The organism is Pseudomonas sp. S3E17 (assembly GCF_024168685.1).
In the GTDB taxonomy this organism is placed as follows: Bacteria; Pseudomonadota; Gammaproteobacteria; order Pseudomonadales; family Pseudomonadaceae; genus Aquipseudomonas; species Aquipseudomonas marginalis.
The window spans coordinates 5192234-5248767 of sequence record NZ_JALJWE010000001.1; the positions used below are offsets into that span (position 1 = coordinate 5192234).

The following is a 56534-nucleotide window of genomic DNA, read 5'->3' on the forward strand; positions in this document are numbered from 1 at the left end:
AATAAGGCGAAGTGGGATTGCTACAGAAGAACGGCCGTCATGGAGAGACCTCGCTGCTGTGGTGGGTCTTGACCCCGAAATCGTCGAGCGTCTGGAATTCGACGATTGCAGCGCTGCCCATCGGGGTTTGCAGGCGAGGCCACTCAAAGCGGGCGTGCCCACCGGGCGTCACCATATTCTCCGTACCCGACGCCGCCGGTTCGCGGACATGGTGCTGCCCTGCCACTTGCACTTCGATGCGCTCGAACGTCACGTGGTAAGGCGTCGGATTGAAGACTTCCAGCGCCTGGCCATGTTCGCCTGGGACAGACCGCCACTGCAGCTTCCCGGGTGCTTCCTCGACCTGGTAAGGCAGGTTCGATGGGCGCAAAAACACCTTGATGCGCGAGCGGAAGGCGAACTGCACCTGATCGCCCTGCTGGCCGCCCTGGGGGCGTGAGGGCACCTCCAGCACGTTGAACCAGAACAGGCTTTCCTGTGCCCTGGGCAAGGCTTCGCCGGTGTAGGCCATACGTACCACCTGTTGCTTGCCTGGCTCCATGCGGAAGATCGGTGGCGTGAGGACGAAGGGCGCTGTCGCCAGATCCGGTGTTGATTGCTCATCGCCGCTGTCCAGCCACGCCTGGATCAGCACCGGTGCCTGGTTCTTGCTGTGCAGTCTGATCGTCACCTCCTTGTCGTCCTGCGGGTAGACAATTCGGGTGCTGTTGATGACCACGCTCGCCTGCACGGGGAGGGTGGTCAACAGCGCAAGCACCAACGCCATGCACCGGGCCGGCAGGTGTGAGCGGATAGCTGTCTTCATGTCATCGGTCATCCTGCGGTTGAAGGGCAAGGCGGGCCGAGTGACGGACTCGAGCACCAAAGTCGCTGACGGTGGTGAATTCGACCGTGGCTGCATCGACGGGGTGATGGCGCAGCAGGGGCAGCACAAACAGTTTCACGTCACCGTCCGGCATCAGCAGACTGTCGTTGGCGTCTTTGTTGGCGGCTTTACTGAAACGTTTCCCGTCGTTCAGCAACTCGATCGAGGCGATGGAAATATGGTACGGCGTGGGGTTGGTGGCTTGCAGGGCGAAACCCTGTTCATGGGCCACCAGCTTCCACTGCAGTTTTTCCGGGGCGCTGTCGACGGGGTAGGGCAATGCCGGCGGGCGCACAAACACCCGCAAACGGGTGCGGAACGACAATTCGATCTGGTTGTTGTGTGCAGCGTCAGCGGCAAGCGGTGGTACTTCCAGCACGTTCAACCAAAACAGGCTTTCACGGTCGGCCGGCAAGGCGCCTGCGCCATAGCGCAGGCGCAAAGCCTGTTGCTGGTGCGGCTCAATGCGGAAGAGCGGTGGCGAGAGAATGAACGGTGTGTGGGCCGTTGCCGGTGTCGAATGCCGGTCGCCCGTGTCCAGCCAGGTTTGCACCAGCGCCGGAAGCGGCCCCTTGTTCTCCAGGCGCACCACGACTTCCTGCTGCTGCATGGGGTAGATCACGCGTGTGCCATGGATGATCACGCCTGCGCGGGCAGGAAGCGGCAACAGCCAGAGCCACGCGCAAGCCGCGGTGGCAACCAGCGTCAGGCAGGCGATTCTTTTCATCGTGTCAGGCCCCTGGGTTGCCTTACTCGGCGTACTCGATCAAGAAGCCCACACGGGTGTTGACCTTGCCTTCGGTGGCAGGGCCGCTGGCATACATTTGCGCCGCGAGCGGGATCACGGCCTGGTTGTCGACGATCACCGCGCCGGCCGATTTCTCGGTGTAGACGTTGATCGGCGTGCCATCGCGTTGAGTCACTTCTACCTGTACGTTCTTGGCGGCGCTGGTGTCGGACGGGTCATCGTAGCCGTCGATGTTCAAGCGCCCGGTCGCCACATCAATGGCCGGGCTGGTTGGATCGAACGCGACCATGGCGGTACGCCCGTTGCTGCAGCTGCCTTCACCCGGCGCGCCGATACGGATGGTGAAGCCCGTCGGGTTGGCACGACTGCCCGCGCTTGCCAGGCGTGCCGCCGAGACGCCTCCCAGGTTGACGTCCTTGACGACTGCGCCAGTGCCGGGGGCTGCACCTTCGACCGTGCACGTCAGGTCTGTCACAAGACCACTGAACTTGATGATGCCATCTGCTGCGTGCGCCGGTTGTGAAGCGGCGACGGTCAAGGCCAGCACGGCCGTAATCGTGGAGAGGGGGTTAACGTTCATGATATTTCCAGTCGTCATTCATAGTTCTAGCCCGTCGCCGATGAAGATCGCTGATCTTTCGAATGGCGGGGTGCCCTAATTTGTCGCGTTTGCCGAGTGCTATCCATAGAGAACCAGCGAGACTTATCTCGTGATCGTTCGATAAGTTAATTTAACTTTTGTAGGTGTTTTCTGTAGTACTGGGAAATATCTGTAAGTTATGCCTGAAGGGTTTTTTCTTATTGAATTGTCGTATTGATCCTCGCCTGTAACTGGGTATACCGTGTATTTAACCAGAGCGATTATGGGTGTGGTGCTGTATTCACTTGTATGGGTGTAATTATGGCTACTTCAATGTCCACTACGCATACCGTCATGCTGCTGGATGATCACGAGATGGTTCGGCAGGGCATCGAGTTGGGGTTGAGCAAGGAGGCCGACCTTGCGGTGATTGGTTCCTTCGGAACCGGCAAGGAACTGCTGGAGGCTCTTACGCGGCGGCCGGCCGATGTCGTGGTGATGGACTTTAGCCTCGCGCCATCGGACAGCGATGGCCTCAGCCTGATCGAGGCGCTGCACCGGCGTTTCAGCACCTGCAGGCTCTTGATTGTGTGTTCGCACTACACGCCCGCCACTGTTTCTTTGTCGTTGAAGGCGGGTTGCAGGGGGATCATGGGGAAAACCCAAAACCTGACGGAGTTGATCACGGCAATCCGAACGGTCGCCCAGGGACGGATTTACCTGCAGCTTTGCATGGTGCCTGCGCTGCAGGGTGTGCAATCCGTATTGAAGGAAGGAAAGATTAAATCGGACAGAGACTTGTCGAAGCCTTTGCAGTTTAACGAATGCCTGACGCCAAAAGAGCAGGAAGTATTGCGGTGTTTTCTGGACGGCATGTCCGTGAATTCCATTGCGGCCAAGTTTTCTCGAAGTGCAAGTACGATCAGCACGCAAAAACAATCCGCCTATCGAAAGTTGGGGATCAGGAACGACAGTGAACTGTTCAAGTTTACTCACCAGTTCGGAAAACTCGGGTAGTCAGCCCTGATCGTCCAGATAACGTAGCGCCAATCGTTCCGTCGCCTGTCGCGCCGGCAACAGCAGGTGTGGCGCCACCAGCATCATGACTTGATACACCACCACCCGCACCTCGCCCTCACGGTCGAGAATGCGTTGGTAGTCCAGGGAGAACAGCAGGGTCATGGTGATCTGCTCCACCAACTGGCCCAGCGCCTGGGTGTCACTGACCAGTTGCCCGTCCGCCTTCAGACGCGCCAGCAAGGACGCGAGGGTGCGCTTGAGTGCGGTCAGCAGGTTGCGAATGCCCTTGGCCAGTTTCGGCAGGCGCCCCGCCAGGTTCGACAGGTCCTGGAACAAAAACCGGTATTGGGCCATGCGTTCGATGATCAGGTGCAGGAACAGCCAGTAATCCTGGGCCTGCAGTTGCGCGTCCGCCGGCGGGTCGAGCAGCGGCGCCAATTCGCCCTGGAAGCGCTCGAACAACCCCAGCACCAGCGGTTCCTTGCCATGGAAGTGGTAGTAGAGGTTGCCGGGGCTGATCCCCATTTCATTGGCCACCTCCATGGTCGACACGTTCGGCTCGCCCTTCTGGTTGAACAACTGCAGGGCACATTCAAGGATACGGTCGCGGGTCTTCATCCAGTCTTCTTAATCTGATCGTTGAGCTCAGCGCACTCGCACGTAGGTGCCGGGCGCCGCTTCCATCGGTGGATAGTTCTGGTTGCCCAGGGCGGTGAGGGTTTCGCGCTGTACGCCCGAGCGCTGCTGGATCCACGCCAGCCACTGCGGCCACCAACTGCCCTCGACGTGGTTGGCGTCGTAGTACCAGGCACGCGGGTCGCTGCTCAGCTTGGGATTTTCGACGTAGTTGGCCTTGGGGTTGCCCGGCGGGTTGAGGATGCTCTGGATATGCCCGCTGTTGGACAGCACGAAGCGCCGCTCGCCACCGAGCAATTGCGTGGAGCGATACACCGCGTCCCACGGCGTGATGTGGTCGTTGATCCCGGCCACGCTGAAGCTGTCCACCGTGACCTTCTGCAGGTCGATGGGCGTGCCGCACACTTCCAGGCCGCCGGGATGGCTCAGCGGGTTGTGCTTGAAGAAATCGAGCAGGTCGCCATGCAGTGCGGCGGGCAGGCGCGTGTTGTCGTTGTTCCAGTACAAAATGTCGAAGGCCGGCGGTTCCTTGCCCAGCAGGTAGTTATTGATCCAGTAGTTCCAGATCAGGTCGTTGGGACGCATCCAGGCGAACACCTTGGCCATGTCGCGGCCGTCCAGCACGCCTTGCTGGTAGGAACGACGCTTGGCGGCTTCCAGGGTTTGCTCATCGGCGAACAGCATGGCGGGGCTGTCGATCTGGCTGTCCAGCAGGCTCACCAGGTAGCTGGCGCTGGAGATACGACGCAGCTGGCGCTTGGCTTGCAAGTGGCCTTGCAGGGCGGCGATGGTCAGGCCACCGGCGCAGGCACCCATCAGGTTGACCTCGCGGGCGCCGGTGATGGCCCGGCAGACGTTGAGTGCTTCCTCCAGCGCCGCCACATAGGTGGACAGGCCCCATTCGCGGTGGCGTACATCCGGGTTGCGCCAGCTGACCATAAAGGTCTGCAGGCCGTTCTTGAGGGCGTACTGCACGAAGCTGTTGGCCGGGCTCAGGTCGAAGATGTAGTACTTGTTGATTTGCGGCGGCACGATCAGCAATGGCCTGGCGTACTGTTTTTCGCTCATGGGCTTGTACTGGATCAACTCCAGCAGCTCATTGCGAAACACCACCGAGCCTGGGGTGGTGGCCACGGTCTTGCCGACTTCGAAGGCCTGTTTGCTCACCTGGCGCGGCAGGCCGTTATTGTGCAGCAGGTCGTCGAACAGGTTGCTCACGCCGCGCACTACACTGTTGCCGCCGGAGTTGAGCAACTCCTTCACGGCCAGCGGGTTGAGCAGGGTGTTGGAGGGCGACACGGCGTCATTGATCAAGGCGAAGGCAAAGTGCGCGCGGGCGCGGTCGTCGTCACTCAGTGAGCTGTCATCGATCCACTGGCGGGTCTGCTTCTGCCAGCTCAAATAGGCTTGCAGGCTGCGTCGGTAGAACGGGTTGAGCGTCCAGGTCGGGTCGCTGAAGCGGCTGTCCCGTGGGTTGGGCTCGTGCACGGTCTCACCCAGCAGCACACGACCCAGCTGACCGCCCAGGGCCAGGGCGTGACGGGCGGTATGCACCGGGTTGCGCCAGCCGTGGGCGGCAACGCTGCGCAAGGTCGACAGCAAGTCCCGACCGCGTAGGCCGGTGATCGCGTTTTGTGCGTTGATGAACGCGGCAGGGGTGGGCGCCGGGTTCGTCACGGGTCTTTCTCGCATGAGCCAACACTCCTTCGTCAAGCCATCAACAGGCACGCCAATTCAGAACCATAGTCGGTTCTCGGCAAGTTGCGCGGCGGTGTGGTCCTTACACCGCTGGTCGCGGATGAATCACGGCCCGCATGCGCTCCTCCTCGAGAAACTTCATGATGATCGGCGCCACGGCTTCAGCCCGGGTGATCAGGAACAGGTGGCCGTCATCGATGATGTGCAACTGTGCGTTGGGAATGCGCCAGGCCAGCATGCGCATGTTGACCAGCGGGATCAGCGGGTCGTCGTCCCCGGCCAGCACCAGGGTCGGCTGACGGATCTTGTGCAGCCAGTGGATGCTGGTCCAGCCCAGCCCCGCGAACAGCTGCCAGTAGTAGCCCAGCTTGCCGGCCGAGCGCACTTTGCTCGCGTGCTCGGCCGCCAGTTTCGAATCGCGGCGGAACGAACCGCCATAAATCATCGGTGCGATGCGCACCACGTGGGACGGTTGGATGTAGCGCCGGGGGCTGGCCATCAGCCACAACACCTTCGGCTTGCCTGGCACCATAAAGGCACCGGCCGCGGTCGCCGCCAGGATCAGCTTCTTGCAGCGCTCCGGGTAGTCGTAGGCAAACTGCTGCGCCAAGGCGCCACCCCAGGACACGCCCACCGCATTCACCTGGCCATAGTCCAGGTAGTCCAGCATGCGTGCGGTGAGCTTGGCCAGGCCGGGAAAACGATAAGGCCGGTTGGGCGTCGAGGAGCCACCCACGCCCGGCACATCGAAGGCGATCACTTCCAGGTCCGGGTCCAGTGCCTGGACGAACGGAAACACCAGCTCAAGGTTGGCGCCGATGCCGTTGAAGATCAGCAACGGTGTCAAGTGGGGCTTGCCCGGGCGTACCGCCGTGCGGATGGTCTGGCCATCCAGGTCGATGGTACGGAAGATGAACGGTTGCGGCATGGGGGAACCCTTCGATAGGTACTTCAATCCCTTGTAGGAGCGAGCTTGCTCGCGAAGGTCGTCAACGATAACGCGGGATAGCTGATGTCCCGTGTTGATCTTGAGCCTTTCGCGAGCAAGCTCGCTCCTACAGGACTAGCGTTCATGCACATAGGTACCCGGCGCCGCTTCGGCTGCGGCGTACGTCTTGTTGCCTAATACCGTCGGTGCCTTCTTCAGCTTGCCCGCCCGTTCCGCTTGCCACGCCTGCCAATGCAGCCACCACGAGTCAGTATGCTTGGTCGCGTTCTCCTGCCACTCCAGTGGCTTGCCCGCGAGGCTGTCGCTGGTCTGATAGCGCGCCTTGGGGTTGCCGGGCGGGTTGAGGATGCTCTGGATATGCCCGCTGCTGGACAGCACGAATTCCACCTTGCCACCGAACAACTGTGCCGACTTGTAGCACGACTGCCAGGGCGTGATGTGGTCGTTGGTGCCGGCCAGTGAATAGATATCGGCCGTGACCTGCTTGAGGTCGATGGGCGTGCCGCACACTTCCAGGGCATTGGCGCGCACGAGTGGGTTGTTTTTGAACAGTTCGATCAGGTCGCCGTGGAAGGCCGCCGGCAAGCGTGTGGTGTCGTTGTTCCAGAACAGGATGTCGAACACCGGCGGCTCATTGCCCAGCAGGTAATTGTTGACCCAGTAGTTCCAGATCAGGTCGTTGGGGCGCATCCAGGCGAACACCTTGGCCATGTCGCGGCCTTCCAGTACACCGGCCTGGTAGGAATGGCGCTTGGCCGCTTCCAGGGTCTGCTCATCCACGAACAGCGCCACCTGGGTGTCCAGGGTGGTGTCCAGCACGCTCACCAGCAGGGTCAGGGCGTTGACCTTCTTCTCACCCAGCGCCGCGTAGTGGCCCAGCAGGGCGGTGCAGGTGATGCCGCCGGAGCAGGCGCCGAGCATATTCACGTCTTTGCTGCCGGTGATCGCCGTGACCACATCGACCGCTTCCTTGAGCGCCTCGATATAGGTCGACAGGCCCCATTCGCGCTGGGCCTTGGTCGGGTTGCGCCAACTGACGATAAAGGTCTGCTGCCCATTGCGCAGGCAGAAGCGCGCCAGGCTCTTCTCCGGGCTCAGGTCGAATACATAGAATTTGTTGATCTGCGGCGGTACCACCAACAGCGGGCGTTCGTGCACCTGTTCGGTGATCGGCTTGTACTGGATCAGCTCCAGCACGTCGTTGCGAAATACCACCGCCCCTTCGGTGATGCCCAGGGTCTTGCCCACTTCGAACGCGCCCATGTTGACCTGGCTCGGCATGCCGCCGTTGTGCACCATGTCCTTGGCCAGGTGCGACAGGCCGTCGAGCAGGCTCTTGCCGCCGGTTTCAAAGAAGCGTTTGACTGCCGCCGGGTTGGCCGCGCTGTTGGTAGGGGCCATGGCTTCGGTCATCAGGTTGATCACGAAGTGGCCGCGGCTGATGTCCTGGTCCGACAGGTTACTGTCGCCGATCCAGTCGTGCAGTTCCTTGCGCCACGCCAGGTAGGTTTGCAGGTAGCGTTTGTAGAGCGGGTTCTGGCTCCAGGCTGGGTCGTGAAAGCGACGGTCATCGCTTTCGGGCTGCAGCTGCGATTTACCGAACATCACGTTCTTCAATTCAACGCCAAAGTGGGCGACGTGCTTGACGCTGTGCAACGGTTGCTTGATGGCTTGGGTCAGCACCATCTTGGCCGAGGCCAGTAAATCCTTTTTACGTAACGCGATGATCGGGTTGAGCCCCAGGGTGTTTTCCGAGGCCTGGCGTTTCAAGTCATCGTTGTTCTTGTTACTCATCTACGACGCTCCATTGTCCGAAAGACGAGTACCGGGTACCGCTGCGCACCAGGTTTCGATACACAACACAAGCCAGGTACTGCGACTCGGGTGACCGTTGATACCGCATCGTCAAATGCAGGGAACTTGCCAGTTCCATTGGTTACCCGAGTTTAATTTTTTTCGCAAGCGGGCCAATCGTTGGCCACGCGACAGGGCATTCAAGCAGATGAAATTAGAAAATGCCCTCTAAAGAGCAAGAAGCCTGGACTAGAGCATCAGCCGCACGACCGACTCGCTCGGATCGCGGGTTTTGCCGGCTGCCTTGAGCTCGGCGAGATAATCGGCCCACAACGCGTCCTGACGCACGGCCAATTGGTAGAGGTAGTCCCAGGTGAACAGTCCGCTGTCATGTCCGTCGTCGAAGGTCAATTTCAGTGCGTACTGGCCGGCCGGTTCGATCTTGGTCAACCGCACGTTGAGCTTGCCGAATTGCAGGATAGGTTTGCCGTGGCCCTGGACCTCGGCGGAAGGCGAATGCACCCGCAGCAGTTCGGCGGGCAACTGGTAGACCTCGTCGGGCCCATAGGTGAGGCCTAGGGTGTTGGAGGTTTTGTGCAGGTTTACAGCGGTAGGAAACTTGGCCATATGAGGTGCTCTTGAATAAACCGGCTTAAAAATGTGGGAGGGGGCTTGCCCCCGATTGCAGTGGGGCAGCTATAGATAAGCTGACTGATCCACCGCTATCGGGGGCAAGCCCCCTCCCACATTTGAAGCAAAGCAGTTCTGTGTGAGGCTTACAGAATATACCGCGACAAGTCTTCGTTCTGCGCCAATTCGCCCAGGTGGCTGTTGACGTAGTCGGCGTCGATCTTGATCGCTACGCCATTCTGCGCGCCGGCCATGTCGCCGGCGCTGAAGGACACTTCCTCAAGCAGGCGCTCAAGCAGGGTGTGCAGGCGACGCGCGCCGATGTTCTCGGTCTTCTCGTTGACCTGCCAGGCAATCTCCGCCAGGCGCTTGATACCGTCCGGCAGGAACTCGATGCCCAGCCCTTCGGTTTTCAGCAGCTCACGGTACTGCTCGGTGAGCGACGCATGGGGTTCGCTGAGGATGCGCTCGAAGTCGCCGGGGGTCAGCGCCTTGAGCTCTACGCGAATCGGCAGGCGGCCTTGCAGCTCGGGCACCAGGTCGCTTGGCTTGCTCAGGTGGAACGCACCCGAAGCGATAAACAGGATGTGGTCGGTCTTGACCATGCCCAGCTTGGTATTGACGGTGCAGCCTTCGATCAGCGGCAGCAGGTCGCGCTGCACACCTTCGCGCGATACATCGACGCCGCCGGAGTTGCCGCGCTTGGCCACCTTGTCGATCTCGTCGATAAACACGATGCCATGCTGCTCAACCGCCTCCAGGGCCTTGGCCTTGAGTTCTTCCTCGTTTACCAGGCGCCCGGCTTCTTCGTCGCGCACCAGCTTCAGCGCTTCCTTCACCTTGAGCTTGCGGCTTTTCTTCTTGCCCTTGCCCATGTTGGCGAACAGGTTCTGCAACTGGCTGGTCATTTCTTCCATGCCAGGCGGTGCCGAGATGTCGACGCCAGAGACTTCAGCGACTTCGATCTCGATTTCCTTGTCGTCCAGCTGGCCTTCACGCAGGCGCTTGCGGAACAGCTGGCGGGTGTTGGAATCCGAGGCCGGTGCAGCGTCTTCGTTGAAGCCCATGCGCGCCGGTGGCAGCAGGGCGTCGAGGATGCGTTCTTCGGCAGCATCTTCGGCACGGTGGCTGACCTTGGTCATTTCCTGTTCGCGCAGCAGCTTAAGGGCAGCGTCGGCCAGGTCACGGATGATCGACTCGACATCGCGGCCCACATAGCCGACTTCGGTGAACTTGGTGGCTTCGACCTTGATGAACGGTGCGTTGGCCAGTTTGGCCAGGCGTCGCGCGATCTCGGTTTTACCGACGCCGGTCGGGCCGATCATCAGGATGTTCTTTGGTGTTACTTCAACGCGTAATTCTTCGGGCAGTTGCATCCGGCGCCAGCGGTTACGCAGCGCGATGGCAACCGCGCGCTTGGCATCGTCCTGGCCGATGATATGGCGATTGAGTTCATGGACGATTTCGCGGGGAGTCATGGACATAGTGTTTGGCGGCCTCAAGCGGGAATAAGCCTACGGCTTACTCGGCGAGGTCCTGCTCCTCAATGGTGAAGTTGTGGTTGGTGAACACGCAGATATCGCCGGCGATGCCCAGGGCGGTCTCGACGATTTCGCGGGCCGACAGGTCGGTTTTCTTCAACAGTGCGCTGGCTGCGGCTTGTGCATAACCGCCGCCGGAGCCCATGGCGATCAGGCCATGTTCAGGTTCAACCACATCGCCGTTACCGGTGATGATCAGGGAGGCATCTTTGTTGGCGACGGCCAGCATGGCTTCCAGGCGGCTGAGGGAACGGTCGGTGCGCCATTCTTTGGCGAGTTCGACAGCGGCACGTACGAGGTGGCCCTGGTGTTTTTCCAGCTGGCCTTCGAAACGCTCGAAGAGGGTGAAGGCGTCGGCGGTGGCGCCGGCAAAACCGGCGAGGACCTGGCCGTGATACAGGCGACGCACTTTTTTCGCATTGCCTTTCATCACGGTATTGCCCAGGGAAACCTGGCCGTCGCCGCCCATGACGACTTTGCCGTGGCGACGTACTGAAACGATGGTGGTCAAGGGAGAGTCTCCACGCAGCGGGGCGAAAATGCCCTGATGGAAACTCATATGGGGGTGGCGGGGGGGATTTCAACCATGGGGGTTTATGGCGGACGAGTGGTGTTTATCGGTCTGACACCCATTTCAGAGCGCTGCAATACCAAATGGGGGAGGGGGCTTGCCCCGTTAGCGGTGTATCAGTCGCCGAAAATATTGACTGATCTACCGCTATCGGGGGCAAGCCCCCTCCCACATTTTTATCGAAGTTGAGCCAGAATCATCGGCTCTGGCGCTGTTGTAACAACAGGTTGCTAAACCCGGCACCGGCCAATTGCTTCTGCGCCACGGTCAGCTGTTCGCGGTTGCTGAACGGCCCCACCAGCACGCGATACCAGGTCGCGTCCTTCACCGTGCCGGACTCCACCGTCACCGTCTGGCCCAACAGAATGATCTGCGCACGCACGCGATCCGCATCGGCCTGCTTCGGGAACGAGCCTGCCTGCAGGAAGAACTTGGTCACCGGCGCGGCCTTGGTTTCGGCAACCGGTGGTGCTGGCGGCGGAGTAATCCCTGCCAACGCCGCCTGAGCCCGCGCCGTGTCGATTTTCGCCGCTTCCGCAGGGGTGACGGGCGTGGTCGGCACTTGCGGCGTCGGCAGGGTTTTCTCCGGCACGGCGTCAGGCGGCACGATCACTTCCGATTCCGGCAGCAGCGTATAGAAGTCGTACTTCGGCTTTACCGGTGCTGTCGGGCTCGGTGCAGTCTTGTTGGCTTCAGCCATTTTCGTGGCCTTCTGCTGTTCCTGCTTGACCCGTTTGACGTCATCGCCCTGGCCTGGATCCAGCTTCATCAGGAACACGATAAACGCGCCGACCGTGAGGCCGATGGCCATCCACAACCAGCCTGGGATCGGCTTCTTCGCTGGGGCCTGGTAGCGGCTGGCGCCGCGCTTGGGTGCAGGTTTTTTCTTGGCAGCCAACTTACATACGCTCCAGAGTTTCCAGGCCCAACAGTTCCAGGCCTTGCTTGAGGGTCCGTCCAGCCAGTGCGGCGAGGCGCAGGCGACTTTGCTTCTGGGCTTCGTCGTCGGCGGTGAGGATCGGGCAGTTCTCGTAGAAGCTGGAGAACAACCCGGCGACTTCGTACAGGTAGGTGCACAGGATATGCGGCGTGCCTTTCTCGCCGACGCTGTTCAGCACTTCGCCGAACTGCGCGAGCTTGGCGGCCAGCTCCTGTTCATGGGGCGCGTCCAGCACTATGTGGCCTTCGACTTGGCTGAAGTCCTTGCCCAACTTGCGGAACACACCGGCCACGCGGGTGTAGGCGTACAGCAGGTACGGCGCGGTGTTGCCCTCGAAGTTGAGCATCAGTTCGAAGTTGAAGCTGTAGTCGCTGGTGCGGTGCTTGGACAGGTCGGCGTATTTCACCGCGCCAATTCCCACCACGCGGGCAATATTGCGCAGGTCGGCCTCGGCCAGCTCCGGGTTCTTTTCCTTCACCAGGTTGTAGGCGCGGTCCCGGGCTTCGTTGAGCAGGTCGATCAGCTTGACGGTGCCGCCGTCGCGGGTCTTGAACGGGCGGCCATCGGCGCCGTTCATGGTGCCGAAGCCCATGTGTTCCATGTGCATCGGATGGGTGACGAAACCGGCGCGACGTGCCACTTCGAACACCTGCTGGAAGTGCAGGGCTTGGCGCTGGTCGACGAAATACAGCGCACGGTCGGCCTTGAGCACGCCGCTGCGGTAGCGCACGGCCGCGAGGTCGGTGGTGGCGTAGAGGTAGCCGCCATCGGCCTTGACGATGATCACCGGCAGCGGCTCGCCGTCGGCGGTCTTGAATTCTTCGAGGAACACGCACTGCGCGCCGTTGCTCTCGACCAGCAGGCCCTTGGCCTTGAGGTCGTTGACCACGTTGATCAGGTCGTCGTTGTAGGCGCTTTCGCCCATTACATCGGCCATGGTCAGCTTGACGTTGAGCAGCTCGTAGATTTCCTGGCAGTGGGACAGCGAGATCTCGCGGAAGCGGCCCCACAGTTCCAGGCATTCCTTGTCCCCGGCTTGCAGCTTGACCACTAGCCCGCGGGCGCGGTCGGCGAATTCTTCGGATTCGTCGAAACGCTTCTTGGCGGCGCGGTAGAAGTTCTCCAGGTCCGACAGCTCGTTGCTGGTGATCGGGTTTTCCTGCAGATAGGCCATCAGCATGCCGAACTGAGTGCCCCAGTCGCCTACGTGGTTCTGGCGGATCACGGTGTCGCCGAGAAACTCCAGGACCCGGGCCACGCCGTCGCCGATGATGGTCGAGCGCAGGTGACCGACATGCATCTCCTTGGCCAGGTTGGGCGCCGACAGGTCGATGGCCACGCGCTGAGCCGGGCCGGCCTTGCGCACGCCGATCCTGGCGTCGGCCAGTGCCGCATCCAGGCGTGAAGCCAGGGCCTGGGTGTTCTGGAAGAAGTTGATAAAGCCCGGGCCGGCGATTTCGGCCTTGGTAACGCTCTCGTCGGCAGGCAGCGCGGCGATGATTTTTTCCGCCAGGTCGCGCGGCTTCATGCCGGCCGGCTTGGACAGCATCATCGCGATGTTGCTGGCGAAGTCGCCGTGGGTCTTGTCGCGAGTGTTTTCCACCTGGATCGCCGGCGTCAGGCCTTCAGGCAACACACCTTCGTTGACGAGTTGGGTGAGGGCTTGTTGGATCAGCTGGCGAATGGTGTCTTTCATGGTGTTCTCTTTCGACCGCAAGCGGCGGCGCGCGATGCGCAGGTGGAAAAACTGGGCATTATCCGTGGCGAGGGCAGGCTTGCCAACCTTCGCGGGACCTATGGCCAGGCTTAATACAAATCTACCGGGTCTACATCCAACGACCATCGCACCTGGCGGCCACTGGGCATTTGCTCCAGCGCAAGTAACCAGCTACTTAATAGCCGATGCAGCGGTGCGCGGGACGTGGCCTGCAAGAGTAGCTGGGCACGATAACGCCCGGCACGACGCTCCATGGGCGCGGGTACCGGGCCGAGCAGTTCGATGCCGCTCAGCCCCAGCTCGCCGAGCAAGCGTTCGGCGGCGCTGCAGGCTTCATCCAGAAAACCCTCCGCCTGCCCCGGTTTATGGGCTTCGGCGCGCAACAGCGCGAGGTGCGCAAAGGGCGGCAGGCCGGCGGAGCGGCGTTCGCTCAGCGCCTGTTCGGCGAAGGCAAAGTAGCCTTGTTCGGTCAGTTGAATCAGCAACGGATGGTCGGCCAGGTGGGTCTGGATAATCACCTTGCCCGGCTCCTCGGCGCGCCCGGCACGCCCGGCGACCTGCACGATCAGCTGCGCCATGCGCTCGCTGGCGCGGAAGTCGCCGGAAAACAGGCCGCCGTCGGCATCCAGGATCGACACCAGGGTCACCCGGGGGAAGTGATGCCCTTTGGCGAGCATCTGTGTGCCCACGAGGATGCACGGCTGGCCCTTCTGGATGGTGGCGAACAGCTGGTTCATCGCGTCCTTGCGCGAGGTGCTGTCGCGGTCGACCCGCAAAACCGGGTAGTCCGGGAACAGAATGCCCAGGCGCTCCTCGGCGCGCTCGGTGCCTGCACCCACCGGACGCAGGTCGACCTTGCCGCACTGTGGGCAATGGCGCGGTACACGCTCCACATGGCCGCAATGGTGGCAACGCAGTTCGCCATGGCGCTGGTGCACGGTCATGCGCGCATCGCAACGCTCGCACTCGGACATCCAGCCGCAGTCATGGCACAGCAGCGTCGGCGCAAAGCCCCGGCGGTTGAGAAACACCAAGACCTGCTGGCCGGCTGCCAGGGTCTGGCCGATGGCTTGTTGCATCGGCCCGGAAATGCCGCTGTCCAGCGGCCGGCTTTTTACGTCCAGGCGCAGGAAGCGGGGTTGCTTGGCGCCGCCGGCGCGCTCGTTCAGGCGCAGCAGCCCGTAACGACCGGTGTAGGCATTGTGCAGGCTTTCCAGGGAGGGTGTGGCCGAGCCCAGCACAATCGGGATGTCTTCCTGGCGCGCGCGCACCAGCGCCAGGTCGCGGGCGTGGTAGCGCAGGCCTTCCTGCTGTTTATAGGAGCCGTCGTGCTCCTCGTCGATGATGATCAGCCCGGGATTTTTCATCGGCGTGAACAGCGCCGAGCGGGTGCCGATAATAATGTCGGCTTCGCCATCCCGCGCCGCCAGCCACGACTCCAGGCGTTCACGGTCATTGACCGCCGAGTGCACCAGGGCGATGCGCGCGTTGAAACGCTGTTCGAAGCGCGCCAGGGTTTGCGGGCCCAGGTTGATCTCGGGGATCAGCACCAGTGCCTGTTTGCCGGCCTGCAGGGTTTCGCGGATCAACTGCAAATAGACTTCGGTCTTGCCACTGCCGGTGACGCCCGCCAGCAGGAACGCATGGAAGCTGTCGAAACCTGCGCGAATCGCTTCATAGGCGGCGCGTTGTTCAGGGTTCAGCGGCAGTTCGGGCTGGGCCAGCCAGTGTTCGTGGCGCGGGTCGGGGGCATGCCTGCGGATTTCCACCTGCACCAGACCCTTGGCCAACAACAGCTCGAGGCTGTCCTTGCTCAGCATCAGCTTGCTCAATAGCTGATGGGCGACGCCATGGGGGTGCTGGGCCAGGGTTGCCAGGGCTTCACGCTGGCGCGGGGCGCGGGCGATGCGCGGGTCGTCGAGGCGTGCGCCGGGCACCGTAGACCAGAAACGTTCCTGGCGTGTTTCGGCCAGTTCGCCCTGGCGCAACAGCACCGGCAGTGCCCAGCTCAGCGTGTCACCGAGGCTGTGCTGGTAATACTGGGCGGTCCACAGGCACAGCTTGAACAACGCGGGCGGCAACGGCGGGGTGGCATCGAGCAGGGCGATGGCCGGCTTGAGCTTCTCGGCCGGCACTTCACTGTGGCCGGCGACTTCCACCAGGATGCCGATCATCTCCCGACGGCCAAACGGCACGCGCACGCGCATGCCCGGCTGCAACTGCGCGCGCAGCACACCGGCCGGGGCCCGGTAGTCGAACAGGCGGCGCAGGGGCGAGGGCAGGGCTAGGCGCAAAATGGCGTCGGGCACGCGAGAGGTCTCATCTATAAAGGCAGGCGGTGGCGCAGGGGCGGGAGCCTAGCAGACCGGGGGAGGCTTGGGGTAGCTGCCAGTTTTCTGATGAAAGGTGCTTTTATGTTGACACGCGATGGGTGTCGCCGCTTGCGCGTTTAAAAAGGTCTGGTAGAATCCGCGGCCTAATTACGTGCGGTATTCGACAATAGTGTCGAGTGGCGGCACGCTAGCCCGAGGAAGTCACCATGAAAGCCGATATCCATCCAGCGTACGAAACCATCGAAGTAACCTGCAGCTGCGGCAACAAGTTCGAAACTCGCTCGAACCTGTGCAAGCCACTGGGTACTGACGTATGCAACGAGTGCCACCCGTTCTACACCGGTAAGCAGAAAACTCTGGACACCGGCGGCCGTGTACAGCGCTTCGCAGATCGCTTTGGTGCTTTCGGCAAGAAGCCTGCTGCTACTCCAGCAGAGTAAGGCTCAAAAGCCTTATGGGCTTTTGCCAGCTGTTGAAAAAGGCGTCCCTTGCGGGCGCCTTTTTTGTGCCTGCGATTTGGGTGACGGCCGTGCAGGCCGAGGTATTTTGCCCAGCGCCGGCGGCCCTGGCCCGCGTGGAAGTGCAGCGGGTGGTGGATGGCGACACGGTGCGCCTCAAGGATGGCCGCAGTGTGCGGATGATCGGTATCAATGCCCCGGAAACCGGCAAGAAGGGGCGCGCCGACGAGCCTTTCGCGGTCGCCGCGCGCCAACGCTTGCAGGGGTTGGTGGATGCCAGCGGTGGTCGTGTCGGCCTGGTGCCGGGGCGTGAGCGCAAGGATCATTATGGCCGCACCCTGGCCCACCTCTATGGCGCCGACGGCGAGAACCTGGAGGCGCAGCTGTTGGCCGAGGGCCTGGGGTTCCAGGTTGGCGTGGCGCCGAATGTCGATCTCGTCGCCTGTCAGCAGGCGGCTGAAAACAGCGCCCGTAAAGCGCGCCTGGGCCTGTGGCGCCAATCGCCGGTACAGTCTGTGGCGCAGCTCAAGCGCTCCGGGTTTGCCGTGGTCAGTGGCCGGGTCAGCCAGGTAAAGCGCAATCGTGGCGGTATCTGGATTGAAATGCAGGGATCACTGGTATTACGCGTCTCGCCTGCTCTGGTCAGTCAATTCGATGCTGCCGGGCTCAATGGTCTGCAAGGCCGCACTGTTGAGGCGCGGGGCTGGGTACAGGATCGCTCGCGACGCGGCGGCCTGAAAAAAGGTCAGGCGCGCTGGCTTCTGCCGTTGACCGATCCGGGCATGCTTAAATCGACGCCTTGAGAAAAAATTGTAGACATTTTTTAAGTCAATTGTGAACAGTTGAGCCCTTGTATCCTGTGGCTCTTGGCCGAAAGTCTTAGTGCAGGGCCCTTGACACCTGTGACTGCCCAGTCTTGTAGGGACTTTACGACACGAGTATCCTCGGCGGTCCGTCGACCAACAGTAAAAGCGGAATGCCGATATGTCTGATTTGAAAACTGCCGCTCTCGAATATCATGCCCATCCTCGTCCAGGAAAGCTGAGTGTAGAGCTCACCAAAGCCACCGCCACCGCCCGCGACCTGTCGCTGGCCTACAGCCCTGGCGTGGCCGAGCCCGTACGTGAAATCGCCCGCGACCCCGAACTGGCGTACAAGTACACCGGCAAAGGCAACCTGGTTGCAGTGATTTCCGATGGCACCGCGATTCTCGGCCTGGGTAACCTCGGCCCACTGGCCTCCAAGCCAGTCATGGAAGGTAAGGGCGTGCTGTTCAAGCGCTTCGCCGGCATCGACGTTTTCGATATCGAAGTCGACTCCGAGAGCCCGCAGGCTTTCATCGACACGGTCAAGCGCATTTCCATCACCTTCGGTGGCATCAACCTGGAAGACATCAAGGCACCTGAGTGCTTCGAGATCGAAAAGGCCCTGATCGAGCAGTGCGACATTCCGGTATTCCACGATGACCAGCACGGCACCGCGATCGTCACCGCGGCCGGCATGATCAACGCCCTGGAAATCGCCGGCAAGACCCTGGCTGACGCCAAGATCGTGTGCCTGGGCGCCGGCGCTGCGGCCATCTCCTGCATGAAGCTGATCGTGAGCATGGGCGCCAAGCTGGAAAACATCTATATGGTCGACAGCAAGGGCGTAATCCAGTCCGAGCGTACCGACCTGAACCAGTACAAGGCGATGTTTGCCCACCCGTCCTCCAAGCGTACCCTGGCTGACGCCCTGAACGGTGCCGACGTGTTCGTCGGCCTGTCCGGCCCGAACCTGCTGAGCGCTGAAGGCCTGAAGTCCATGGCGGCCAACCCGATCGTGTTCGCCTGCTCCAACCCTGATCCGGAAATCGCCCCGGAACTGGCCCACGCCACCCGCGACGACGTGATCATGGCCACCGGTCGTTCGGATTACCCGAACCAGGTCAACAACGTACTGGGCTTCCCGTTCATCTTCCGTGGTGCCCTGGACGTTCGCGCCAAGCGCATCAACGAAGAGATGAAAGTGGCTGCCGCCAACGCCCTGCGTGAACTGGCCAAGCTGCCTGTGCCTCAGGACGTGTGCGATGCCTACGGTGGCGCCAAGCTGGAATTCGGTCGTGAGTACATCATCCCGAAACCAATGGATAAGCGCCTGATCACCCTGATCTCCGATGCCGTGGCCAAGGCCGCGATCGAGACCGGTGTGGCCACCCTGCCGTATCCGAAAAACTACCCGCTGCAAAGCGTGGATGATGTGTTCAACGGCTAAGCCGTTGTAGCGCACCAACCAAAAGCCCCGGCTCTCGCGAGTCGGGGCTTTTTGCTGGGGTGGCGATTAACTTGTGTCCTGTGGAGATCAAATGTGGGAGGGGGCTTAAGGTCCAGGTTAGAACAGATCGATCGGCGCCGCCTCATCCGCCGGCAGCGGGCTGCCCGGTACGACACCGTTGCCCAGCTCATTGACCGATGGCGGCGTGTCTTCGCTCTTGAACAGTTCGAAGTACGCATTCGGCGTGCTCGGCGAGGCCGCGCGGCCACTGACCGGGTCGATCCGCAGGCTGAGGATGCCTTCCGGCTCCGGTTGGGTGTGCAGCGGCTTGTCCTTCAAGGCCGCGCCCATGTAGCTCATCCAGATCGGCAGCGCGACGGTGCCGCCGAACTCGCGGCGGCCAAGGCTTTCCGGCTGGTCATAGCCGGTCCACACGGTGGTCACGTAGTCGGCGTTATAGCCCGAGAACCAGGCATCCTTGGATTCGTTGGTGGTACCGGTCTTGCCCGCGATGTCCGCGCGCCCCAAGGCCAGGGCGCGACGGCCGGTGCCTTTCTTGATTACGTCTTCCAGGATGCTGTTGAGGATATAGGTGGTACGGCCATCCACAATGCGCTCGGCCACGGCGGGTGCCTGTGGTTCGGTTGCAGCGGGGGTGGTAGTTGGCGCGGTTCCAGGGGTCGGCTCGATGGTGATACCGCCATTGCCTGGCGCCGCCAGGCCATCCGTTGCGGCGATGCCGTTGACCACATCACCCGGCACGCGTGGCGGGTTGGCGGTGAACAGGGTGTCGCCGTTGCGGCTTTCGATCTTGTCGATCAGGTACGGCGCGATCTTGTAGCCGCCGTTGGCAAAGGTGCTCCAGCCAGTGGCGATTTCCATCGGCGTGAGGGTCGCGGTACCCAAGGCCAGGGACAGGTTCGGCGGCAGGTCCGACTTGTTGAAGCCAAAGCGCGTGATGTAGTCGATGGTCTTGCCGACACCCATCGCCTGCAGCAGGCGGATCGACACCAGGTTGCGTGACTTGTACAGCGCCTCACGGATGCGGATAGGGCCGAGGAAGGTGTTGGTGTCGTTCTTCGGGCGCCAGACTTTGTCCAGGTACTCGTCGACGAACACGATGGGTGCATCGTTGACCAGGCTGGCGGCGGTGTAGCCGTTATCCAGGGCGGCGCTGTAGATGAACGGCTTGAAGCTCGAGCCTGGCTGGCGCTTGGCCTGGGTGGCCCGGTTGTAGTTGCTCTGCTCGAACGCGAAGCCACCCACCAGGGCGCGGATTGCACCGTTCTGCGGGTCCAGCGATACCAGTGCGCCCTGGGCCAGCGGCACCTGGCTGAATTTCAGGCTGTCGTCCTTCTGGCGTTGCACGCGGATCAGGTCACCCACTTGCGCGACATCCGACGGTTGCTTCGGCATCGGGCCCATGCTGTTGGTGTTCAGGAACGGGCGCGCCCATTTCATGCTGTCCCAGGCCACGTGGGCTTCGCCGGTGCGGGTCAGCACCTGCACGCCATCTTTCTTCACCTGGGTGACGATGGCCGGTTCCAGGCCGCTGATCGCACGCTGTTTGCCCAGCTCGGCCGTCCAGGCGCTCAGGGTCTTGCCTGGCAGGCGCGACTCAGGGCCTCGGTAGCCGTGGCGCTGGTCGTAGGTGATCAGGCCGGAATGCACGGAGTCATTGGCGATTTCCTGCAAGTCGCTCGGAACCGTCGTGGTCACGCGGAAGCCTTCGGTGTAGGCCTCGCTGCCGTAACGACCGACCATCTCCGCACGCGCCATTTCAGCGATATACGGGGCATTCACTTCCGGCGTCGGCACGTGGTAGCTGGCGTTCAACGGCTCGGCAACCGCACTTTCATAGGCGGCCTGGTCGATCTTGCCCAGCTTGTACATGCGCCCCAGGATCCAGTCGCGGCGCTCTTTGCTGCGCGCCGGGTTGGCCAGGGGATTGAAGCGCGAAGGGGCCTTGGGCAGGCCGGCAATCATCGCCATCTGCGCCAGGCTGGCGTCACGAATCGACTTGCCGTAGTAGACCTGCGAGGCAGCCTCGATCCCGTAGGCACGGTTGCCCAGGTAGATTTTGTTGACGTACAGCTCCAGGATCTCGTCCTTGGTCAGCTGACGTTCGATCTGCAATGCCAGCAGGATTTCAGTGGCTTTGCGGGAAAAACTGCGCTCGCTGGTGAGGAAGAAGTTCTTCGCCACCTGCATGGTGATGGTGCTGCCGCCGGATTGAATGTGTCCGCTTTTTACCAGTTGCGTGGCCGCACGCACCAGGCTGCTGGGGTCGACGCCATAGTGGTTGGCAAAATTATCGTCTTCGGCCGACAGCAATGCGCTGATGAAATTAGGTGGAATGTCGGCAAAACGAATCGGTGTGCGGCGCATTTCGCCGAACTCCGCGATCAGCTTTTCATCGCTGCTGTAGACCCGCAAAGGAATCTGCAACTGGATACTTCTGAGGGCCTCTACGGAGGGTAAACCCGGACTAAGGTAGAGGTAGGCCCCGCTGAGTACGAGCAGCAGCCCGCAGACGATCGCGACAATGGAGTACCCGAAAAACTTCAGCAGACGGATCAAGGCTTTTGGATTTCCAGAGAAAAGAATGGGTTACGCGTCGGGGCATGCATGGCAAACGATGGATCGACCCGAGCTGCAGATAAAAAGCGGGGAAAAACGCTGGGCATTAAAGCATTTTTCGCCTTGGGGCGTCATTCGCGCCGGCTCAACAAGTCGACCGAATGCAGGGCTTCCGGCGGCAATCAGGCGTTAAGACAGGGAAAGCTTTGGGGAGTTTTATGGGAAAGGGATTTTTCAGGCGCAAAGTCGACACCGTCCTTGGCGTCGACATCAATGAAGCAGGGATCAAGCTGGTAGAACTGAGCTGTTCGGCCAACCGTTACACCGTGCAGGGCTACGCCATACAGGCGCTGCCGGCCCAGGCGGTGGTCGACGGCGTCTGGCTGGACCTGGAAGGCATAGGCCATGCGCTGTACATGGCGCTGTCCCGGCTGCGCACGTCGGCCCGGCAGGCGGCGGTCGCCGTTTCCGGTCCTTCGGTCATTACACGGGTCATTGAAATGCAGGCTGGGCTTGGCGACGACGAAATGGCCCTGAGGATCCAGGTGGAGGCAGAGCAATACATTCCCTACCCGCTGGACGAGGTGGCGCTGGACTTTCAGGTCCAGGGGCCGTCGACGCACGATCCCGCGCGGGTCGAGGTGTTGCTGGCCGCGTGTCTCAAGGAGCACGTGGAGGTCCGTGAAGCCGTGTTGGGCCTGGCGGGGCTGGTGCCCAGGGTGGTGGATGTCGAAGGGTTTGCATTGGCGCGCGCTTGCCGTCAGGATTTCGCCAGCTTTACACCGGGCCATCGAGTCGATGGTGCCCAGTGGATCGTGGATGCCCCTGGGATGGGAGTCGCTTGCGGGTTGGCCCTGAGGAGTTTCGCTGGATGACACGAATCAATCTTTTGCCTTGGCGCCAGGCGCTGGCGGAGCGCAGGCGTAAATATTTCCTGATACTGCTGGTGGCGTTTGCCTGTGTGGCGCTCGCGACGGTGTGGCTGGCGGACCAGGTGATCGACCAGGCGATCGACCGGCAGGTGACGCGAAACGATCATGTGCGCAAGGACGTCGGCGTCCTGGACTCGCGTATCCAGACCATTGATGACCTCCAGGTGCAAAGCCAGCAACTGGCGGAGCGCATGAAAGTCGTGCAGGACCTGCACGATAATCGCTCCGCCGGTGCACAGCTGCTGGATCAGTTAGCCCGTGCGGTGCCCGACGGTGTGCATTTGCATGAGGTCGTGGCGAAAGGCGATACGGTGAGTATCAGCGGCAGTGCTGAGTCCAGCCAGGATATTGCCCAACTGATGCGTCGCCTGGAGGCATCCGAAGGCGCCCACGCCACTCGCCTGCAGCATGTACGAACCGAAGGCGCTCGCGGCAACAATGAATTCCAGTTGATGGTGCGCCAGGGAGAATCTTCCGAGGCCCAGCCATGAGCCGGTCCTGGCTCGAATTTTCCGCGCTGACTCACAATGCTGCCAAATGGCCCTTACCTGGCAGGATCTTGCTGGGCTGTGCGCTGGCCGGCGTGGTGATGCTGTTGGGCGACCTTGTGTACCTCAGCCCGTCGCGGGAGCGCTTGCGCGAGGTCGAGGTGCAGGAAGTGGGCTTGCAGCAGCAACTCGCGGAAAAGGCCGTCCTGGCTGCCGATCTTGAAGAGCGGGCTCGCCAGGTCCAGCTTATGCAGGAGAAGGTCAGCGGGCTTTTGCAGCAAATGCCCGAAGAGTCCGAAATGCCCGGCTTTCTTGAGGACATCGCCAGGATGGCGCTGGCCAACGGTTTGGTGATTGAGAGCGTCACTCCGCTGGATAAGCTGTCTCGGCCGTTCTATCACGAACAGCCCGTTCGCATCGGCGCCACCGGTACCTATCACGACCTGGCGACGTTTGTGAGTGCCCTGGGCGGCCTTTCGCGAATCACCACGGCGCACGATATTGCCATGCGTCGGGATGGCAAGCTGCTGCACCTTGATCTGCTGGCCAAGACGTACTGGCATGAGCGACAAGGCATCAAGCGGGACGCGGCTGTCATAGAAGGGCAACCCTTTGTATACGGCGCTTCTGGTATTCGTGACCCGTTCCAGCCCATTGCCCTGCAAGTCGACCGCGCGCCAGGGCGGACTGTCGCTGCCCCGGACCTCGCTCGCCCGCGTGAAGCCTTGGAAGGCCACCCAGTGGATCAGTTCGAGATGGTCGGCACGTTGTCCCGTGGGGCGCAGACCTTCGCCTTGCTGCGCCAGGCCTCAACCGTGCATCGCCTGGCAGTCGGCGACTATCTGGGGCCGGATCATGGTCGAGTCACAGCGATTCATGACGGCCATATCGAACTGATCGAGTTATTTCCCGATGAACAGGGGGCATGGCTGGAGCGCCCGCGAACCCTCGTGCTAAACGTCAACTCATAACGGAATCAAACAATGAAAAGGACTTTCTCGTCCTTCGGTGTGGCGCTATGGATAGCGTTCATGGCACCGATGGCTGCTGCTGTGCCCAATCGTGTGGACCTGATCCAGCTACCGCCTCCCGGCAGCGCGGTTTCGGGCGCCTATGGCGGGGACAAATTGAACCTCAACTTCCAGGACATCGGGCTGCGCGCTGCCTTGCAGCAAATCGCCGACGTGGCGGGCCTCAATCTGGTGGTCGGCGATGACGTACAGGGCTCTATCACCCTGCGGCTCAAAGACGTGCCCTGGGATCAGGCGCTGGACCTGGTGCTGCAAACCAAAGGCTTGGATAAGCGGATAAAGGCTGGTGTCTTGCTGGTGGCGCCGGCCGAGGAGTTGGCTGCACGGGAACTGCTGGCGCTTGAATCACGCAAGCAGATGGCCGACCTGGCGCCGCTGCGCCGTGAGCTACTGCAAGTCAACCACGCCAAGGCGGCAGACCTGGCCAAGCTGTTTCAGTCGGTGAGCGGCTTTGAAGGCACGACCGATGAGCGTGGTTCAGTGGCAGTGGATGACCGCACCAATAATATCATTGCCTACCAGACCGGCGAGCGCCTGGAAGAGTTGCGGCGGATCGTGGCGCAACTGGATGTGCCGGTGCGCCAGGTGATGATCGAAGCGCGGATTGTCGAGGCCAATGTCGACTACGACAAAAGCCTGGGCGCGCGCTGGGGTGGGCGGCTCACTCGCGGGAATTGGGCTGCCGGGGGTATCCAGAAGCCTTTGCCGGACGGTGCCCAGGCGCCGGAAAACGTGCCCGGCTCGCCATTTGTCGACCTGGGTTCACTCACGGGTACATCAGGCCTGGGCATTGCCTTCATCACCGATAACCTCCTGCTGGACCTGGAATTGACCGCCATGGAGAAAACCGGCAATGGCGAAATCGTCTCGCAGCCCAAGGTGGTCACTTCCGACAAGGAAACCGCGCGCATTCTAAAGGGCACCGAAATTCCCTATCAGGAATCCACCTCTCAAGGTGCTACCTCGGTGTCGTTCAAGGAGGCGTCCCTGTCGTTGGAGGTCACGCCGCAGATCACCCCCGATGACCATGTGATCATGGTGGTCAAGGTCACCAAGGATGAGCCCGACTATCTCAACAAACTCAACGACGTACCGCCGATCAAGAAAAACGAGGTGAATGCCAAGGTGCTGGTCAAGGATGGCGAAACTATCGTCATCGGCGGGGTTTTCTCCAATACCCAAAGCAAAGTGGTAGATAAAGTGCCATTTTTGGGCGATGTGCCGTATCTTGGCCGCCTTTTCCGGCGCGATGTGCTGGCGGAGAAAAAATCCGAGCTGCTGGTATTCCTGACTCCGCGTATTATGAATAACCAGGCGATTGCTGTGAGTCGTTGATTCTGTGCGAAATTTGATTCTTGTAGGACCGATGGGGGCTGGAAAAAGCACCATCGGCCGATTGCTGGCCAAAGAGCTGCGCCTGCCATTCAAAGATTCCGACAAGGAAATTGAATTGCGCACGGGTGCCAATATCCCATGGATCTTCGATAAGGAAGGCGAGCTGGGCTTTCGCGACCGCGAGCAGGCGATGATTGCCGAGCTGTGCGGCTGCGATGGCGTGGTATTGGCCACCGGCGGCGGCGCGGTGATGCGCGATGAAAATCGGCGGGCGTTGCATGCCGGTGGTCGGGTGGTCTATCTGCATGCGTCGGTCGAGCAGCAGGTGGGGCGTACCGCCCGTGATCGCAATCGTCCTTTGCTGCGCACGGCGAACCCGGAAAAAACCTTGCGCGACCTGCTCGCGCTGCGCGATCCGCTGTATCGGGAAATCGCCGATCTGGTGGTGGAAACCGATGAGCGGCCGCCTCGGATGGTGGTTCTCGACATTCTCGAGCGCCTGCAACGGCTGCCACCCCGTTAAAGCCAGGCCCGAAATGCGCTATTCTCGGCGGCGCGCTATCACCCTGCGGGGTGTGGCGTAGAGCCATCAGGCAACGTCAGATCTCGACGTTACCGGTCGTCAATACATCTTCAACGCGGGGACACATGCAGACACTTAAGGTCGATCTAGGCGAGCGCAGCTACCCGATCCATATTGGCGAAGGTCTGCTGGACCAGCCCGAATTGCTGGCCCCGCACATCGCCGGGCGGCAAGTGGCAATCATCTCCAACGAGACGGTCGCGCCGCTGTATCTTGAGCGTCTGAGCCGCAGCCTGGCGGCGTACTCAGTGATCTCCGTGATTCTGCCCGATGGCGAAGCCCACAAGAACTGGGAAACCCTGCAACTGATCTTTGATGGCCTGCTGACCGCACGCCATGACCGCCGAACCACCGTGATTGCCCTGGGCGGCGGTGTGATCGGCGACATGGCCGGCTTTGCAGCGGCCTGCTACCAGCGCGGCGTGGACTTTATCCAGGTGCCGACCACCCTGTTGTCCCAGGTCGATTCGTCGGTGGGCGGCAAGACCGGCATCAACCACCCCCTGGGCAAAAACATGGTCGGCGCGTTCTACCAGCCCCAGGCCGTGCTGATCGACACCGCGACCCTCAACACCTTGCCACCGCGGGAGCTGTCGGCGGGCCTGGCGGAGGTCATCAAGTACGGGTTGATCTGCGACGAACCCTTCTTGGCCTGGCTGGAAGAACATGTGGACGCCCTGCGCGCACTCGACCAGGTGGCGCTTACCGAGGCGATTTCCCGCTCCTGCGCCGCCAAGGCGCTGGTGGTGAATGCCGACGAGCGGGAGTCCGGTGTGCGGGCCACCTTGAACCTGGGCCACACCTTCGGCCATGCGATCGAAACGCACATGGGCTATGGTGTGTGGTTGCATGGAGAGGCCGTAGCGGCTGGCACAGTGATGGCATTGGAGATGTCGCAACGTCTGGGCTGGATCAGCGCCCAGGAGCGGGATCGCGGTATCCGCCTGTTCCAGCGTGCCGGTTTGCCGGTTATCCCGCCGGAAGAGATGACCGAGGCGGACTTCCTCGAACATATGGCAATAGACAAGAAAGTGATCGACGGTCGCCTGCGACTGGTGCTGTTGCGCCATATGGGCGAAGCGGTAGTGACCGACGATTATCCGAAAGAGATTTTACAGGCCACGCTGGGAGCGGATTACCGCGCCCTGGCTCAGCTGAAAGGTTAATAAGATCCCGATGACTAGTTTGCATGCCGACGAGGCGTTCCTCGGCCATTACCAGTTAAGCCACGACCCTTTTGCTCCACGGGTGCCTGGTTTCAAATTTTTCCCGGCCCAGCGCAAGCCGGTGCTGGGGCAACTGCACCATCTCGCGCGCTACAGCCAGCTGCTGCTGGTCGTCACGGGCCCGTTGGGCAGCGGCAAGACCTTGCTGCGCCAGGCCCTGGTGGCCAGTACCAACAAACAGTCCGTACAGAGCGTGGTGGTGTCTGCCCGTGGCGCCGGTGATGCGGCGGGCGTGCTGCGTCAGGTAGCCCAGGCGCTGGATGTCGCCACTGCCGAGCCGAATGCGATCCTCAAGCAGGTGGTGCAACTGGGTCTGACCGGCCAGGAAGTCTACCTGCTGGTGGATGACGCCGAGCAGCTCGACGAATCCGCCCTGGAAGCGCTGCTGGCGCTGGCGGCGGGCACGCCGGAAGGTCGCCCCCATGTGTTCCTGTTCGGTGAATCGTCGTTGATCGCCGATCTGGAGCAGATCAGCGGTGATCAGGAGCTGTTCCACGTTATCGAACTGCAGCCGTACGAAGAGGACGAAACTCGGGAATACCTGGCTCAACGCCTCGAAGGCGCAGGGCAGGGCATCGAACTTTTCTCCGCTGCGCAGATCTCTGATATTCACGAAAGCTCCGACGGCTGGCCTGGCACCATCAACCAGGTCGCCCGCGATGCCATGATCGAAGCCATGATTGCCAGCCGCTCTGCGGTCAAGCGTCCAAAGATGGGGTTCACTATGCCTAAGAAGCACGTATTGGCAATTTCCGCCGTTGTCGTGGTTGCGGTTGCCGCCGCCTGGTTGATTCCGGGTCGCAGCAAGGCACCGACCACCGCCGGTGCGCCAACCGAACAGGCGCAGTTGCCACTGGGCAAGCCCACGCCGAATGTCGAGTTCGCCAATTCCGGTCAGCCGACCAACCTGCCGATGGTGGGCCAGCCGGTGATGCGTGGCCCGCTCGCCGAAGAAGCCGGTGGTATCTCCGAAGGCGACGACGGTGTGCCGGTGGAAGGCTCCAGCGCCACACCGCCGACCGTGACCACTACTGCGCCACCTGCCGGCGTCCCCGCAGGTACGCCAGCGACACCTGTGGCGCCAGCCGCCAAGCCGACCCCGGCGCCGACCGTTGCCACAGCCAAGCCTGCGGCGCCAGTGGCGAAGCCGGCTCCGGCGCCAGTCGCCAAACCGGCCGAAAAGCCGGCAGCCACCGTCGCCAAGGCCGGCAGCAGCTGGTACAGCAGCCAGCCCACCGGCAACTTTGTCGTGCAGATCCTCGGCACCAGCTCCGAAGCCAACGCCCAGGCGTTCGTGAAAGAGCAGGGCGGCGAATACCGTTATTTCAAGAAAGTGCTCAACGGCAAGCCTCTCTACGTGATCACCTACGGCAGCTTCCCAAGCCGTGCCGCAGCTGATTCCGCCATCAAAGCCTTGCCAGCGAAGGTTCAGGCTGGTAAACCTTGGCCTCGCACTGTCGCCAGCGTTCAACAAGAACTGGCAGCAACTCGCTGAAGATCCGGCGGCCTTACCCAGGCCGCCCTCCCGGCACCTCAAAAAAGATCGCAAGGCGTGCAGCCCCTCCAGGCCGCGCGCTTTGTGGTGTCTGCGTTACAGTAGCTTTTGAGTCGTAGCGGTCAGAATTAAAAAAGTTTTGACTAGCACAGCATATCGCTTTAAACCTTTCATAAATGCGACATAGATTTGCGACATTTCGTCGCTAAATTTGTGAGCGTTCGTGTCGGTGTGTACAATGACCTCCCTTTTGCCCCCGCTAAGCCGGCGTACGTTCGGCGTGGAAGGTAACCGGTTGAATTGAAAAGAAATTTGCCTCGGTATAAGAGGCAGCCTGGTGAGAAAGTGTCTATGAAAGCAGGTCTGTACCAACCCGATGAATTCAAGGATAACTGCGGTTTCGGCCTGATAGCCCATATGCAGGGCGAGCCCAGTCATACCCTTTTGCAAACGGCCATCGAGGCCCTGACCTGCATGACCCACCGCGGTGGGATCAACGCCGACGGCAAGACCGGTGACGGTTGCGGCTTGCTGATTCAAAAGCCCGACCAGTTCCTGCGCGCGGTCGCCAAGGAGCATTTCTCGGTCGACCTGCCCAAGCAGTACGCCGTAGGCATGGTGTTTTTCAACCAGGACCCGGTCAAAGCCGAAGCCGCTCGCGAGAACATGAACCGCGAGATCCTCGCCGCCGGCCTGCAACTGGTCGGCTGGCGCAAAGTGCCGATCGACACCAGCGTGCTCGGCCGCCTGGCCCTGGAGCGCCTGCCGCAGATCGAACAAGTGTTCATCGCAGGCGACGGCCTGAGCGACCAGGACATGGCGATCAAGCTGTTCACGTCCCGTCGTCGCTCGTCCGTGGCCAACGCCGCCGATGCCGACCACTACATCTGCAGTTTTTCCCACAAGACCATCATTTATAAAGGCCTGATGATGCCGGCGGACTTGACCGCCTTCTATCCAGACCTGAGCGATGAGCGCCTGCAAACCGCCATTTGCGTGTTCCACCAGCGCTTCTCCACCAACACCCTGCCGAAATGGCCGCTGGCCCAGCCATTCCGCTTCCTCGCCCACAACGGCGAGATCAACACCATCACCGGCAACCGCAACTGGGCCGTGGCCCGCCGCACCAAGTTCGCCAACGATTTGATGGACCTGGAAGAACTCGGCCCGCTGGTCAACCGCGTGGGTTCCGACTCCTCCAGCATGGACAACATGCTCGAACTGATGGTCACCGGCGGCATCGACCTGTTCCGTGGCGTGCGCATGATCATTCCGCCTGCGTGGCAGAACGTCGAGACCATGGACCCGGACCTGCGTGCATTCTACGAGTACAACTCGATGCACATGGAGCCGTGGGACGGCCCGGCCGGCGTGGTCATGACCGACGGTCGCTACGCGGTGTGCCTGCTCGACCGTAACGGTCTGCGCCCGGCCCGCTGGGTCACGACCACCAACGGTTTCATCACCCTGGCCTCGGAAATCGGCGTGTGGGACTACAAGCCGGAAGACGTGATCGCTAAAGGCCGTGTAGGCCCTGGCCAGATCCTCGCCGTGGACACCGAAACCGGCCAGATCCTCGACACCGATGCCATCGACAACCGCTTGAAGTCCCGTCACCCGTACAAGCAATGGCTGCGCAAGAACGCCCTGCGCATCCAGGCGACCATGGAAGACAACGACCACGGTTCGGCGTTCTACGACATCGACCAGCTCAAGCAGTACATGAAGATGTACCAGGTCACGTTCGAAGAGCGCGACCAGGTGCTGCGCCCGCTCGGTGAGCAAGGCTACGAGGCGGTCGGCTCCATGGGCGATGACACGCCGATGGCCGTGCTGTCCCAGCGCGTGCGCACGCCGTACGACTATTTCCGCCAGCAGTTCGCCCAGGTGACCAACCCACCGATCGACCCGCTGCGCGAAGCCATCGTGATGTCCCTGGAAGTCTGCCTCGGTGCCGAGCGCAACATCTTCCAGGAGTCGCCTGAGCACGCCTCCCGTGTGATCCTCAGCTCGCCGGTCGTTTCCCCGGCCAAGTGGCGTTCGCTGATGACCCTGGAACGCCCAGGTTTCGACCGCCAGATCATCGACCTGAACTACGACGAGAGCCTCGGCCTTGAAGCCGCTGTGCGCAACGTCGCCGACCAGGCCGAAGAAGCCGTGCGCGCCGGCCGTACCCAGATCGTGCTGACCGACCGCCATATCGCTCCAGGCAAGTTGCCGATCCACGCGTCCCTGGCCACCGGCGCGGTGCACCACCGCCTGACCGAAAAAGGCCTGCGCTGCGACTCCAACATCCTCGTGGAAACCGCTACCGCCCGCGACCCGCACCACTTTGCGGTGTTGATCGGCTTCGGCGCCTCGGCGGTGTACCCGTTCCTCGCCTATGAAGTGCTGGGTGACTTGATCCGTACCGGTGAAGTACTGGGCGACCTCTACGAGGTGTTCAAGAACTACCGCAAGGGCATCACCAAGGGCCTGCTGAAGATCCTGTCGAAGATGGGCATCTCCACCGTCACCTCCTACCGTGGCGCGCAGTTGTTCGAAGCCATCGGCCTGTCGGAAGAAGTTTGCGAGCTGAGCTTCCGTGGCGTGCCGAGCCGCATCAAGGGTGCGCGTTTCGTCGACATCGAAGCCGAACAGAAAGCCCTGGCCGCCGAAGCCTGGAGCGCGCGCAAGCCGATCCAGCAAGGTGGCCTGCTCAAGTTCGTGCACGGTGGCGAATACCACGCCTACAACCCGGACGTGGTGAGCACCCTGCAAGCCGCCGTGCAGCAGGGCGACTACGCCAAGTTCAAGGAATATACCGCGCTGGTGGATAACCGCCCGGTGTCGATGATCCGCGACCTGTTCAAGGTGAAGACCCTGGATACGCCGCTGGCCATCAGCGATATCGAACCGCTGGAATCGATCCTCAAGCGCTTCGACTCCGCCGGTATTTCCCTCGGCGCCTTGTCGCCTGAGGCCCACGAAGCCCTGGCCGAAGCCATGAACCGCCTGGGTGCGCGTTCCAACTCCGGTGAAGGCGGTGAAGACCCGGCGCGCTACGGCACGATCAAGAGTTCGAAAATCAAGCAGGTTGCCACTGGCCGTTTCGGTGTGACCCCGGAATACCTGGTCAACGCTGAAGTGCTGCAGATCAAGGTGGCTCAGGGCGCCAAGCCCGGTGAGGGCGGCCAGCTGCCGGGCGGCAAGGTCAACGGTCTGATCGCCAAGCTGCGTTATGCGGTACCGGGCGTGACCCTGATCTCGCCGCCGCCGCACCACGACATCTACTCGATTGAAGACTTGTCGCAGCTGATTTTCGACCTGAAGCAAGTCAACCCGCAGGCCCTGGTCTCGGTGAAACTGGTCGCAGAGGCGGGCGTCGGTACCATCGCCGCCGGCGTGGCCAAGGCCTATGCCGACCTGATCACCATCTCCGGCTATGACGGTGGCACCGGCGCATCGCCGCTGACCTCGATCAAGTACGCCGGCGCACCGTGGGAACTGGGCCTGGCGGAAACCCACCAGACCCTGCGCGGCAACGATCTGCGCGGCAAAGTGCGGGTGCAGACCGACGGTGGCCTGAAAACCGGCCTCGACGTGATCAAGGCCGCCATCCTCGGCGCCGAGAGCTTCGGCTTCGGCACCGCGCCGATGATCGCCCTGGGCTGCAAATACCTGCGCATCTGCCACCTGAACAACTGCGCCACAGGCGTCGCCACTCAAAACGAAAAGCTGCGCAAGGATCACTACATCGGCACCGTCGACATGGTGGTGAACTTCTTCACCTACGTCGCCGAAGAAACCCGTGAGTGGCTGGCCAAGCTGGGCGTGCGTTCCCTGGAAGAGCTGATCGGTCGCACCGACCTGCTGGACATCCTCGAAGGCCAGACCGCCAAGCAACAGCACCTGGACCTGACGCCGTTGTTGGGCAGCGATCACATCCCGGCAGACAAGCCACAATTCTGCCAGGTGGACCGCAACCCGCCGTTCGACAAAGGCCTGCTGGCCGAGAAGATGGTCGAGATGGCTTCTTCTTCGATCAACGACGCCAGCGGTGGCGAATTCGCCCTGGATATCTGCAACTGTGACCGTTCCATCGGCGCACGCATCTCCGGCGAAATCGCGCGCAAGCACGGCAACCAGGGCATGGCCAAGGCGCCGATCACCTTCCGCTTCAAGGGCACTGCGGGCCAGAGCTTCGGCGTGTGGAACGCCGGCGGCCTGCACATGTACCTGGAAGGCGACGCCAACGACTACGTAGGCAAGGGCATGACCGGCGGCAAGCTGGTCATCGTTCCGCCCAAAGGCAGCGTCTACAAGACCCAGGACAGTGCCATCATCGGCAACACCTGCCTGTACGGCGCCACCGGTGGCAAGCTGTTCGCCGCGGGTACGGCCGGTGAGCGTTTCGCCGTGCGTAACTCCGGTGCCCACACCGTGGTGGAAGGCACGGGCGATCACTGCTGCGAGTACATGACCGGTGGCTTTGTCGCGGTACTGGGCAAGACCGGTTACAACTTCGGTTCGGGCATGACCGGCGGTTTCGCCTACGTGCTCGACCAGGACAACACCTTCGTCGACAAGGTCAACCACGAGTTGGTCGAGATCCAGCGGATCAGCGGCGAAGCCATGGAATCCTACCGGAACCACTTGCAGCACGTGCTGGACGAGTACGTCGAGGAGACCGGCAGCGAATGGGGTCGTAACCTCGCCGAAAACCTCGATGATTACCTGCGTCGTTTCTGGCTGGTCAAGCCCAAGGCTGCCAACCTGAAATCGTTGCTTTCCAGCATCCGTGCCAACCCGCAGTGATATGCGCCTGAAGAGTTTGATGAGGTTTTAACATGGCTGAACGTCTGAATAACGACTTCCAGTTCATCGATGTCGGGCGCAAAGATCCGAAGAAGAAACTGTTGCGTCAACGCAAGAAAGAGTTCGTGGAAATCTACGAGCCCTTCAAACCCCAGCACTCGGCCGATCAGGCCCACCGCTGCCTGGGTTGCGGTAACCCGTATTGCGAATGGAAGTGCCCGGTGCACAACTTCATTCCCAACTGGCTCAAGCTGGTGGCCGAGGGCAACATCCTCGCCGCCGCCGAGCTGTCCCACCAGACCAACACCCTGCCGGAAGTCTGCGGCCGGGTGTGCCCGCAGGACCGTCTGTGCGAGGGTGCCTGCACCCTGAACGACGGTTTCGGCGCGGTGACCATCGGTTCGGTGGAGAAGTACATCACCGATACCGCGTTCGCCATGGGCTGGCGTCCGGACATGTCCAAGGTCAAGCCGACCGGCAAGCGTGTCGCGATCATCGGTGCGGGCCCGGCGGGCCTGGGCTGTGCCGACGTGCTGGTGCGCGGCGGCGTGACCCCGGTGGTGTTCGACAAGAACCCGGAAATCGGCGGCCTGCTGACCTTCGGCATCCCCGAGTTCAAGCTGGAAAAGACCGTGTTGAGCAATCGCCGCGAAGTCTTCACCGGCATGGGCATCGAGTTCCGCCTGAACACCGAAATCGGCAAAGACGTGACCATGGAGCAGCTGCTCGCCGAATACGATGCCGTGTTCATGGGCATGGGCACCTACACCTACATGAAGGGCGGCTTTGCCGGTGAGGACCTGCCGGGCGTTTACGACGCGTTGGATTTTCTGATCGCCAACGTCAACCGCAACCTGGGCTTTGAAAAGTCGCCGGAAGATTTCGTCGACATGAAAGGCAAGAAGGTCGTGGTCCTCGGCGGCGGCGACACCGCGATGGACTGCAACCGTACCTCGATCCGCCAGGGCGCGAAGTCGGTGACCTGTGCGTATCGCCGTGACGAAGCCAACATGCCCGGCTCGCGCAAAGAGGTGAAGAACGCCAAGGAAGAAGGCGTGAAATTCCTCTACAACCGCCAGCCGATCGCCATCGTCGGTGAAGACCGCGTCGAAGGCGTGAAGGTGGTCGAGACCCGTCTCGGCGAACCGGACGCCCGTGGCCGTCGCAGCCCCGAGCCGATCCCGGGCTCCGAAGAGATCATCCCGGCCGACGCCGTGGTCATCGCTTTCGGTTTCCGCCCAAGCCCGGCGCCGTGGTTTGAGCAGTTCGAGATCCAGACCGACAGCCAGGGCCGTGTTGTCGCCCCGGAACAAGGCCAGTACAAGCACCAGACCAGCAATCCGAAAATCTTCGCCGGTGGCGATATGGTGCGCGGGTCTGACCTAGTGGTAACGGCGATCTTCGAAGGCCGCAATGCCGCCGAAGGGATCCTGGACTACCTGCAAGTCTGACCCTGATCCCAGGTTGAAATGCGATCAAAATGTGGGAGGGGGCTTGCTCCCGATTGCGGTGGTTCAGTGACAGATACTGAAACTGACACACCGCAATCGGGGGCAAGCCCCCTCCCACATTGGTTTTGCAGCGCTTCCATGTCCGCGACAAATTGACCCGATAGACAAAAGGCACCGCTCTTGCCGTGCCTTTTGCGTCGCGCTCTGAGAAAATGCCCGCACTTTTTTTGCGGATGCCGACATGACTGCCCTCAAGAACGACCGTTTCCTTCGTGCCCTGCTCAAGCAACCCGTGGACGTCACCCCCGTGTGGATGATGCGTCAAGCCGGTCGCTACCTGCCGGAATACCGCGCCAGTCGCGCCCACGCCGGCGACTTCATGAGCCTGTGCATGAACCCGGAGTTCGCCTGCGAAGTCACGCTGCAGCCACTGGACCGCTACCCGCAACTGGACGCGGCCATCCTCTTCTCCGACATCCTCACCATCCCTGACGCCATGGGCCAAGGCCTGTACTTCGAGACCGGCGAAGGCCCGCGTTTCAAGAAAGTCATCAGCACCCTGGCCGATATCGAAGCCCTGCCGATCCCCGACCCGCACAAAGACCTTGGCTACGTGATGGACGCCGTCAGCACCATCCGCCGCGAGCTGAACGGCCGCGTGCCGCTGATCGGCTTCTCCGGCAGCCCATGGACCCTGGCCACCTATATGGTCGAAGGCGGCTCGTCGAAAGACTTCCGCAAGACCAAGGCCATGCTCTACGACAACCCGCAAGCCATGCACCTGTTGCTGGACAAGCTGGCCCAGTCGGTCACCTCCTACCTCAACGGCCAGATCATGGCCGGTGCGCAAGCCGTGCAGATCTTCGATACCTGGGGCGGCAACCTGTCCGCGGCGGCGTACCAGGAATTCTCCCTGGCCTACATGCGCAAGATCGTCAGCGGCCTGATCCGTGAACACGAAGGCCGTAAAGTGCCGGTCATCCTGTTCACCAAGGGCGGTGGCCTGTGGCTTGAAAGCATCGCCGACGCTGGCGCGGATGCACTGGGTCTGGATTGGACCTGCGATATCGGCGAAGCCCGTCGTCGTGTCGGTGGCAAGGTCGCGCTGCAAGGCAACATGGACCCGACCGTGCTGTACGCCAAGCCGGAAGCGATCCGCACCGAAGTCGGCCGCATCCTGGCCAGCTACGGCACAGGCAGTGGCCACGTGTTCAACCTCGGCCATGGCATCACTCCGGAAGTGAACCCGGAGCATGCGGGTGCGTTCCTGCAGGCCGTGCACGAGCTGTCTGCGCAATACCACCCGTAATACTCCCGCCTGAATCGGATCCCCCTTTGCCTGGCGAAGGGGGATTCGCTGCGTTTCAGCGTTCGTTAAGTCCTGCCTTGGTAGTGTGGGTGCTTTGGGGTTTCCCCTACAGCCTCCGGTAACTCGCCTCGGTAAAAATCCTACCCGGCTCTTCCTCTCGCCAGTGCATGGCGTTTATTGTCAGGTGATCTCAGGATGAACGCTTCAGCGTATTCAACGAGCCAGAAACTGCTGCATTGGGTTTCGGCTGTCATTATTGTGTGGGCGTTATTGTCGGGTTTTTTCGTGGCGGTATTCAGCGTGCCCGCCTCGGTCAAGGCGTGGGTGGCGTTCTTCAATGTGTCGCTGACCACTGTCTATATTCCGGTGTTTGTCTTGCGGGTCTATTGTTCCTTTGCCCACGGCCTGGACTTTTCCGTCAAGCGAACACTGCAGGAATACCTGGCGTTGCTGGTTCACAAGGCCATGTACCTGGTGCTCGCCGTGGTGTTGGCGACCGGCGTGCTGATGATGGATCGCCCGATCAATATCTTTAACCTGCTCTCCATCGCCCCCCTCGACCACGACCCGGCCCGCATCGCCCTGTATACCCGTGTGCATGTGCTCTCGTGTGTGGGGTTGCTGCTGATGCTGGTCCTGCATATCGGCGCCGTCGTCATGCATGAGCGCCGGGGCAAGCGGGTGATGGCGCGGATGTTGTTCAAGGCGCCGGTTGTTCAAGGGGCGGTCAGCGGCGGCAACTTCGCCAGTTTCAACGCCACCAGCAACGCACCCATCAACAGCGCCACGATAAACGCGCCGATGCCGTTCCATCCGCCGAAGTGCCAGAAGAATCCGCCCGCTGTCCCGGCGATGCTTGAGCCTACGTAATAGCAAAACAGATACAGCGACGACGCCTGCCCCTTGGCTTTCACCGCGCGGCGCCCGATCCAGCTGCTGGCCACCGAGTGGGCGCCAAAGAAGCCGAAGGTGAAGATCAGCATGCCCGGCACCACCAGCCACAGTGGGGTGAACAGGGTCAGGGCCATGCCGCCGAGCATCAGCACGATGGTGGCCCAGAGCACGCGGCGGCGGCCGAGGCGGTCGGCCAGGGAGCCGATTTTCGCCGAGCTGTAGATGCCCGAGAGGTACACCAGCGACAGCAGGCCCACCACGGCCTGGCTCAGGTCATAGGGGTCGGCCAGCAGGCGATAGCCGATGTAGTTGAACATCGTCACGAATGCGCCCATCAGCAGGAAGGCTTCAAGGAACAGCCACGGCAGGCCGGCATCCTTGAAATGCATGACGAAGCCATCCACCAGGCTGCGCGGCTTGAGGCTGCTGGCGCGGAAGTTGCGAGATTCGGGGAGGATCTTCCAGAACACCGTGGCGGCAATCAGCGCCAGGGCGCCGATGATCAGCATTGCGGTGTGCCAGCTGACGAAGTCGATCAGTACACCGATGATCAGGCGTCCGCTCATGCCCCCGATGGCGTTGCCGCCGATGTACAGGCCCATGGCCAGGCCGATGTGCTGGGGGTGGATCTCTTCGCTCAGGTACGTCATCGCCACGGCTGCCAGGCCGCTCAAAGACAGGCCTACCAGCGCACGCATCAGCAGAATCCCTTCCCAGGACGGCATCAGGCCGCTGGCGATGGTCGCCAGCGCGGCGCAAAACAACGCGGCGACCATCACCGGCTTGCGGCCCAGGGTGTCGGAAATCGGCCCGGTAATCAGCAAACCCAGCGCCAGCATCGCCGTGGCCACGGAGAGGATCAGACTGCTCTGCGCCGCATTGATCGAAAACTCGTGGGACAGCGCCGGCATCATCGGCTGCACGCAATACAGCAGGGCGAACGTGGCGAAGCCGCCGGAGAACAGCGCCAGCACCGTGCGCATGAACATCGGTGTGCCTTTTTCGATGTACGCGTCATTGAGCTGCGCCACCACCTCATCCAGGGCGGTGGGCGGGACTTCTTGGGCGAATGGAGCGACAGCAGATTTCACGGAGACCTCGGGGAGGAAAAGCCTGCCAGGACCGGCAATGCAAAAAAGAATATAGCTGGCTAATGATTCTTTCCAATATATTGTTCGACCTGTTTGATAGCTTTTACGACCTAATGAGGCTGGCATGGAACTACGTCACTTGCGGTACTTCATCGCCGTCGCCGACGAGTTGCACTTCGGCCGTGCCGCGCAGGTGCTGGGCATCTCGCAACCGCCATTGAGCCAGCAGATTCAGGCGCTGGAGCAGGAGGTGGGGGCTCGGTTATTCGAGCGGACCAATCGTCGGGTCGAACTGAGCGAGGCCGGACGCTTGTTCCTGCACGAGGCGCGGCTGGTACTGGCCCAGGTCGACAAGGCGGCGGATGTGGCCCGCCGCGCGCAGTTGGGGGAGCTGGGCGAGCTGAAGATCGGCTTCACCTCGTCGGCGCCGTTCAACTCCACGATTCCGCAGGCGATCTTCGCGTTTCGCCAAGCTTTCCCGGCGGTGCACCTGAACCTGCAGGAAATGAGCAGCACCGAAGTGGCCGAATCGCTGGTGGATGAGTCGATCCAGGTTGGGCTGATGCGTCCGCTGCCGCTGCCGGACTCGTTGAGTGTGATCGAGCTGATGCGCGAACCGCTGGTTGCCGTATTAAACGCTGACCACCCCTTAGTGGAGGGCAGTGAGCGTGGCCTGCACCTTGCGCAACTGGCGGAGGAACCCTTTGTATTTTTCCCTCGCACCTACGGCAGTGGCCTGTACGCCCAACTGCTCAACCTGGCCCGTGATGCCGGCTTCAACCCGCACTTCGCCCAGGAAGCGGGGGAGGCGATGACCATCATCGGGTTGGTGGCGGCGGGCTTGGGCGTGTCGGTGCTGCCGGCGTCATATCAACGGATACGGATCGATGGCGTGGTGTATCGCACCTTGCTGGATCAGGAGGCGGTGACGGCGGTATGGCTGGTGCAGCGCAAAGGCGTGCAGACGCCGATGGCGAAGGCGTTTGTGGAGTTGTTGACGCGTAAAGCTGTGATATAGGCATGCATTGAAATACGGCGTTTGGTGAGTCAGATCCCTGATTTGAAGTGGGCTCCAAAATCGTTTTTTCAGATGGGCTGTTCGTAGTTTTCGTATGGGAAAGCTGGAACCCTTCTTGTGCGAATAGCCACTGATCCTGCCGAAGGTTTCGTATTGAAATACCCGATGTGGGGGAGGTTCATATGATCGCAGGTTCTCGAGGCGCTGGACCCACCGCCGCAAGTTTTGAACGCGCTGAGCTTGACTGGTTGCTGTGGCGACTTGGAATACAGGGTGGGGGTCCAGTAACCCGTTCAGGTCAAAGTGGTGGTGGTGGTGGTGGTGGTGGTGGTGGTGGTGGTGGTGGGAGCCGGCAGCGCGTTGGCGCCACCGCGCATCGTGAGGGGCAAAGCCCTATAGGCTATGGGCAGCAGGGACACACGGGAGCAGGCATTCGCCCATACGAGGCAGTTCAACGCCAAGAAACCGGCCCATGCCGAAGTGGCGTTGGGGGGCAGCATCGTCAGTCGCAAAATACACCAGGCCAAGAGCAACGGAACAATGTTCGGGGAAATCCGGGTGCAGGCACCCGTCCAAACGACGCCCACACACGCCAGGGAACTGGTCCTGGCCAGAATGGCATTGGGGCGCAGCGGCATTGTCAGGGGCCAACTACGGCAGGCCCGAATCAGCGAAGCAACCCCCTGGGGAATACCGGTGCAGGCATTCGCCCGAACGAGGCAGATGCTGGTCAGGGAAACAAACCTCAGGCCGTCACGATTAACTATAACGTTAATATAAATATTGGTCAGTTAAGCATAAACACCAATAATGGCAGCAATAGTATGAACGGCAGTAATTTTGGCAACTATGGAAACAATGGTAACAGTGGCAGCAATAGCCGCTATGAAAATCAAGGTGACAACGGTAATAACGGCAATCGCCTGGCTGCCCTGCTGCCAGGCAGCGATAGCGGTCGTCGTATAGGGGTTTGACAAGTCTGTTTCACTTATACGTTATTTTGGAGGTATGACGAGACGCCCTGGATTGAAGGGTCCGTCTGTCACTGTGCGCGTTGTGTTTGTGCAGTGTCGACAGTTTTATTGTTTTCTCATTGCAATTAAGGGTTCGGCAGGCTTGCTGGATCATAATAAACTTCAATTCTGAGTGTGAGGTGTTAGATGAGTTCGACAGGTCAGGTAGGTCAGGCGGCATACGCGGGATACGGTAACTCTTCGGGGGCGGGTAACTACGGTAGTTATGGGAACAATGACAACACCGGGGTGAAGTCTGTTTATGAGAACCACGGCAATAATGGCAATAATAATAATCGTGGGGTGATTGGCGGGAGTGGTAACTACGGCAATTATGGGAATAATGCCAATAGTGGTAATATGAGTAACTATGAAAACCGAGGTAATAACGGTAATAATGGTAACAGTAATGCTGTCGGTGATTACGGTAATTACGGCAGCTATGGCAATAATGGAAATACGGGCGGCGATAGCCGCTATGTCAATAGCGGGAACAACGGAAATAACGGCAACAGTATTCAAATCAGCCAGGAAGGCGGCGGAAGCATTAGTTATTGAGGAACGTGCCGTTATCAATGAACCCTGCCGTGGTCGGCAGGGTTTTGCTGCTAATTACCCCGCTCTGCGTGCTACGTAACTCATGGCGTCGCCGGTTCTGTCACGTTCATGCCACTGGCGCGCAATGCGGCCATGATGTCGCGGTCCAGCATGCTCACCCAACGGTTGTAGTTGCGATGGATCTTGCCGTCCTTGTAGCCCAGCTCGCGGCTGTCGCGGTAGGTGATGGCGTAGCTATTGCGGGTGTAGCGGATGTCGATGGCCGCGTAGTACTGGTTGCGCACGGTGATCTCGGCCTGCACCAGCTGCGGGCTCAGGCGTTGCACCGTCCACTCGCGTTTTTGCAGGGCGTTGACGATCACCGTTTTCATTTTCTCTTCACTGACCTGGGCGTTGGCCGGAAGGTCGTGCTGGGTGTTGAGGATCGGTTTACTGGTACAGCCGGCGGTGGTCAGCAGGGCCAGGGTGATCAGCGTAGCGCGTAGCAAGGAAGACATTCCGTATTCTCCAATCGATTAAAAAGTCAGGACCAGCGGCGGAAGATCAGCGACGTATTGACGCCGCCAAAGGCAAAGTTGTTGTTCATCACGTAGTCGTGGTGCATCTCGCGAAACTCACCCTGCAGGTAATCCAGCTCGCCGCATTGCGGGTCGACGGAGTCCAGGTTGAAGGTGTGCACGTACTGGTCGCGGTTCATCATCTCGATGCTGAACCACGATTCCAGCGCACCGCAGGCGCCCAAGGTATGGCCGAGGAAGCTTTTCTGTGAGCTGATGGGCATGCGATTGCCGAACAGACTGCTGGTGGCCTGGGTTTCGGCGATGTCGCCCTGGTCGGTGGCGGTGCCGTGGCCGTTGACGTAGCCGATGGCGGCAGGCTCCAGGCCCGCATCTTCCAGGGCCAGCTCCATGGCGCGGCGCATGGTTTTCTGCTCCGGGCGCGTGGTGTGCTGGCCGTCGGCATTGCTGCCGAAGCCGACGATCTCGGCATGGATATGCGCGCCCCGCGCCAGTGCGTGTTCCAGCTCTTCGAGCACCAGCATGCCGCCGCCTTCGCCGATCACCAGGCCGTCGCGGCCGCTGTCGTAGGGGCGTGGGCTGGTCTGCGGCGCGTCGTTCTTCAGGCTGGTGGCATACAGCGCGTCGAACACCATGGCTTCGGTGGGGCACAGCTCCTCGGCGCCGCCGGCGAGCATCAATGGCAGGCGGCCGAACTTGATCGCTTCATAGGCATAGCCGATGCCCTGGCTGCCGCTGGTGCACGCGCTGGACGTGGGGATCAGCCGCCCGGTGAGGCCAAAGAAGATGCTGATATTCGCCGCCGTGGTGTGGGGCATCATGCGCACATAGGAGTTGGCATTGAGCCCCTCGGCCACCGAGTTCAGCAACATATTGCCGAAGGCCTTGATCTCATCGGTACTGCCGGTGGACGAGCCGCAAGCGACGCCCATGCGCCCGTCCTTGATCGACTCGTCACCGAGTAAACCCGCGTCCTGCAACGCCTGCTCCGCGGCCCACACCGCCAGGCGCGAGACGCGGCCCATGCTGCGCAGTTGCTTGCGCGTCCAATGGGCGGGCACGACGAAATCATCGACCGGACCCGCCAGGCGCGTGTTCAATTCGGTAAAACGCTCCCACTCGTCCATGCGTCGGATGCCGCTGCGGTTGGCGCGAAAGTTGGCCGAGATCGTCTCCCAGTCACTGCCCAGGGAGGTCATGCCGGCCATGCCGGTAACGACGACGCGTTTCATCAGCACAGGCCTCCATTCACGGCCAGGACCTGGCGCGTGATATAGCCGGCTTCGGCCGACATCAGGAAATTCACCGCACCGGCGACTTCTTCCGGGGTGCCCATGCGTTGCGCCGGGATCATCTTCATCAGTTCTTCCACCGGTACGTTTTCATCCAGCATGGCGGTGTCGATCAGGCCGGGGGCGACGCAGTTGACGGTGATCTTGCGCTTGCCCAGTTCGATGGCGAGGGCCTTGGCCGCACCGATCAGGCCGGCCTTGGAGGCGCTGTAGTTGACCTGGCCACGGTTGCCGATCAACCCGGAGACCGAGGTGATGCACACGATACGCCCGGCTGCGCGACGACGAATCATCGGCATCATCACCGGGTGCAGCACGTTGTAGAAGCCATCCAGGTTGGTGCGCATCACCACGTCCCAATCGTCTTCCGACAAGGCCGGGAAGGCGCCGTCGCGGGTCAGGCCGGCGTTGAGCACCACGCCGTAATAAGCCCCGTGTTGCTCAACATCGGCCTCAAGGATCTGCTTGCACGCGGCGCGGTCCGCCACATCGAATTGCAGCACCCGCGCCTGGCGGCCCAGGGCCTCGATCTCGACCTGTACCGCGCAGGCTTCGGCCCGACCGCTGCGGCAATGCAGCACGATGTCATGCCCGGCCTGGGCCAGGCGCAGGGCAATGGCGCGGCCGATGCCACGGCTGGAGCCGGTGACCAGTACGGGTTCAGTCATGGCGTTTCGTCCTTCGATTCATCTAAATAGTTGGCCGCCTGGGGCGGTCGAAATACATTCAAGCGCGCACTGGCCTGGATACCGCTACCGGTGAGGTGGCATTCGAACACACCCATGCCGTTGTCGTCTTCCAGGGAACGCAGGCCGTGGATGTTCAACTCGGCGCCGGCCGGGAAGTGTTCCACGTTGCACTCGAACTTGCGTGTGCCGAGCAGGAAGCCCAGTTCCACCGCTTCACCCTTTTGACGGGCGCGGCAGCCGGCATAAGCGGCGACGCTCTGCGCCATCAACTCGATGCCGACCCAGGCCGGCAGGCTGCCGTCAGGGCGGTTGAACAGGCCGCCGGGCTTGATGGTGAGGCGGGTGTGAATCTGCTCTTCATCGAACGACAGCACCTGGTCGATCAGGATCATGTCGCCCGCGTGGGGCAGCAGTTCGGCGAGTGGCCAATCGGTCATGGGGCCTCTCCGATTATCAGGCTGACATTGTTGCCGCCGAAGGCAAACGAGTTGCTCATCAGGCAGCGTTTTTCCAAGGTGTCCCCCGCCTGCGCCCATTGCAGGGCGGGCAGCGCGGGGTCGGCCTGACCGTCCCACACGTGCGGCGGCACCCGGCCATGGGCCAGGCTCAGCCAGCAGAACGCGGCTTCCAGCGCGCCGGCCGCGCCCAGGGTGTGGCCGCTCATGGGTTTGGTCGACGAGCAGGTCACGCCTTCGGGGAACAGGCTGGCGACGGCCAGGCTTTCCATGGCGTCGTTGTGTTGGGTGGCGGTGCCGTGCAGGTTCAGGTAGCCGATCTGCCCGGGCTGCACGTTCGCACTGGCCAGGGCCTTGCGCATCGCCTGCAACGCGCCTTTGCCGGTGGGTTCCGGCGCGGAGATATGGTGCGCATCGCAACTCGCACCGCTGCCCAGCAGGGCGATCGCCGCAGGCGCTTTAGTCATCAGGAACAGCACCGCCGCTTCGCCGATATTGATGCCGTTGCGGTTCACCGAAAACGGGTTGCAGCGTTCATTGGACACGGCTTCCAACGCGCCGAACCCATTGAGGGTCAGCTTGCACAGGCTGTCGACGCCGCCGCAGAGCACCGCGTCGCACACTCCCAGGTCGAGCAGGCGTTGTGCGCTCATCAAGGCCCGGGCGCTGGAGGTGCAGGCGGTGGAAATCACATAGGCCGGGCCGCTCAGTTGCAGCCAGTCGGCGAGAAAATTCGCCGGGGCGCTGAGTTCCTGTTGCTGGTAGTCGTAGTCGCTGGGGAAGTGCTGATCGCGCAGGTACTGGGCGATACCGCGGCTGGCTTCGTCGATGCCGGAGGTGCTGGTGCCGAGCACGACCCCGACCCGCGAGGCGCCATAGCGGTGGATCGCCTGGCGAATCTCGCCCTCGATCTGCAGCGCCGCCTCCAGCAGCAGTTGATTATTGCGGCTGCTTTGCTGGCCGAGCTCCGTCGGAATGGTCGCCAGCTCGCCGTGCACACTGCCCACCGGCAGCGTGCGCTCCGGCACCCAGCCGCTCTCGGCGCGCATCCCCGAGCAGTCGCCGGCAAACAGGCTGCGACTGACGGCGGCCTGGCCACGGCCGAGGGCGCAAATCACGCCGAGGGCGTTGAGGTAGGCGCTCATCGGGCGGCACCGAGTGGCGTGATGCGGTAGCTCAAGGGCTGGCCGCTCATGTTCACACTGAAGACTTCTGACGATTGGTAGACGATCTGCCAATGGCCCGGCAGGGTGCGTGTGAGGTCCATTGCCTGGGCGCCGGGGTAGAGCGCGCGCACGTCATCGGCCGAGGTCAAGGCAAACAAGAGTGCGGCAAACAGCTCGCGTGCCTGGGGATTGGGCGGCAGCAGGCCGTCGGCCTGCCACTGGCCATCGATCAGTTTTTGCCGGGCCTGGGGAATGCCCAGGGGGTCCATCATCGACCAGCGGATTGCGCCGCCTTCGCGTTGGATCACCAGCAGCCAGTCCTGGCTCTGGCCGTCCGCCAGGCGCTGCACATGCAGCTGTAGCGGCAAGGCCAGGGTCGGGGTTTTTTCAGGCAGCGGCGCCTGGCTGGCGCAGGCGCTCAGCAGCAACAGGCAACCGATCAACAGGCTGCGCATCATGGTGCGGCGCTCGCCAGGGGTTTGCGCGCCACGCAGTTGACCAGGGTTTCCTCACGCTGGCCCACCGGCGGCGGGTTACGCAGGCCCCAGCGCTCCAGCAGGCCGAAGTCGCGGGAACGGCTCCACCACAGGTAGGGGTACGAAACGTTCTGCGGGCCGAACTCAAAGCCCTGCTCGCGGAGCATCTGCAGGTACTCTTCGGCGCTTTTCTGCACATGCATGGGATGGCGGAACAGCCAGCGAATGACCCAGGTGTCGATATAGGCTTCGGTGGATTCGGCAAACAGCAAGTAACCGCCCGGCTTGAGCACCCGGTAGAACTCCTTGAGTGCGCGATGCTGTTCAACCAGGTGATGGAAGGTCTGGTGGCAGAACAGGATGTCGACGCTGGCGTCCGGCACATCGAGGGTGGCGCAGTCGCTGCCGATCAATTCGATGGCCAGGCCCTGGCGCGCGGCTTCGGCCTTGCTCAGCTCCAGGCTGTGGGGGTCGGCATCCAGGCCGATCAGGCGCGCGGGGGCAAACACCTGCTGCAAGTACTGGAATGACTTGCCCTGTCCGCACCCGGCGTCCAGCAGCACCGGCGCCTCAGGCAACGGGTCGGTGAACAGGCTGCGCAGGTCGTTGATTGCCACGCGCAATACATGGTGCTGCCAGGTATGGCTGCGCAGGAACCAGAAGCCGAAGCGGGTTTCTTCGACGTAGTTTTTACTCAGGTATTGAGACGTCATACCGGTTCACTCGCGCAAATTTCCGACAACATCCGCAAGCGCCGCTTGGGCTCGCTGACAAACGGGTTGCGTTCGTCCCACGCGTAACCGGCGAGGATCGAACTGATCATCCGGCGAATGTCCGGTGAGCTGCCGGGGTGGAAAATCACATCCTGGAAGGTGCCTGCATACCAGCCTTCGACATAGCAGCGGAAGGTGTCGACACCACGCTTGAGCGGCTCGGCAAACTCGGTTTGCCAGTCCACTGTCTCGCCTTTGAGCTGACGATGCAGCACGCCGGCGGCCATGCTCGCCGAGCGCATGGCGATGGTCACGCCGGAGGAGAACACCGGGTCGAGGAATTCCGCCGCATTGCCCAGCAACGCAAAGCCGGGGCCGTGCAGGGTTTTGACGTTGGCCGAGTAGCCGCCGATGGTGCGCGCTGGCGTGTCCCATACGGCGTTGTCCAGCACGCCGGACAAGCTCGGGGTTTCGTCGATAAAGCCGCGCAGGCAGGCGTCGAGGTCAGCGTCGCGACCGTCGAAATGCTCCTTGGCTGCAACCACGCCCACCGAGCAGCGACCGTTGCTGAACGGGATGGTCCAGAACCAGATGTCGCGCTTCGTAGGGTGCGTGGTGACCAGGATCTTGGTGCGGTCGAAGCCTGGGTGTTCGATGCGGTCTTCAACGTGGGTGAACACCGCCTGGCGCAGCGGGAAATTCGACGGCGCCTCCAGGTCGAGCAGGCGCGGCAGCACGCGGCCGTAGCCGCTGGCGTCGAGCACAAACTTGGCCTTGATGTGGTACTCGCTGCCGTTCTCACGGCGCACATGCAGGTAGCGGCACTCACCGGAGAAATCCACGCCGACGATGGTTTCGCCGTAGCGGATGTCGACGCCTTGCTGTGTGGCCTGATCGGCCAGCAACTTGTCGAACTCGCCGCGCTGCACCTGGAAGGTAGTGGGCTTGCCGTTGCTGAAGGTGTCACCGAAATCGAACGCGCTGTAACGCTCGCCCCAGGCGAACGCGGCACCTGTTTTTACCTGGAAACCCGCCGCGTTCACGGCATCGAGCATGCCGGCTTCCTCGATAAAATCGATGCAGTGCGACAGCAGGCTTTCGCCGATCGAGAAGCGCGGAAAATGCTGGCGCTCGATGATCAATACATCATGCCCTTTGCGTTTAAGCAGTGCGGCGGCAATCGCGCCGGATGGCCCGGCACCAATCACCACCACTTGGCGACGTTCCATTTCAACTATGGGCACGAGGGCTCCTTGCCGCTTTGGCGATAACTACATTCATGAGGCGTGTTTCCGTTGGCCGGCCCAGGGCGCCAGCATAAAGCTGAATGCCAGGCCCAGGCTGACCGACAGGCCGAAATTACTCACTGCCGGGGTACTGGACACCGCCAGCAGGCCGAACGACAACCAGGTCGTCAGCGCTGCCAGCAGCGTCCCTAAAAGGCTGACCGCGGGGCCGCCGATCTGTTCGCGCATCAAAATCGCATAGTCGACACTGATGGCCGTGACCAGCAGCAACCCGAACAGGCTGAACAGGGTCAGCGGCTGACCCAGCCAACCCAGGCTGGCCAGGCTGCACAGCGCCGCCAGCAACGGCAGGGCGACGATGCGCAAGGCCCCGCCGAAGCCGAACGGCAGGATCAGTAACAGCACGATCAGCACGCACGACATCAACTTCAATTCGGCGGCGCTGATCTGCGTGTCGGCGAACACACGGTTCAAATCCCCGAGACGATCCACCAACTGCACGCCGGGCAGGTCCACGGCTTGCACCCGCAGCAGCGCCGGGTTGTTCAAGCCCTGCAGGCTGACCATGGCCGCCACGCCGCCGTCCACCGGGCCCAGCCACAGGGTGCGCCAGGGTTCGGCCAAGGGGCCCACCAGTGCAGCGTCGATGTCTTCGGTGGGCAGCGCTTGCAGTTGCGCGACTTCGGCGTGCAGGGCGCCGGCGGGCACGCCGAGGTCCAGCAGCGGCTGCCAGTGCTGTGGAAGTGTGCTCAGGGCGTCGCGCAGTTGCTGCTGTTCGGCGGGCAGGCTGACCAGTTGGTTGAGCGCCAGGTAACCCTGGAGCTTGTCCATATTCACCAACTGGTCCAGGCGTTGGCCCAGGGCGGCTTGGCGCTCCAGCAACTGCGGCTGGTTGTCGGCCCGTATCAGGAAAAACTGGCTGGTGGGCTGGAAACCGGTAATGCGCGCCACGGCCTGTGCCTCTTGCAGCAACTGCGGCGGCGCGCCGATCCACTGGCGGATATCGTTTTTGCTGTTCAACTGCCAAAGGCCGCCGGCGCAGAACAGCAGCACCCACACCAGCAGCACCGGACTGGGCACACGCTTGAGCAAGGCGGCCCGCACCCGCCACAGGCATTCGGCGACGCGCAGCGGCCATTGTGCCGGGCGCAGTTCGACACCCTTGAGCAGTGCCGGCAGCAGGCACACCGCTGACAGGTAGGCGCCGACCAGGCCTGCGGCGGAGAACACCGCGATCTGCGTCAAGGCCGGGAAGGGGGTCCAGGCCAGCGCCAGGTAGCCGATGCAGCTGGTGGCCAGGCTCAGGCTCAGCCCTGGCAGCGTCAGGCGCAATGCCGGCCAACTGCGCCAGGGGTTCATGCTCCAGCTTTTCGACAGGTAGTGCAGCGGGTAATCCACCGCGACGCCGATCAGGCTGGAGCCGAGCACCAGGGTCATCACATGCATATGGCCGAACAGCGCCACGCAAGCGACGGCACCAAACAGCATGCCCACCAGCACCGGTACAAACGCCAGCAGCACTCGCCAGCGGCGGAACGCCAGCAACAGCAACAGCAGAATGCCGACGGTGGCGCCGCCGCCGACCCAGGTGATTTCCCGCGTGGCCTGTTGCTGGCCGTTCGCCGCGTAAAGCAAACCGCTGGCGGCGAGCAATTGCGCGCCGTGTTCGCCGGCCTGCGTGCGGCTGGCCTGGAGCAGATCCGCCACTTGCAGCGGCAGTTTCATGTCGAAGGCATTGCCGGTGGTACGCGCCCGCAGCAGCACCCAGCTTTTGCCGTCGGCATCGGCGATCAAGGCGCCGCTGCCGATGTCCAGTTGCACCGAGCCGTGCTGCGGCTGGCTGTTCTGGATGCGCCCGGTGAGGCCCAGCCAGTCGTCCTGGCTCGGCACCAGGCTGAAGCCGGTGAAGGGGTCGAACAGCGACTGCACCCGTTGCTGAATGAACGCGTCGGGGTGGTCGATCAGTTGTTCGCGGTCCTTGGCCGAGAGCATCGCCAGGCGTCCGCGCAGCAACTGTTCACGCAGTGCCGGCAGGTCGGCTTGCAGGTTCCATTGGACCTTCTCGAACAAGCCGCTGGCCTGCCAGCGCTCGCCCAATTGCTGGGCCACGGCCACCGCTTGCTGGCGATCGGCGTGCCCCACCAACACCAGCATTTCGCGGTTGAGCGGCTCCTGCATGCGCTGTTCGGCTTGCAGTTCCAGGGCGTCCGGCGTACTGCCCGGCACCAGCTCCATCAGGTTGGCCGACAGCGGTGCACCATCGCGCCACTGCCAGCCGGCCAGGGCCAGCACGGCCACCAGCAGGATCAGGAACAGGCGGGGCAGCAGGCGCTCACTGGGCAAAGTCGTGTTGCTCCGCGTCGCTCAATGGCTGGCCGGCGCTGCTGTCCTGCATGCGCAGCACAGTGCTGTCGCCTTGGGTTTCCAGCAGTTCGATCTTCTGCACCAGTTCATCACCGTCGATATTGATCTGGGTGAATACCTGCTTGAGCAGCAGTGAACGCGGGATCAGCGTGAGCTTCCATTGCCGGGCTTCGCCTTGCAGTTGCAGCTCGAAGTCGCGCTGCAAGCCGCTGCTGTCGCCCTGGAGCACGGCGAGGAACAGACGGTTCTGTTCGGCACCGGCGCTCTTGTTCGGCAGCAACTGCCAGCCATTCGCGTCACGCCGGGCGATGCCCTGGGCGCTGATGCGGTAGTCCTGTTGCAGCGGGGTTTTCAGCAGCCACAGCAGGCCGTGGTCCTTGGCCAGGACGAAGGTGCCTTTGCTGACCAACGGCTGCGGCAGCGCACGCAGGTGTTTTTCCTGGATGAAGCTGCCGTGAATGACCGTTGGCTTTGCCAGTTGGTCGCTGAGTTGTTGCAGGTCGAAGGCGTGTGCCGCCCCCGAAAAACCCAACAACACCAACACTGTAGGCGCGAGCTTGCTCGCGAAAAACCCGAGAGCGCCGCGGGGGATCAGGAAACCCGCGTTATCGTTGACGATCTTCGCGAGCAAGCTCGCTCCTACAGAGAACGGGGTCAGCATTTCAGGGCCCTTTCGACGGCGTCGGTGAATACTTTGGGGGACGCCAGCTGCATCTCGCGAGTGGCGATGTCCACCGCCACCTGCACAGTGCTGGCGCGGGTCAGGCGCTCGCCGCTGGCCAGGTCGGTGATCAGGTAATTGACCTTCAAGCGGTTCTCCCACTCCACCAGGCTGGCGCGCACGTTGATCGTCTGGCCGAACACCGCACCGCGCACATAGCGCAGTTGCATGTCGATCACCGGCCAGGCGTAGCCGGCTTCGAGCATCGCCGTGTAGTTGTGGCCGATCTTGTCCAGCAGCGCGCAGCGTGCGATTTCCAGGTACTTCACGTAATGCCCGTGCCAGACGACGTTCATCGTGTCGACGTCAAAAAACGGCACCAGGATTTCGGTATCGCTGTGCAGTACGCCAGGGCTACGCATGCAGCCTCCAGTGTTGCTCGGCGATGCGTTGCAGGCACAGGCGCAGTTCGCCTTCGAGGGCACGGTCTTCGATGACCGGCGGGAAGTCCTGGGCCAGCTCTGCATGCATGGCCGCCAGCGCCGGCGGCAACGGGCGTGCGTCGTCGGCCTGGGCGCGCAGCCACACACCCTGGTTGGCGGCGAGCAGGGTGGCGGCGGCGACCTGTTCGGTCAGCTCCAGCACGCGGATCGCATCGCGGGCGGCGATGGTGCCCATGCTCACCTTGTCCTGGTTGTGGCACTCGGTGGAGCGCGAGAACACGCTGGCCGGCATGGTGTTTTTCAGCGCTTCGGCGGTCCAGGCGCTGGTGCCGATCTGCACCGCCTTGAAACCGTGGTTGATCATCGCGCGGTCCGCCGGTGCGCCGGACAGGTTGCTCGGCAGGCCGTGGTTGTAGCGCACGTCCACCAGCAGGGCGAGCTGGCGGTCAAGCAGGTCGGCGACGTTGGCCACCAGGGTCTTGAGGCTGTCCATGGCAAAGGCGATATGCCCACCGTAGAAGTGCCCGCCATGCAGCACGCGTTCTTCTTCGGCGTCGATGATCGGGTTGTCGTTGGCGCTGTTCAGCTCGATCTCGATAAACGAACGCAGCCAGTTCAGGCTGTCGGCCAGCACGCCGAGGACGTGGGGCGCGCAGCGCAGCGAGTAGCGATCCTGCAGGCGATGCAGCGGCGCGGTCGGCGCGTCGATCGCCAGGTCCTTGCGCAGCCAGGCGGCGACTTGCATCTGCCCTGGATGGGGCTTGGCGGCGAACAGGCGCTCGTCGAAGTGTTCCGGGTTGCCTTGCAGCGCCACCACGTTCAGCGCGGTGATGCGCGTGGCCAGTTGCAGCAGGTAGTCGGCACGGGCGAAGGCCAGGCAAGCGATGCCAGTCATCACCGCGGTGCCGTTCATCAGGGCCAGGGCTTCCTTGGGGCGCAGTACCAGCGGCTCCCAGCCGAGTTCGCGGTGCACGTCGGCTGCCTGGCGGCGCTCGCCACGGAACAGCACTTCGCGCTCGCCGGACAGGGTCGCGGCCACGTAGGACAGCGGGGTCAGGTCACCGCTGGCGCCCACCGAGCCTTCTTCCGGGATCAGCGGCAGTACGTCGTATTCGAGGAAGGCATGCAGGCGCTCCAGCAGTTCCACGCGCACCCCGGAGACACCGTGGCACAGCGACTGCAAGCGCGCCGCCAGCACCGCACGGGTGGCTTGGGCGTCGAGCAACTTGCCCAGGCCGCAACCGTGGAAGGTGTACAGGTGACGGGGCAGGGCCTCGACATGTTGCAACGGCACCGCGACCACGCAGGAGTCACCGTAGCCGGTGGTCACGCCGTAGATCACGCCTTCCTTGTCCAGCAGCGAGTCGAGGAACTGCGCGCCCTTGGCGATGCGCTGGCGATACGCGGCATCGCCTTGCAGCTGGGTAGGCACCTGACGGTTGGCCAGGGCCAGCACGTCTTCGATGCGCAGGGGGCGTTCGCCAAAGGTTACCGGCTCAAGATGCGTCGTCATCGGTCTTCCAGAAAGGGTAAAAGTTGAACCATTGTTGGGGCGCTTCCAGGCAGAACTGGCCCAGGCGTGCGGCGTAGCGCGCGGTCCACAGGGCGATGACCTGCTCGCGGGTGCTGCGTTTCCATTCGATCAATTGCGCGAAGGGCTCGATGGTCAGGCGATAGCGGCCCTGGTGTTTCAGGCACATCAGCAGGTTGACCGGGCATTTCAGCAGGCCCGCCAGCAGCCACGGGCCTTGGGGGAAGGCAGCGTCATGGCCGAGGAAGTCCACGCGCACCGTGCGCCCGCCATGCAAGGGCACGCGGTCGCCGGCAATCGCCAGCCATTCGCCGTCGTCCAGGCGCTGGCTGAGCAGCAGCATGGTGGCCGGGTCCAGCTCGCTGACCTGGATCAGGCGCAAGTGGGTGGCACCGGCTTCGCCCAGCAGGCGGTTGAAGCGTTCGGCGTGCTTGGTGTGCACCAGCACGTTCATGGTGACCTGTTCGCCGATTTCCGCCAGCGCGCGGCACACTTCGAGGTTGCCCAGGTGGGCGCCCACCAGCATCTGCCCGCGCCCTCCACGCAGTTGCCCGCGCAGTTTCGCCGGGTCGTTGATGTCGATCTGTTCCAGGCGCAGCTTGCCGTTCCACACGTCGAGTTTGTCGAGCAGGGCATCGGCGAAGGCCATGAACTGGGCAAAGACTCTGCGCTGGCTGGGGCGCAGTTCATCGCGCCCGCTCCAGTCGGCCAGGCGCTGCTGGTATTGCCAGGCGCTCTGGCGCGCGGTGCGGCCGAACAGGAAGAAGTACAACACGATGCCATACAGCACCGGGCTCAGCAGGCGGCGGCCGAGGACCTTGGCGGCGAGGGCGGTGAATTTCATCAGCCAGTAGCTGCCGCGCTCTTCGCGGTCGGCCCAGTGCTTGGTGCTGTCGCTCATGCCTGCCACCGTCGCCACAGGATCAGCGGCGCACGCACCAACATGCCGAAGAACAGGCGGGTGTGCATGGCGCTGATGCGCACGTTGTCGCGGAACAGGCGGAAGTGCGACAGGCCGTCGGCGGGGTAATGCACCTGGGTCGGCAGCCAGCGCATCGGCTGGTTGCGCCAGGCCAGGCGCACGAGGATGTCGGAGTCGAAGTCCATGTGCGTGCCGATATAGGCCGAGTCCATCAGCGCTAGCACCGGTGCCAGCGGGTACACGCGAAAGCCGCACATCGAGTCGCGGATCTGCAGCGACAGGGTGTTGATCCACACCCACACATGGGTCAGGTAACGCGCGTACAAACGGCCCTTGGGCACGCTTTCGTCGTATTCGGGGTAGCCGCAGATGATTGCGTTGGGCTGCCTGCGGGACGCGTCGATAAACGTCTCGACTTCGCGCAGGTCGTGCTGGCCGTCGGCGTCGACCTGCAAGGCGTGGCTGAAGCCCAGGCGTGCCGCTTCGCGAAAGCCCGCCATCACCGCGCCGCCCTTGCCCTGATTGGTCGGCAGGGTCAGCAGGGTGACATTGTCCAGCCGCGCCAGTTGCGCCAGCACCGCTGCGCAGGCCGGGCTGCTGCCATCGTCCACCAACAGGCACGGCAGGCCACTGTTCAACAGGCTGTGGACCACGGCGGGCACGGCGGCTTCGTGGTTATAGACCGGGATCAGGGCGCAGGGGTTATGCATGGGAACCCTCAGCGTCTGGTAAATAACCTGTGGCGAGCGGGTTTGTTGTGGTGAGCCGGCTTGTTGTGGTGAGCGGGCTTGCCCCGCGTTGGGCCGCGGAGCGGCCCCAGTAAGGTAACCGAGGCGTGTCAGACAGACCTCCGGCGCAGGTTTTGGGGCCGCTTCGCAGCCCAACGCGGGGCAAGCCCGCTCGCCACAGGATGCCCGTTAGCCATACCAAGCCCGCTCGACACAAAAGCTTATGCATGGGCGGCTTCCAATTGGATGCGGCCGCTGGCACAGGCCGCGACGCCGTTGCGGTAGGCGAAATACAACTTGCCGCGTTCCTGGTCAAAGCGCAGGTGCAGTTCGATACGGTCGCCGGGGCGCACCAGTTGCTGGAACTTGAGCACTTCCATGCCGGCAAAGGTCGCGGGCAGATCGAGCAGTTGTTGGCCGAGGTTGAACGCCCACTCCACCTGGACCACGCCGGGCAATACCGGAGTGACCGGGAAGTGGCCGCTGAAATAGGCCAGGTCCGGCGGCACGCTCAGTTGCAAGGTCCATTCGCCATCGACTTCGACTTGCTCCAGCACTTCCGGCGCCTTGGGCCGGGGCGCCAGCAGCAGCGCGGCCACATCGGCCTGGGGCAGTTTGCCCTGGGCATTCAGCGGCAGCTGGCGCAGCAGCCGCCAGCGACGTGGTAGCGCCAGGGCCTCGCAATGCTGGCTCAAATGCTGGCGCAGGGTCTGGGTGACAGTCCGTCGGCCCTGGTTGCGCAGGGCGTGCAGGCCGTCGGCACTGAGCACCACCAGCGCGCCGAGGGAGGCGCGGTTTTCCTGCACCACCCCCAGGCGCGTTTCGACGACCCACGGGTGGGTCATCAGCGCCTGCTCAAGCATGGGCAGGGAGATGCGTTTTTCTTCCAGCTTGACGATACGGTCCAGGCGCCCGAGCAGCTCGAAGCGACCATCGGCATGGATGCGCGCCGCGTCAGCGGTTTGTTCTATGTGCCCGACGGGCAAGTACGGCGAGGCGATGCGCAGGGCTCCGTCGGCGTCCTGGCTCAGGTGTATGTCGGCGAACGGCTGCCAGGGTTGCGCGCCCTGGCGCCAGGCGATGCCGCCGGTTTCCGAGCTGCCGAGGATCTCGGTTGGCCATTGCTGCAAGCGCTCGTATAGACTGCCGGCCGCCTCGATGGGCAGGGCGCCGCCCGACGAGAACACCCGCGATACCTGGCTCAGCGCCGGCCAATCGAGGTTGTCGCCCATGCGCTTGAGCAGCGCCGGGCTGGCGACCCAGGCGAATTGCGGGTGTTCGCGGCTGGCGCGTTGCATGTCTTCCGGAAACGCCAGCTGGCGGCGCACAAAGCTGCGACCGGCGCACAGCGGCCACAGCACGCGGAACAGCAAACCGTAGATGTGCTGGGTGGCGACACTGCCGATGATGCAGGCGTCTTTCAGGTCGGCGCCCCACAGGGCTTCCAGGGCCTGGACCTCATTGGCCAACTGGCGCAGGGTCTTGTCGATACGCTTGGGTTCGCCGCTGGAGCCGGAGGTGCACAGGCTCAGTTGGCAGGTGTCCAGGTCGAGGGCAGCCGGGCTCAACGGTGCTTGATACAGCGCGTCCAGGTCTGCCGCTTCAGTCAGCCAGGCGTCGACAACCGTGTCCCAGCGTTGGCGGGTCTGGGGTTGCAGATCGGCGGGCAGCAGTACGCTGGCCCCGGCGCGCCAGGCGCCCAGCAGTGCAATCGCCAGCAGGCCGGCGTCTTCCAGGTGCAGGGCCAGGCGCTGGATGCCACGGGCTTGCAGCCCGGCGGCCAGGCTCAGGGAGTGCTCCCACAGCTGGGCGTGATTCATTGCAGGTTCGGTGGTCACCAAACGCTGTTCCAGCGGCTCGAGCAACAGATGCTCAAGATTCAACCCATTCATACGCGGCCTCGAACCCTTTGTCGTACCAGCCATTCCACGGCAAACAACAGCCCCATCAGCCCGTAGGCAATCAAGCCGTTGTACAACGTCCACCAGCTCAACGGCGCCCATAGGGTGAGGGCGGCGGCGAGCAGGCCATTACACAGAAAAAACACGCACCACACCACGGTGACCTGGCGCGTATACACAATCGCGTGCGGCGGCAGCACCGGGTCGGTCATGCGCGCCAGACGCTCCACCATCGGCGGGCCGTATTTCAGGCTCAGGCCGAACAGCGCCAACATGAACGCACTGACCAGGCTCGGGTACCAGCGCAACAGGTGCGGGTTGTCGAACCAGGCCAGGGCCAGGCAAAACACGATCACCGCCAACGCCATCCAGCGGCTGCCGGGGCGTGCCGCACCCGTGACCGCGCGCAGCAGCCACAGGCTGCCCAGCAGCAGGCCGAATTGCCAGGGCGCAAAGTGCTCGGTGCCGTAATACACCGCAAACGGGTACAGCAGCCCCGCCAATAACAGGCCAAGGCCGATCAGCCGGCTCATGCGGCAGGCTGGACCAGACGGTACACCGCCTCAACCACGTCGTTGACGGTGCGCACGGCCTTAAACTCTTCGGCGGCGATCTTCTTGCCGGTCTGGCGCTTGATATGGTCGATCAGGTCCACGGCATCGATGCTGTCGATCTCCAGGTCCTGATACAGGTTGGCGTCGAGGGTGACGCGCTCCGGGGGCAGTTCAAACAGTTCCACCAAGGCATCGCGCAGGGTGTTGAAAATATCGTCACGAGTTTGCATGGTCCGGTCTCAAGCTGCCTGTCTGGCCGTGACGAACGCCGCAAGGCTGGCCACGTTGGTGAAGTGATTGCGGGTGTCCTTGGCGTCGGCATCGATCTTGATACCGTACG

General features: G+C 62.3%; 51 protein-coding genes and 1 pseudogene (1 of these 52 cut by a window edge). 17 read left to right on the forward strand and 35 right to left on the reverse strand.

Annotated elements, in window-relative coordinates; genetic code table 11:
* Positions 1–37: 37 nt before the first annotated feature.
* The 3 genes from J3D60_RS23440 to J3D60_RS23450 are packed head-to-tail and all read right to left on the reverse strand — an operon-like array spanning position 38 to position 2193.
* Positions 38–805 (reverse strand): molecular chaperone, encoded by a 768-nt coding sequence (locus J3D60_RS23440; RefSeq protein WP_253492982.1) that lies wholly within the window; start codon positions 803–805, stop codon positions 38–40.
* Between the two features lies 1 nt (position 806).
* Positions 807–1592: a molecular chaperone gene (locus J3D60_RS23445; RefSeq protein WP_253492983.1), complete on the reverse strand. Its 786-nt coding sequence runs from the start codon at positions 1590–1592 to the stop codon at positions 807–809.
* Positions 1593–1614: 22 nt separating this feature from the next.
* Positions 1615–2193, reverse strand: coding sequence for a fimbrial protein (locus J3D60_RS23450; protein WP_065940779.1), 579 nt, complete (start codon positions 2191–2193; stop codon positions 1615–1617).
* A 354-nt stretch (positions 2194–2547) separates the two neighbouring features.
* On the opposite strand from J3D60_RS23450, the gene J3D60_RS23455 reads away from it, so the two are divergent.
* Positions 2548–3210 (forward strand): response regulator transcription factor, encoded by a 663-nt coding sequence (locus tag J3D60_RS23455; RefSeq protein WP_065940982.1) that lies wholly within the window; start codon positions 2548–2550, stop codon positions 3208–3210.
* Here J3D60_RS23455 and J3D60_RS23460 read toward each other — a convergent pair whose 3' ends face one another.
* The 10 genes from J3D60_RS23460 to J3D60_RS23505 form a co-directional block, all read right to left on the reverse strand.
* A complete protein-coding gene (locus J3D60_RS23460; protein WP_065940780.1) occupies positions 3211–3831 on the reverse strand; it encodes a TetR/AcrR family transcriptional regulator in 621 nt (206 codons plus the stop codon).
* A gap of 27 nt (positions 3832–3858) precedes the next feature.
* Positions 3859–5541: a class II poly(R)-hydroxyalkanoic acid synthase gene (gene phaC, locus J3D60_RS23465; protein WP_027605019.1), complete on the reverse strand. Its 1683-nt coding sequence runs from the start codon at positions 5539–5541 to the stop codon at positions 3859–3861.
* A gap of 88 nt (positions 5542–5629) precedes the next feature.
* Entirely contained in the window at positions 5630–6475 is an 846-nt protein-coding gene (phaZ, locus tag J3D60_RS23470; protein WP_027605018.1) for a poly(3-hydroxyalkanoate) depolymerase, read from the reverse strand.
* 135 nt (positions 6476–6610) lie between these two features.
* Positions 6611–8290 carry a class II poly(R)-hydroxyalkanoic acid synthase gene (phaC, locus tag J3D60_RS23475; RefSeq protein WP_253492984.1) on the reverse strand — a complete coding sequence of 560 codons (1680 nt, stop codon included), beginning with the start codon at positions 8288–8290 and terminating at the stop codon, positions 6611–6613.
* Between the two features lie 249 nt (positions 8291–8539).
* Positions 8540–8917 (reverse strand): gamma-butyrobetaine hydroxylase-like domain-containing protein, encoded by a 378-nt coding sequence (locus J3D60_RS23480; RefSeq protein ID WP_027605016.1) that lies wholly within the window; start codon positions 8915–8917, stop codon positions 8540–8542.
* 149 nt (positions 8918–9066) lie between these two features.
* Positions 9067–10404 carry an ATP-dependent protease ATPase subunit HslU gene (gene hslU, locus J3D60_RS23485; protein WP_053140540.1) on the reverse strand — a complete coding sequence of 446 codons (1338 nt, stop codon included), beginning with the start codon at positions 10402–10404 and terminating at the stop codon, positions 9067–9069.
* Positions 10405–10441: 37 nt separating this feature from the next.
* Entirely contained in the window at positions 10442–10972 is a 531-nt protein-coding gene (gene hslV, locus J3D60_RS23490; protein WP_010563201.1) for an ATP-dependent protease subunit HslV, read from the reverse strand.
* Positions 10973–11228: 256 nt separating this feature from the next.
* On the reverse strand, positions 11229–11930 hold the full coding sequence (locus tag J3D60_RS23495; RefSeq protein WP_027605014.1) for an SPOR domain-containing protein: 702 nt from the start codon (positions 11928–11930) through the stop codon (positions 11229–11231).
* A gap of 1 nt (position 11931) precedes the next feature.
* Positions 11932–13668 carry an arginine--tRNA ligase gene (gene argS, locus J3D60_RS23500; protein WP_253492985.1) on the reverse strand — a complete coding sequence of 579 codons (1737 nt, stop codon included), beginning with the start codon at positions 13666–13668 and terminating at the stop codon, positions 11932–11934.
* A 110-nt stretch (positions 13669–13778) separates the two neighbouring features.
* Positions 13779–15998: a primosomal protein N' gene (locus J3D60_RS23505; RefSeq protein ID WP_253492986.1), complete on the reverse strand. Its 2220-nt coding sequence runs from the start codon at positions 15996–15998 to the stop codon at positions 13779–13781.
* Between the two features lie 230 nt (positions 15999–16228).
* Between J3D60_RS23505 and rpmE the strand changes: the two genes are divergently transcribed.
* From rpmE to J3D60_RS23520, 3 genes are all read left to right on the forward strand, one after another.
* Positions 16229–16462 (forward strand): 50S ribosomal protein L31, encoded by a 234-nt coding sequence (gene rpmE, locus J3D60_RS23510; RefSeq protein ID WP_005784030.1) that lies wholly within the window; start codon positions 16229–16231, stop codon positions 16460–16462.
* 14 nt (positions 16463–16476) lie between these two features.
* A complete protein-coding gene (locus J3D60_RS23515) occupies positions 16477–17283 on the forward strand; it encodes a thermonuclease family protein (RefSeq protein ID WP_065940786.1) in 807 nt (268 codons plus the stop codon).
* A gap of 181 nt (positions 17284–17464) precedes the next feature.
* Positions 17465–18733: a malic enzyme-like NAD(P)-binding protein gene (locus J3D60_RS23520; RefSeq protein WP_027605010.1), complete on the forward strand. Its 1269-nt coding sequence runs from the start codon at positions 17465–17467 to the stop codon at positions 18731–18733.
* Positions 18734–18850: 117 nt separating this feature from the next.
* Here J3D60_RS23520 and J3D60_RS23525 read toward each other — a convergent pair whose 3' ends face one another.
* Positions 18851–21313 (reverse strand): penicillin-binding protein 1A, encoded by a 2463-nt coding sequence (locus tag J3D60_RS23525; RefSeq protein WP_065940787.1) that lies wholly within the window; start codon positions 21311–21313, stop codon positions 18851–18853.
* A 218-nt stretch (positions 21314–21531) separates the two neighbouring features.
* On the opposite strand from J3D60_RS23525, the gene pilM reads away from it, so the two are divergent.
* From pilM to J3D60_RS23580, 11 genes and pseudogenes are all read left to right on the forward strand, one after another.
* Positions 21532–22188, forward strand: coding sequence for a type IV pilus biogenesis protein PilM (gene pilM / locus J3D60_RS23530; protein ID WP_253492988.1), 657 nt, complete (start codon positions 21532–21534; stop codon positions 22186–22188).
* Positions 22185–22736 (forward strand): PilN domain-containing protein, encoded by a 552-nt coding sequence (locus J3D60_RS23535; protein ID WP_027605007.1) that lies wholly within the window; start codon positions 22185–22187, stop codon positions 22734–22736. The genes pilM and J3D60_RS23535 overlap by 4 nt, the downstream gene beginning before the upstream one ends.
* Positions 22733–23704, forward strand: coding sequence for a pilus assembly protein PilP (locus J3D60_RS23540; RefSeq protein WP_253492990.1), 972 nt, complete (start codon positions 22733–22735; stop codon positions 23702–23704). The genes J3D60_RS23535 and J3D60_RS23540 overlap by 4 nt, the downstream gene beginning before the upstream one ends.
* A gap of 69 nt (positions 23705–23773) precedes the next feature.
* A complete protein-coding gene (locus J3D60_RS23545) occupies positions 23774–25099 on the forward strand; it encodes a type IV pilus secretin PilQ (protein WP_253494032.1) in 1326 nt (441 codons plus the stop codon).
* 4 nt (positions 25100–25103) lie between these two features.
* The gene (aroK, locus tag J3D60_RS23550; protein ID WP_003171222.1) at positions 25104–25622 is read left to right on the forward strand and encodes a shikimate kinase AroK; all 519 of its coding nucleotides are present in this window, start codon (positions 25104–25106) and stop codon (positions 25620–25622) included.
* A gap of 125 nt (positions 25623–25747) precedes the next feature.
* Positions 25748–26848, forward strand: a complete 1101-nt coding sequence (gene aroB / locus J3D60_RS23555) for a 3-dehydroquinate synthase (RefSeq protein ID WP_027605004.1) — start codon at positions 25748–25750, stop codon at positions 26846–26848.
* A 10-nt stretch (positions 26849–26858) separates the two neighbouring features.
* Entirely contained in the window at positions 26859–28403 is a 1545-nt protein-coding gene (locus J3D60_RS23560; protein ID WP_115486467.1) for an SPOR domain-containing protein, read from the forward strand.
* Between the two features lie 351 nt (positions 28404–28754).
* Positions 28755–33200 carry a glutamate synthase large subunit gene (gene gltB, locus J3D60_RS23565; RefSeq protein WP_253492993.1) on the forward strand — a complete coding sequence of 1482 codons (4446 nt, stop codon included), beginning with the start codon at positions 28755–28757 and terminating at the stop codon, positions 33198–33200.
* A gap of 32 nt (positions 33201–33232) precedes the next feature.
* On the forward strand, positions 33233–34651 hold the full coding sequence (locus J3D60_RS23570; RefSeq protein WP_027605000.1) for an FAD-dependent oxidoreductase: 1419 nt from the start codon (positions 33233–33235) through the stop codon (positions 34649–34651).
* A 241-nt stretch (positions 34652–34892) separates the two neighbouring features.
* Positions 34893–35960, forward strand: coding sequence for a uroporphyrinogen decarboxylase (gene hemE / locus J3D60_RS23575; protein ID WP_253492995.1), 1068 nt, complete (start codon positions 34893–34895; stop codon positions 35958–35960).
* 195 nt (positions 35961–36155) lie between these two features.
* A pseudogene (locus J3D60_RS23580) lies at positions 36156–36650 on the forward strand (cytochrome b/b6 domain-containing protein); the annotation flags it as partial.
* A gap of 26 nt (positions 36651–36676) precedes the next feature.
* Here the strand turns inward: J3D60_RS23580 and J3D60_RS23585 are convergent.
* Positions 36677–37945 carry an MFS transporter gene (locus J3D60_RS23585; protein ID WP_253492997.1) on the reverse strand — a complete coding sequence of 423 codons (1269 nt, stop codon included), beginning with the start codon at positions 37943–37945 and terminating at the stop codon, positions 36677–36679.
* A 124-nt stretch (positions 37946–38069) separates the two neighbouring features.
* Between J3D60_RS23585 and J3D60_RS23590 the strand changes: the two genes are divergently transcribed.
* Entirely contained in the window at positions 38070–38963 is an 894-nt protein-coding gene (locus J3D60_RS23590) for a LysR family transcriptional regulator (RefSeq protein WP_253492999.1), read from the forward strand.
* A 293-nt stretch (positions 38964–39256) separates the two neighbouring features.
* Here J3D60_RS23590 and J3D60_RS23595 read toward each other — a convergent pair whose 3' ends face one another.
* Together J3D60_RS23595 and J3D60_RS23600 are read right to left on the reverse strand one after the other, a co-directional pair.
* On the reverse strand, positions 39257–39463 hold the full coding sequence (locus J3D60_RS23595) for a hypothetical protein (protein WP_253493001.1): 207 nt from the start codon (positions 39461–39463) through the stop codon (positions 39257–39259).
* Positions 39464–39754: 291 nt separating this feature from the next.
* Positions 39755–39940, reverse strand: coding sequence for a hypothetical protein (locus J3D60_RS23600; protein WP_141696573.1), 186 nt, complete (start codon positions 39938–39940; stop codon positions 39755–39757).
* Positions 39941–40123: 183 nt separating this feature from the next.
* On the opposite strand from J3D60_RS23600, the gene J3D60_RS23605 reads away from it, so the two are divergent.
* A complete protein-coding gene (locus J3D60_RS23605; RefSeq protein ID WP_253493003.1) occupies positions 40124–40534 on the forward strand; it encodes a hypothetical protein in 411 nt (136 codons plus the stop codon).
* Positions 40535–40614: 80 nt separating this feature from the next.
* On the opposite strand, the gene J3D60_RS23610 is transcribed toward J3D60_RS23605, so the two are convergent.
* The 18 genes from J3D60_RS23610 to J3D60_RS23695 all read right to left on the reverse strand — a co-directional run.
* Entirely contained in the window at positions 40615–41031 is a 417-nt protein-coding gene (locus J3D60_RS23610; RefSeq protein ID WP_065940797.1) for a hypothetical protein, read from the reverse strand.
* Between the two features lie 26 nt (positions 41032–41057).
* Positions 41058–42284, reverse strand: a complete 1227-nt coding sequence (locus J3D60_RS23615) for a beta-ketoacyl-ACP synthase (RefSeq protein WP_253493005.1) — start codon at positions 42282–42284, stop codon at positions 41058–41060.
* Positions 42284–43012 carry a 3-oxoacyl-ACP reductase FabG gene (fabG, locus tag J3D60_RS23620; RefSeq protein ID WP_253493007.1) on the reverse strand — a complete coding sequence of 243 codons (729 nt, stop codon included), beginning with the start codon at positions 43010–43012 and terminating at the stop codon, positions 42284–42286. The genes J3D60_RS23615 and fabG overlap by 1 nt, the downstream gene beginning before the upstream one ends.
* The gene (locus tag J3D60_RS23625; protein WP_253493009.1) at positions 43009–43470 is read right to left on the reverse strand and encodes a hotdog family protein; all 462 of its coding nucleotides are present in this window, start codon (positions 43468–43470) and stop codon (positions 43009–43011) included. The genes fabG and J3D60_RS23625 overlap by 4 nt, the downstream gene beginning before the upstream one ends.
* On the reverse strand, positions 43467–44633 hold the full coding sequence (locus J3D60_RS23630) for a beta-ketoacyl-[acyl-carrier-protein] synthase family protein (RefSeq protein ID WP_253493011.1): 1167 nt from the start codon (positions 44631–44633) through the stop codon (positions 43467–43469). The genes J3D60_RS23625 and J3D60_RS23630 overlap by 4 nt, the downstream gene beginning before the upstream one ends.
* The gene (locus J3D60_RS23635) at positions 44630–45112 is read right to left on the reverse strand and encodes a hypothetical protein (RefSeq protein ID WP_065940802.1); all 483 of its coding nucleotides are present in this window, start codon (positions 45110–45112) and stop codon (positions 44630–44632) included. The genes J3D60_RS23630 and J3D60_RS23635 overlap by 4 nt, the downstream gene beginning before the upstream one ends.
* Positions 45109–45843: a class I SAM-dependent methyltransferase gene (locus J3D60_RS23640; RefSeq protein ID WP_253493012.1), complete on the reverse strand. Its 735-nt coding sequence runs from the start codon at positions 45841–45843 to the stop codon at positions 45109–45111. The genes J3D60_RS23635 and J3D60_RS23640 overlap by 4 nt, the downstream gene beginning before the upstream one ends.
* Complete coding sequence (locus J3D60_RS23645) at positions 45840–47087, reverse strand: NAD(P)/FAD-dependent oxidoreductase (protein WP_253493013.1); 1248 nt, start codon at positions 47085–47087, stop codon at positions 45840–45842. Before J3D60_RS23645 ends, J3D60_RS23640 begins: the two co-directional genes overlap by 4 nt.
* Before the next feature lie 33 nt (positions 47088–47120).
* Entirely contained in the window at positions 47121–49433 is a 2313-nt protein-coding gene (locus J3D60_RS23650) for an MMPL family transporter (RefSeq protein ID WP_253493014.1), read from the reverse strand.
* On the reverse strand, positions 49423–50115 hold the full coding sequence (locus J3D60_RS23655) for an outer membrane lipoprotein carrier protein LolA (RefSeq protein WP_253493015.1): 693 nt from the start codon (positions 50113–50115) through the stop codon (positions 49423–49425). The genes J3D60_RS23650 and J3D60_RS23655 overlap by 11 nt, the downstream gene beginning before the upstream one ends.
* Entirely contained in the window at positions 50109–50537 is a 429-nt protein-coding gene (locus tag J3D60_RS23660) for a thioesterase family protein (protein ID WP_253493016.1), read from the reverse strand. The genes J3D60_RS23655 and J3D60_RS23660 overlap by 7 nt, the downstream gene beginning before the upstream one ends.
* Positions 50530–52071: a histidine ammonia-lyase gene (gene hutH / locus J3D60_RS23665; protein ID WP_253493017.1), complete on the reverse strand. Its 1542-nt coding sequence runs from the start codon at positions 52069–52071 to the stop codon at positions 50530–50532. Before hutH ends, J3D60_RS23660 begins: the two co-directional genes overlap by 8 nt.
* The gene (locus J3D60_RS23670) at positions 52055–52990 is read right to left on the reverse strand and encodes a glycosyl transferase (protein WP_065940809.1); all 936 of its coding nucleotides are present in this window, start codon (positions 52988–52990) and stop codon (positions 52055–52057) included. Before J3D60_RS23670 ends, hutH begins: the two co-directional genes overlap by 17 nt.
* The gene (locus J3D60_RS23675; protein ID WP_065925691.1) at positions 52987–53721 is read right to left on the reverse strand and encodes a glycosyltransferase family 2 protein; all 735 of its coding nucleotides are present in this window, start codon (positions 53719–53721) and stop codon (positions 52987–52989) included. Before J3D60_RS23675 ends, J3D60_RS23670 begins: the two co-directional genes overlap by 4 nt.
* A gap of 239 nt (positions 53722–53960) precedes the next feature.
* Positions 53961–55631: an acyl-CoA synthetase family protein gene (locus tag J3D60_RS23680; RefSeq protein ID WP_253493019.1), complete on the reverse strand. Its 1671-nt coding sequence runs from the start codon at positions 55629–55631 to the stop codon at positions 53961–53963.
* The gene (locus tag J3D60_RS23685) at positions 55628–56173 is read right to left on the reverse strand and encodes a hypothetical protein (RefSeq protein ID WP_065925689.1); all 546 of its coding nucleotides are present in this window, start codon (positions 56171–56173) and stop codon (positions 55628–55630) included. The genes J3D60_RS23680 and J3D60_RS23685 overlap by 4 nt, the downstream gene beginning before the upstream one ends.
* On the reverse strand, positions 56170–56424 hold the full coding sequence (locus J3D60_RS23690) for an acyl carrier protein (protein ID WP_003187949.1): 255 nt from the start codon (positions 56422–56424) through the stop codon (positions 56170–56172). Before J3D60_RS23690 ends, J3D60_RS23685 begins: the two co-directional genes overlap by 4 nt.
* A gap of 9 nt (positions 56425–56433) precedes the next feature.
* A protein-coding gene (locus J3D60_RS23695; protein WP_027604978.1) for a phosphopantetheine-binding protein crosses the window boundary here: on the reverse strand, positions 56434–56534 show its 3' end. The gene runs 169 nt beyond the window's last position; only the last 101 of its 270 coding nucleotides appear in the window; its start codon lies beyond the right edge, outside the window; its stop codon occupies positions 56434–56436.

What these genes read in the sequence shown, in the direction of transcription:
- J3D60_RS23440 (WP_253492982.1), bottom strand. Translation starts at nt 805, where the DNA reads ATGAAGACAGCTATCCGCTCACACCTGCCGGCCCGGTGCATGGCGTTG.
- J3D60_RS23445 (WP_253492983.1), bottom strand. Translation starts at nt 1,592, where the DNA reads ATGAAAAGAATCGCCTGCCTGACGCTGGTTGCCACCGCGGCTTGCGCG.
- J3D60_RS23450 (WP_065940779.1), bottom strand. Translation starts at nt 2,193, where the DNA reads ATGAACGTTAACCCCCTCTCCACGATTACGGCCGTGCTGGCCTTGACC.
- J3D60_RS23455 (WP_065940982.1), top strand. Translation starts at nt 2,548, where the DNA reads ATGCTGCTGGATGATCACGAGATGGTTCGGCAGGGCATCGAGTTGGGG.
- J3D60_RS23460 (WP_065940780.1), bottom strand. Translation starts at nt 3,831, where the DNA reads ATGAAGACCCGCGACCGTATCCTTGAATGTGCCCTGCAGTTGTTCAAC.
- phaC (WP_027605019.1), bottom strand. Translation starts at nt 5,541, where the DNA reads ATGCGAGAAAGACCCGTGACGAACCCGGCGCCCACCCCTGCCGCGTTC.
- phaZ (WP_027605018.1), bottom strand. Translation starts at nt 6,475, where the DNA reads ATGCCGCAACCGTTCATCTTCCGTACCATCGACCTGGATGGCCAGACC.
- phaC (WP_253492984.1), bottom strand. Translation starts at nt 8,290, where the DNA reads ATGAGTAACAAGAACAACGATGACTTGAAACGCCAGGCCTCGGAAAAC.
- J3D60_RS23480 (WP_027605016.1), bottom strand. Translation starts at nt 8,917, where the DNA reads ATGGCCAAGTTTCCTACCGCTGTAAACCTGCACAAAACCTCCAACACC.
- hslU (WP_053140540.1), bottom strand. Translation starts at nt 10,404, where the DNA reads ATGTCCATGACTCCCCGCGAAATCGTCCATGAACTCAATCGCCATATC.
- argS (WP_253492985.1), bottom strand. Translation starts at nt 13,668, where the DNA reads ATGAAAGACACCATTCGCCAGCTGATCCAACAAGCCCTCACCCAACTC.
- rpmE (WP_005784030.1), top strand. Translation starts at nt 16,229, where the DNA reads ATGAAAGCCGATATCCATCCAGCGTACGAAACCATCGAAGTAACCTGC.
- J3D60_RS23515 (WP_065940786.1), top strand. Translation starts at nt 16,477, where the DNA reads ATGGGCTTTTGCCAGCTGTTGAAAAAGGCGTCCCTTGCGGGCGCCTTT.
- J3D60_RS23520 (WP_027605010.1), top strand. Translation starts at nt 17,465, where the DNA reads ATGTCTGATTTGAAAACTGCCGCTCTCGAATATCATGCCCATCCTCGT.
- pilM (WP_253492988.1), top strand. Translation starts at nt 21,532, where the DNA reads ATGGGAAAGGGATTTTTCAGGCGCAAAGTCGACACCGTCCTTGGCGTC.
- J3D60_RS23535 (WP_027605007.1), top strand. Translation starts at nt 22,185, where the DNA reads ATGACACGAATCAATCTTTTGCCTTGGCGCCAGGCGCTGGCGGAGCGC.
- J3D60_RS23540 (WP_253492990.1), top strand. Translation starts at nt 22,733, where the DNA reads ATGAGCCGGTCCTGGCTCGAATTTTCCGCGCTGACTCACAATGCTGCC.
- J3D60_RS23545 (WP_253494032.1), top strand. Translation starts at nt 23,774, where the DNA reads ATGGCTGCTGCTGTGCCCAATCGTGTGGACCTGATCCAGCTACCGCCT.
- aroB (WP_027605004.1), top strand. Translation starts at nt 25,748, where the DNA reads ATGCAGACACTTAAGGTCGATCTAGGCGAGCGCAGCTACCCGATCCAT.
- J3D60_RS23560 (WP_115486467.1), top strand. Translation starts at nt 26,859, where the DNA reads ATGACTAGTTTGCATGCCGACGAGGCGTTCCTCGGCCATTACCAGTTA.
- gltB (WP_253492993.1), top strand. Translation starts at nt 28,755, where the DNA reads ATGAAAGCAGGTCTGTACCAACCCGATGAATTCAAGGATAACTGCGGT.
- J3D60_RS23570 (WP_027605000.1), top strand. Translation starts at nt 33,233, where the DNA reads ATGGCTGAACGTCTGAATAACGACTTCCAGTTCATCGATGTCGGGCGC.
- hemE (WP_253492995.1), top strand. Translation starts at nt 34,893, where the DNA reads ATGACTGCCCTCAAGAACGACCGTTTCCTTCGTGCCCTGCTCAAGCAA.
- J3D60_RS23590 (WP_253492999.1), top strand. Translation starts at nt 38,070, where the DNA reads ATGGAACTACGTCACTTGCGGTACTTCATCGCCGTCGCCGACGAGTTG.
- J3D60_RS23595 (WP_253493001.1), bottom strand. Translation starts at nt 39,463, where the DNA reads ATGCTGCCCCCCAACGCCACTTCGGCATGGGCCGGTTTCTTGGCGTTG.
- J3D60_RS23605 (WP_253493003.1), top strand. Translation starts at nt 40,124, where the DNA reads ATGAGTTCGACAGGTCAGGTAGGTCAGGCGGCATACGCGGGATACGGT.
- J3D60_RS23610 (WP_065940797.1), bottom strand. Translation starts at nt 41,031, where the DNA reads ATGTCTTCCTTGCTACGCGCTACGCTGATCACCCTGGCCCTGCTGACC.
- J3D60_RS23615 (WP_253493005.1), bottom strand. Translation starts at nt 42,284, where the DNA reads ATGAAACGCGTCGTCGTTACCGGCATGGCCGGCATGACCTCCCTGGGC.
- fabG (WP_253493007.1), bottom strand. Translation starts at nt 43,012, where the DNA reads ATGACTGAACCCGTACTGGTCACCGGCTCCAGCCGTGGCATCGGCCGC.
- J3D60_RS23625 (WP_253493009.1), bottom strand. Translation starts at nt 43,470, where the DNA reads ATGACCGATTGGCCACTCGCCGAACTGCTGCCCCACGCGGGCGACATG.
- J3D60_RS23630 (WP_253493011.1), bottom strand. Translation starts at nt 44,633, where the DNA reads ATGAGCGCCTACCTCAACGCCCTCGGCGTGATTTGCGCCCTCGGCCGT.
- J3D60_RS23635 (WP_065940802.1), bottom strand. Translation starts at nt 45,112, where the DNA reads ATGATGCGCAGCCTGTTGATCGGTTGCCTGTTGCTGCTGAGCGCCTGC.
- J3D60_RS23640 (WP_253493012.1), bottom strand. Translation starts at nt 45,843, where the DNA reads ATGACGTCTCAATACCTGAGTAAAAACTACGTCGAAGAAACCCGCTTC.
- J3D60_RS23655 (WP_253493015.1), bottom strand. Translation starts at nt 50,115, where the DNA reads ATGCTGACCCCGTTCTCTGTAGGAGCGAGCTTGCTCGCGAAGATCGTC.
- J3D60_RS23660 (WP_253493016.1), bottom strand. Translation starts at nt 50,537, where the DNA reads ATGCGTAGCCCTGGCGTACTGCACAGCGATACCGAAATCCTGGTGCCG.
- hutH (WP_253493017.1), bottom strand. Translation starts at nt 52,071, where the DNA reads ATGACGACGCATCTTGAGCCGGTAACCTTTGGCGAACGCCCCCTGCGC.
- J3D60_RS23670 (WP_065940809.1), bottom strand. Translation starts at nt 52,990, where the DNA reads ATGAGCGACAGCACCAAGCACTGGGCCGACCGCGAAGAGCGCGGCAGC.
- J3D60_RS23675 (WP_065925691.1), bottom strand. Translation starts at nt 53,721, where the DNA reads ATGCATAACCCCTGCGCCCTGATCCCGGTCTATAACCACGAAGCCGCC.
- J3D60_RS23680 (WP_253493019.1), bottom strand. Translation starts at nt 55,631, where the DNA reads ATGAATGGGTTGAATCTTGAGCATCTGTTGCTCGAGCCGCTGGAACAG.
- J3D60_RS23685 (WP_065925689.1), bottom strand. Translation starts at nt 56,173, where the DNA reads ATGAGCCGGCTGATCGGCCTTGGCCTGTTATTGGCGGGGCTGCTGTAC.
- J3D60_RS23690 (WP_003187949.1), bottom strand. Translation starts at nt 56,424, where the DNA reads ATGCAAACTCGTGACGATATTTTCAACACCCTGCGCGATGCCTTGGTG.